Here is a 44,756-nt window from a genome sequence, read left to right as displayed (position 1 = left end):
CCCCAAGCCGCTGCGCGGCTTGCGAGTGAAGCGAGCCGCGTTGCGGCTCGCGGTGGCGCGTTGCGCCACCGAGGCTCCCCGCGTTGCGGGGAGCTCGATCCGCGTTGCGGATCGGAAAGAAGTGGGAGCCTCCCGCGTTGCGGGAGGCGTCCGATCCGCGTTGCGGCTCGGACCGGGGCCGCCTTGCGGCCCGCCGGCAGCACGAAGTGGGCCGTGGGGTGAGGGAGTTCCTCCGTCGGAGGAGGCGCGGGCTCCCCGCGTTGCGGGGAGCAACCGATCCGCGATGCGGATCGGTACAAGCGGCGGGCCGCAGAGGTGGGTTTCGGCCGGCATCGTTTCCGTCATGACCGAACCGAAGCCCCGAACGGTACTCCGCCTGCGTTTCAAGGAGTCCGTCGCCGATCCCGCAGACCCCGATGCCACGTGCCGCGAACTCGACCTCCGAGCGGACCTGTTGACGTTCGAGGACGGCACCACCACGTTCTGGCTCGAGGGAGTCGAGGTGTGCGACTTCCCCTCCTCCTCACTCGGCTCGGTGGAACTGATCCCCGCCCGGGACACGAGTGTGGGACAACCGGCTTCACGCACGGACGAGGCCGCGGACAAGGCCTACTCCGTGGAGGAGATCCGCACCCGCCACGCCAACGCCTACCAACGATGGACCCCCGAAGACGAGCAGCTGCTCCTCGAACTCCACGCCGCCGGCCACGGCCTGGTCGAACTCGCCCGACGCTTCGACCGCCAACCGAGCGCGATCCGCTCACGACTGGGGAAATTCGGCGTACCCGAACCGCGGTGAAACACGATCGCGTACCACTCCCCCGCCCCGCGCACGTGACCGCGGCGCGACGGGAGGATCGGCGCACGACTCGAAAGGTGGGTGCGTCGTTGATGTTTTCCTTCAACAGGATTGAAGATCGAGGTGACTCAAGCATGACTCAAGTAGACTTTGACGTATATCGGGAGTCCTGTCGGGCGTTCCGGAAGTGACGACAAGGAGGGTCGGTGCGCGAATTCGCCCCACGGCCGCGGCCGCACCAGGTCGAGGCCGTCGACGCCGCGGTGCGCGGCCTGGAGGGCCCCGTACGCCCCGGGGGCAACCGCGGGCTCCTGGTCTCGGCCACCGGAACCGGCAAGACGCTGATCGCCGCCGAGACCGCCAGACGCCTCGCCCCCACCGGCGGCACCCTCGTCCTGGTCCCCACCCTCGATTTGCTCACCCAGACCGTTACCGCCTGGCGCGCCCTCGGGCACGAAGAGGCCATGCTCGCGGTGTGCTCCCTCGAGGGCGACGATGCGCTCGGCGCAGCGGGCGTGCGCGCCACCACCAGCGGGCCCGGCCTCGCCCTGTGGGCCCAACAGCACGGCTGGTACACGGTGTTCGCCACCTACGCCTCGCTCGGCGCGGTGATTCACGCGCACACCGGGCCCTACGGGATCCCCGCCCTTCCGGCGTGGAGGCTGGTGCTGTGCGACGAGGCCCACCGCGCGGCCGGACACGTCGACAAGAGTTGGACCGACATCCACGACAACACCCTCGTCCCGGCGCAGCGGCGGCTGTACATGACCGCCACACCCCGCATCTACGAATCCTTCAAGGGGCGGCGCAGGCGGCGGCGCGGCGAACGACGCGGGGGCGGTGTCGGGGGTGGCGCGGGTAGGCAGGGGGCGTTGTTCGAGATGGGGTCCGGGGGCGCGGCGCGGGGCGCGGGCGACGGTCTCGAGCACCACGTCGAACCTCACACCGGATCACACATCGAGCTTCCACCGATGCCCGACGGCATCGCATTCGATCTCGATTCGGAAGACGAGTATTTCTCGCCGAAAATGCAAATCGGAATGATCAACGGAACCGGTGAAGTGTCCGTTTCATCTGATGAGGTGTCAGATGATGGGGGCTACGACACCGGTGACGGTGAGACGGCGCGGACCCGGCCGGCCGGGGTCCCGCGGATTCCCGCGCTTCCCGAGGAACTCGCGGTGTCCATGGACGCGATCGACATCTACGGCCCGAGGATCTTCCACTTGGGGCTCGCCGAAAGCATCCGACGCGGCCTGCTCGCACGGTTCGTGGTGCTCGTGGCCGACATCCGGGACGCCGAGCTCAACCAGGCTCGACGCGACGCCCGCAAGGCGTTGGACGAGAAGAGCCCCAAGGCGCCGATGCTCGTCGAGGCATGGCGCGGCAAACGCCTCGCCGCCTTGCAGACCGCACTCCTGAAGACCGCCCGCGAGAACGATCTGCGGACCGTCATCACGTTCCACCACCGCGTCGCCGAGGCCGAGGCCTTTGCGTTGGGGCTTCCGGATGTCGGCCGGCGGCTGCGTGCCGAACTCCCGGACCAGGCCCCCACGGACGTGCGCGCCGAATGGCTGCACGGGGACCACCCGGCCGAGCATCGTCGGCGGGTCCTCGGCCGGTTCGCCGAACCCGGAGTGTCGGGTGACCTGTCGGTGGTGGCAAACGTGCGGATCCTCGGCGAGGGGATCGACTGCCCGGCCGTCGACGCTGTGGCGATTTTCGATGAAATGTCCAGCGTCGTGAGCATCACCCAGGCCCTGGGCAGGGCCCTGCGGCAGAAACCGGGGCAGGGCAAGGTCGCCGCCATCATCGTTCCGGTGTTCCTCGACGACCACGAACACCCCGACGACATGCTCCTGTCGGATGGGCACCGGTACCTGATGACCGTCCTTGGGGCGCTGCGCGCCCACGCCCCCGAACTGGTCGAAGCACTCGCCGTCCCCCAAGCACGGGCACACGGCGCAGCACGGGCGGTCGCCGAGGACGGGACCGACGACGACGCGGACGAGGCGGCCGGCGGCGGCGCGGCGGCAGGTGGTGTGGTGGTGGGCGGTGAGGGGGCCGTCGGGGGCGTGGGTGGGGTCGTGGAGGGCGCGGGTGGGCCGGTGGGTCCGGATGGGTCGGACGGGGGCGTAGAGGCGGAGACGCAGCCCCTCCTGCGGTTCTCCAGCCCGCGTGACCCCGCGGTCGTCGCGGACTTCGTGCGGCTGCGGGTGATCGACCCGGACGAACGCGACTGGGTCCGCGGCTACCTGGCCGCGCGGCGGTTCCTGCGTGCGCACGGGCACATGAGGATCCCCCTCGACGCACGCGACGAACACGACCACGACTATCCCCTCGGGCAGTGGGCCGCGGTGCAGCGCAGGGAGTACGCCGCCGGGCGGCTCGACGCCGGCCGCGTGCGCAAACTCGTCATGCTCGGGATGGTGTGGTCGCATCCCGACGCGGCGTTCGAGGACGGGCTCGCCGTCGCACGGCGGTATGTCGAGCGTGTGGGGCACCTCGCCGCACCACAAGGCGCCGTCCAGGACGGCGTACGGGTGGGTCAGTGGCTCGCCAACCAGCGGCGCGCGGGGGTTTTGGACGCGCGCCCCGAACGCCGCCGGGCCCTGGAGGAGTTGGACCCGTGGTGGAAGCCCGACGGGTGGACCATCGCCTGGCAAAGGGCTGCCAACGAAGTACGACTCTTCCTCGAGCGCGGCGGGGCCCTCGACGAACTCGCGCCCGGGCACGTCGCCGGCGGCCAGGACATCGGCACCTGGGCGCAGCGGCACCGGCGAGCAGCCGTGCGGGCGGGGCTGCAGCCCGGACAACTCGAACAGCTCGACGCACTCGGCATCCACCCCGAATGCGACGGCGGCGCAGCGGAGGGTGATGGTGGCGGCGCGGCACGGGGCGGTAGCGGCGCAGCGGGCGGCGGCGTGGAGAGCGGCGCGGTGGCTGCGGGCGACGGCGTCGGCGGCCCTGTGGCCGACCGCGACGGGGCACGGGCGCAAAGGCGCGGGCGGGGCGCGTGGGAGACCGGGTTCGCCGCGGCCGTCGCCTACCGCGAACGCGAAGGCGATCTCGAAGTTCCCCGCGCGCACGTGGAGACCGTGGCGACGCAGACGGCGACCGGACCCGGTGGTGGCGCGGGCAAGGGTGGCGGTGCCGTCGAGGTCCGGCTCGGCAAGTGGGTCAACAACCAGCGCACCCGGCGGAGTTCGTTGAACGAGGAACGGGTGCGGCTGCTCACCGAACTCGGCATGCGGTGGTGAGGGGCGGTGTCGGCCGAGGGTGTTCGAGTTCGGTGAGTGTGAGATTCGCAGTGGGATCGAGGGGGTGGTGTCAGTAGAGGTGGCTGGGTCTAATTGCCGGAGCCGAGGCGGCTGAAGGCCCAGCGGAGCACCTCCTGGTCGACGTGGGTGCGGCCGGTGCGTTCGAGGGCGGTGTGGGTATGGGCGGTCAGGCGGGCCCAGTTGCGGAAGTTGCCGTGGGCCGCGTGCTGGTCCGCGTAGGCGATGACTTCGGGGTCGGCGTGGGCCCAGATGGGGTGGTAGAGCGGGATGACGTCCTGGACCTCGTCGGAGGTGAGGCGGGTGAAGCGCTGCCAGATGAAAATCCGGGAGGACAGCATCGGCTCCTTGCGCAGGGTCTGGTGACAGCCTTCTCCTCCCACGAAGACGATCGCGAGCCGGGTGTAGGGGTCGTCCCAGATGTAGCGGACGTATTCCAGTTGATCGCTGGAGAGCCACTGTGCCTCGTCGAGGACGAGGGTGCGGGGGTGGGCGGCGAGTTCGGTTTTGAGGAGGTGGTCGAACTCGCCGGCGTAGCGCGGGGGCCGGCCCGGGAGTCCGAGGCTGGTGAACAGTTCGTGGCGCACCGCGCGGGTGGTGGGACGGGCGTGGAAGGTGATGCGGTGGATGTCCTCGCCGGGATCGAGTTCGCGCAGACAAGTGGTGACCGCCACCGTCTTGCCGAAGCCGGCACCGCCGTGGATACACGTCATCGCGCGGGCAGCAATCGTGTCGGCCAGGTTCTCCCGCACGGTCAGCAGCGCGCGGGTGGTCACCAGGCGCGCGTCGGGCAGGCAGACGTACTGGTCGGTGTGGGCGGGCGGCAGGCGAGGGGTCATGGGGTGTCCTCTTGGGCGGGGGTGGGTGCCGGGTCGATGGGCCGGACGCGGGCTTTGAGCGTGTCGGGGGTGGCCCAGTCGGCCGGTGGCGGTGCGGGTGGGATCAGGTCGGGCAACGCCAGCGCGGTCAGGTCGCCGTCGTGGTGGCGGGCCAGTTCCCGGGCGGCCTCGGCCGCGGTCAGGGCGTCCAGGCGCTGTGCGTCGGCAGGGGTGGACGTGGCGGCGAAGCGGTCGTGGCGGAGCTGTTCGGCGGCTTTGGCCTCGGCCCGCAGGCGGCGGGCGCGGGCCGCCCGGGCGTGGCGTAGTGCGGCGCGTTGTTCGTCGGTGGCCTGGTCGGCGAGGTGGGCGGTGCCCAGGCGGCGGCCGTCGGGGGTGCAGACCTCGATCTCGTGGGTGTGGTGGGGCATGAACCGCACCCTGACCTCGCGGCCGGCCTGTCCGGTCATCCAGTCGGCGATGTAGTCGCGGTTGCGGAAGGCCACTCCGTGGCTGGTGATGACGCGGGGGCGGGCGTCGTCCTCGAGCGTGAAGGACCACACGTCCGCGGCCGGGACGTCGTTGAGCGGGGTCGGGTCAGCGCTCCAGGCTTGGAGCGGGGTACGGCCGTTCAGGGCGGCGGGGTGGTGCTCGGTGTTCCACCAGGTCACCCAGGCCAGCAGTTGCTCGGTGAAGTCGCGGAAGGACAGTGTCGGGCCGGCGGGTGTGCGGTCGGGTCGTCGGCGGGGTTGTTTGGGGGTGTGGCCGGGCAGGGCGGCGAACAGCATCCGCTCGACACAGTGGTTGAGGTTCTCGATGCCGCCTTTCAGGTGCGGGCTGTAGGGCGGCAGGACGGTGATGTCGGCGTCCAGGGCGGTGAGCGCGGTGGTCACGGTGCGGGAGAGGAAGTCTCTGCCGCGGTCGAACCGCACGTGCTCGGGCAGGCCGCCGAACGGGCCGTAGGGGTCGGTGCGCACGATCGCGGAACGCAACGCGGCCAGGACCGAGGCCCGCGTGGGGTGGCCGGGGGTGACGGCGACGCCGGTGATCGCCTTGGTCGCGCAGTCGATGAACCAGGTGATGTACGGGTGGACGAGGTCGCCGTCGGCGGTCACCCGCAGGGAGGCTGGGACGTGGTCGGCTTCCCAGGTGTGGTTGCGCCAGGTCCGGGGGCGTTTGGCGAATACGTCCAGCGCGCGGGCGGCTTCCGGGCCCTTGCGGTGGCCGGCACGCTCCCCTGCGGTCAGATCCCGACGGAGCGCGCGCAGGAACGTCGACAAGGACGGCACCGGATCCAGCACCGGCACGGCCGTCGGCGGTGCGCCGCCCGGGAGCGGCATCCCGCTCGGCGGGGGCGGTGGTGAGGCGGCGTCGCCGGCCGGCGTCCCCGGACTGGTGGCCGTACGGGCGCGGGCGACGAGTTCGCGGTGGACCGCGGAGGCGTTGCCGCGCCAATAGGCCAGCAACACCCGAATTTCCGGGGTGATCTCGAACCGATCGCCATGGCGGGCGCCTGGGTGTGTGGCGGTTTCGGGTGTGGTGCCGGCGTCGGCCAGCCATCGCCACACCGTGCGCTCCGATACTCCCAGGCATTGCGCCGTCGTACGGACGTGGTTGGTGGTGAGCGCGCGTCGGGAACGCAGGCCCAGAAGGCTTCTCACGGCCGGCGCCCGCAACGTCGTCCGCGAAACGGCTTCGAGCCCTGGTGAGGCAGCAGGGGCGGAGCGGGTCTCGTCGGCCGGCGGTTGGGTTTCGCTCGAGCCCATGTCTCGTCCTTCGATCGCGGGTGCGGTACGCGGCGCGGCGTGTCGTCACAAGGGCGGGCCCAGGCGGGAACAGGCCCAGGTCAGCAGGGTGTGGTCCACGTTCCTGCCGGGTTCGTGATGGCGGGCCGCATACAGGTGGGACGTGATCTTCGCCCAGGAACGGAAGTTCCCCCGCGCGTGCGCCTGGTCGGTGTGGAGCAGGTCCTCGTCGGCCACGGCATCCCACAACGGGTGGAACAGGCGCAGCACGCCCGGGACTTGAGACGTGTCCAAACGGGGCACCTGCTGCCAGGTCAGGACGCGGGAGGCCAGCGCGGGAGCTCGGGCGAGGGTGCGCTCGGCACCCGCTCCACACAACACCAACGACGTCCGAGTGGTGGGGGCGTCCGCCAGGAGGCGCAGGTAGTCCAGCTCGGGAGCGGCGATGCGCTGGACATCGTCGACGATCAGGACGCCCGGCTCCTTCAGCGCGTCGACGAGCACGCGGTCGGCCGCGTCGGTGCGGTTCGTCAGGTGGGTGGCCGGCAGGCCGAACGCGGTGAGCAGCGCGGCCCGTAGTTGTGGCAGCGCGGGTTTGACCGCCACCTGCGCGCGATGGACCGGGACCCGCCTGGGCAGCAGACGCAACGCCTGGTGAACGGCGACCGTCTTGCCGTGCCCGGTGTCGCCGTACACGCAGGCGATCCCGCGGGCGGCGACGGTATGGACGAGTGCTTCGGCGACCTGGCCGAGTTGGCGTGTCGACACCAGGTGCGCGCCGGGCGCGTACAGCCGCACACCGTCATCGACGGGTTCCGGCCCCGCGATCGGATCGGTCCCCCGAACGGCTTCGGCGGCCGGGACCGGCGGTGTGGGCCGGCCCTGTTCGTCCACGGTTCCCGGAAGTGCCAGATCGGCCAACGCGCGGTCGTAGCAGTCCACGGCCGACCCGTGGATCGGACGGGCGATCCCGAGCACACGTGGCGAGTGGAGATCACGACGGACCGCGTGATAGAGCGTCGTCAACGACACCATCGGCTTCGTGTTCGGCTCGTCCTCGGCGCGGGTCGCGGCCCGATCGCTCATCCAGCGGTGCAGGGCTCTCACATTCCCGCCCAGGTCCGCCAGGCATGACCAGAGCGTGTCATCGAGAGTGAACCGGTCGCGTCCCGGCGGGTCCACACGACCCGACCCGCGCGCTGCCGCCAACCAACGCCACACGGTGCGCTCGGACACACCCACCGCGTCCGCGGCGACCGCCACATGCGCGCGGGAGACACCACCCGCTTCCGCCACCGCGAGCAGACGCCGCACCACCATCGGCCGCAACACCACGGCCGCGCTCGGCACACCAACAGAAGGATCCACCGACGACATGGACCGACTCTTCGCCATGCCGGCCAGCACATACCGCGCCCCGGATCCCGAACACAGGAATGGGCAACTCCATGACAGAACAACCCGCTTGTGTTAGGCACCCGACGTCAGTCGATGGTCACCCCCGTGACAGTCGAAACGGTCACGGTCATCCACACCCCGACCAGCACACAAACACCCACACGACACCCGCACCCCACTGACGACCAACCACCACCACCACAACACACACTCACACGCGCGGTCATGGTGGACGAGGCGGTGGGGTGGTCGGGCGTGCCGGCATCGGTGGCCAGGCCATGCGCGGTGCTTGCGGCGAGGGATCGGGCGATGCGGACGAGGCGGCCTCGACTCGCGGTGGTCGTGGCGGATGCCGGCTACGGGCAGAACGCGCTGTTCCGGGCCGGGTTGACCGAACGCGGGCTCGACCACGTGGTCGCGATCCGCGCCGACGCCGACAGGCGAACCTCGACGTCGCCGTCAGGGCCGCCCTCGGGAACGAGGCGAGCGGCGCCTCGGGTTGGGCGGCCCCGATCGGATCCGGTGCACCGGGGTGATCCGGCTCGTTCCTCCCCGACTTGCTCAGCGGGCCTGGGGATCGCCCGGTGCCCAGCGCGTCGCCCGGCGGCACTTCGGCAAATCCTTCGGACCGTTCGCGTCGCGCGGGGACGCGGAAAGCGTGCGGCCGTCGGGAGTGTGGACGCAGTCGTCCGCACTCCGAGCCGTGCCCGGAACGAAGTCCCAGAGCAGCGCACCCGACGCGTCGTACGCGCGAAGCCGCTCGTCGTCGTTCACGGGTTCGTTCGGACGGCGCGACGAAGCCGAGACGTACCAGACCCCGCCCGCCATCAACGCGTCCTGCTCGCCTCGACCGACGTCCATGGTGATCCGGCTGACGGCACCGGTGTATCGGCCCCACGCGCTGGTCGTCCAGTTCCCGGCGAGCGAGTTGCCCCCGCCGCCGCCGTAGTCGACCGGGCCGTCGATCCAGGTGGTGTCCCGAGGGTCGCCCTCCGGGGACGGAATCGACGTCGGGTCCGCTTCGCCTCCGCACCCCACGAACCGGGCCCGGTCGTCGACCGCGATCGCGAAGTACTCGTCCGGCCGACCCGACCGTGGTGTCCGCACCGCCAGGTAGGGGCGGAACTTTTCTGCCAGTTCGGTCTGTGGGCGGCCCTCGGGGTTGGGTACGGTCCGCACGCAGTCGGCCACGAACTTGCGGGCGAGTGGTTCCGACATCGCCCGGTCCGCCGGTACCGGAAGCATGTTCCTCGACAACTCGGGCAACATCGCCGTGCTTGCGGCGGGAGACGGGGACGGCGCGACGGAAGCCGCAGTCGACCTGTGCGGTCGGGCATCGCCGTGGGGCAGGGCCACGGCGACACCGGCCACCACGGCGGCGGCCGATGCGGCGGCGATCAGGGGGACACGGTGCCGCGCGAGGAATCCTCGCCGGGGCGCGCCGGAACGCCTCGGGCCGGCGGCGCCGATCTCGATGGGGACGATCGTGTCGACGAAGGCGTCGGCGTCGTCGAGGGCGTCCGCGTCGTCGAGCAGGGCCAGTACCTCGGCCCGGCGTGCGGCGTGTGCCCGCAGATCCCGGTCGGCGGGCGGGTGGTGGGGGCTCGTCATCGGGACACGTCCTTCACGCGCGAAGACGGACGATCGGTCGCGGCAAGATCGCCGGCGGGCGGAGGGAGCGCGGCCACGAGGTCGCGCAGGCGGGCGCGGGCCCGGTGCAACCGGGACTTGACCGTGCCGACGGCCACGCCCAGGACCGCGGCCACCGCCTCCTGGGACAGACCGCTCCAGACGCACAGTTCCAGCACCTCGCGTTCGCGTTCGGGCAACGCGGCAACCGCACGGAGCACGCTCGCCATCGCGCGTTCGTCGTCCAGTCGCGCGGCCACCTCGTCCGCGTGATCGGGAGCAGCCGGCGGGGGTGGGAGTCGGGCCTGCAGCGCCCGGTAACGTAACAGCGCCCGGCCGCTGTTCGCGGCCATGTTGCGGGCGACCCCAAGCAGCCACGGCAGCGCGCTGTCCTGAAACAACACGACCTCCGCCCGGATCCGCCACGCGTGCAGGAACACGGCGGAGGTCAGGTCCTCGGCGTCGGCCCACGAGCCGGTGCGCCGAAAAAGGAAATTGTGCACCGCGCGCGCATGGCGATCGAACAGGTCACCGAACGCGGAGCGTTCGCCCGCGCAAGCCCTGTCCCACAAATCGCGGTCGGTCTCGGTGGAGATGTTCACACCCCTACATGTGCGCAACCCACCCGGGGGTTCCCACTACCGTGCCGGAAAAGACCGTGCACCCGCCGCGAAGGGTTCTCGCCGCGGCGGCACGGCCGGGCAGCCGTCGCAACCGCCCCGGAAGCCGCGACCCGGACGCGCCGAGGATCGACCCACCCGACCACACCGACACCACCGACGGGCCGGCACCCGCCGAGGGCAGACTCGCGGCAGCACTCGCGAACGCGATCGTATCCGTCGACCCGCGCGGCGACCTCGGACAGGCCGTCAAGATTCCGGAGGGCGCGACATCCCGCGAGGACCCCGCCGCGACGCCCGCCGGACGAGCCGAGGCACACGCGTACCTCACCGAACCTCACATCCGCCTCGACGACTTCGCCCGCGCCCCCGAACAACCGGACGAACCAGCACGCCTGCACCTCTCGCCGACCGACCGCGAAGCCGCCGCAGCCGCACTCGCCGCAGCCGGAGAACTCCGCGCGAGCACCGCCGCCGTCCGGTCCGATTCCGATCGATGACAGCACGCACGAAGCCCACTCGGCCGACCGACCGCAAGACATGCGGCCGCGGGGCCGATGTCGGGCGCGTGCGCATGCCCGGGATGGTGTGGAACCACCCCGACGCCGCCTTCGAAGACGGTCCGGCCACCGCCCCGCGCCGGGCACGGCGCCACGGACACACCGCCGCCCAACAGGCAGTCGTCCAAGGCGGCGGGAGGGGCGTGGAGGAGGGCGGTGCGGTTGCGGGTGACGGCGCCGCGGCCGCCCGGGCACCCAGGCGCGGCCGGGGCGCGTGGGAGACCGCGTTCACGGCGGCCGTCGCCTACCGCCAACGCGAAGGCGACCTCGAAATACCCCGCGCGCACGTCGAGACCGTGGCGGTGGAGACGGCGGCCGGGGCCGAGAGCGGCGCGGGCGGGGGCGGCGGGGTCGTCGAGGCGCGGCTCGGCAAGTGGGTCGACAACCAGCGCAGCCGGCGGAGTTCGTTGGGCGAGGAGCGGGTGGGGCTCCTCACCGAACTCGGCATGCGGTGGTGAGGAACGGGGGCGGGGGCGGCGGGGTCGTCGAGGCGCGGCTCGGCAAATGGGTCGACAACCAACGCACCCGCCAAAGTTCGCCGAACGGGGAACGGGTCCGGCTCCTCACCGAACTCGGCATCCGCTGGTGAAGGGGCGGGGGCGGCGGGTCGGGGGGTTCGTGTTCGGTGGGAGTGAGGTCGGGGGTGTCGGTGGAGGTGGTGGCTGGGTCTGGTTGCCGAAGCCGAGACGGCCGAAGGCCCGGCGGAGCACCTCTTGGTCGACGTGGGTGCGGTCGGCGCGTTCGAGGGCGGTGTGGGTGGTCGGGTGGGGCCGGTCGCGGAGGCTGCCGTGGGCTGCGTGTTGGTCCGCGCGTCGGCGGTGTCGGCGGGGTCTGCGTGGGCCCGGATGGGGTGGTAGAGGGGGATGACGTCCTGGGCCTCGGTGGGAGTGAGGCGGGTGAAGCGCTGCCGGATGAAGATCCCGGAGGACGGCATCGGCTCCTTGCGCAGGGTCCGGCAGCGGCCTTCTCCTCGTGCCCGATCTCGAGTTGCATGCCCCCGGGTAACCGGAGTGGGCGGCCCGTGGCGAGCCGGGCCTTCGTCTCGGGGGAAGTGTTCGACCCGGCGACGGGATCCGAGGCGGTCGCATGGCACGTCACGGCCCGGCCGGGACCCGGGCGATGGGTGCCTCGGCCGGGCCGGTCGAGGGCCCGTGGGGGTGTGGGTGATTCGACCTTTCGGGTGGGTGCGTCGGGTTGTGTGTCGGATTCTGATTCCGGTGTGGCGTGGTGGGTAGGGGCGTTCGGCCCTGGTTTGTCGGGGGGCTCGGGGTTGTGGGGGTGAGGGGGCGGCGCTACTTTTCGATGCCCTGGGCGAGTCTGCGGCCCAGGGGGTCGTAGGCGGCGAGGGTGTAGTGCGGGTGGCCCGAGAAGGTGAAGGCGAAATAGCGGTGTGCGGTGCCCACATCGGTGGGGACGGCCCGGAACTCGGTGCCGTCGTCCAGGCGCAGCACGACCACGGACACCTCGTCGGAGGCGACACCGACGATGGAGCCGAACGTGTCCCCGAACGGGCCGCCGGCGTAGTTGAGATGGCCGATGCCCGTTCTCGGATCGCCGACGAGGACCTGGGGTGCGGAGCCGCAGGTGAATCCGGCGGCGCGGCCGTCGAGTTCCCCGTTCGCGCATTCCGTGCCGTCCGGGCGTCGATGGACCCGCACCGCCCAGGAATGCCCGTCGATCGTGCCCTGACCGACCAGGTCGGCGGGCGCGCCGGGGGGGGCCGTACCCGCCGACACCCGCACCGCCCGGTCCGATCCCGGGTCGAGCACCCCGCACACCTGCACCGCCGGCCCGATCAGCAGGGCCGCACCCACGACCGCGCCGATCGCCCCCCGACGCCGCCGCCGGGTGCGCCGGCCGGCCGCGACGATCGCCTCCCAACCCGGCTCGCGCACGTCCAGTGCGTCGAGTTCCGCGGTCAGCTCTTCCCTGAGTCGCACACTCCCCTCCGTCATGACCGCGTCCCCTCGTGCTGCCGTGGTTCCGGCGACGCCAGCGCCGCCGCGTCCGGATCGGCCCGCAGTTGAGCCAGGCCCCGATACGCCTGGCTGCGTACCGTCCCCACCGAGCAGCCCATCGCCGCCGCGGCCTCCGATTCGGACAGGTCCTCCCAATAGCGCAGGACGACCGCCGTGCGCCGCCCGGCCGGCAGCCGGGACAACGCGGTGATCAGCACGCTGCGAGTGACCGCCCGCTCGGTCTGGTCCGGGACGGGGGCCTCGATCGTGCGAAGGGACAGGAACTGGGCCACGCGCCGCCGCCGGTTGCGCGAGACGAACGTGTTGACCAGCATGCGGCGCAGATACGCGTCGGGGTTGTCGGCGCGGTTCACCCGACACCACGACGCGTACACCTTGGCGAGTACGGTCTGCGTGAGATCCTCCGCGTCGCCGACGTCTCCGGTGAGCAGGACGGCGGTGCGGACCAACCCGGCACGTCTGGTCAGTACGAATGTTCGAAATTCTGCCTCTTCGTCACTGTTCAGGACGCTCACTCCTTCGCGACCGATGATGCTTCGACCCTTCGACGCCCGGTCGAGGCGGAATCCATGTCGTCGTGAGGCAACGAGTTTCGGCGCGGGCGTCGAGCACGGTCGCGCGCAGGGCAGGATTTCGGGCGCCTCGCCGGTTCTTCGCCGGCCGGGTGCCGGAGGTGCCCGAGGCGTTCGGGTGCCGGGGTGCCGGAGGTGTCCGGGGTGCCGGGGTGCCGGAGGTGTCCGGGGTGCCGGAGGTGTCCGGGGTGCCGGAGGTGTCCGGGGTGCCGGGGTGCCGGAGGTGTCCGGGGTGCCGCGACCGTCGGGCGGCCGAGGGGTGATGGTCCGGGTCGTACCCGAAGTAGCGCGGCCGGGTCGGCGCCGGGCCGGCCGGGCTCGGCCGGCGGGGGTCGCACGGGGCGGCCGGGACGGTGACGCGCAGGCCGTGGCGCAACGCCCGCAGGTTCCGGAGGCGGTGGCGGCACGGCGGCGGTGGGCCGGTGTGGAGCGGCGGGCGGCGCGGGGTGGGGTCGATGCCGGGGAGGTGTTCGGCATCGCGTGGGCGGTGGTGTGCCGGCGGTGGGAGTCGGCGCTGTCGTGGGAGCGGGAGGAGATTCGGCCGCGGCGGGTGCGCGCGGTCGCGGGCGGGGACGCCGGGGGGCGATTTCGAGTGTGGCGGGTGGTGGGGCGGGACGCGGTCGTCTTCCCGGGGGTGGTCGCGGTGGCGGACGCGTTGCCGGATCCGGTGATGGCGGAGCGGTTGTGGCGCGATGGCGATGCCGGGCGGCCTCGGGTATTGCGGGTGGACGGGGCGTTCGGCCGCGAGCTGGGGGTACGGGTCGGGCGGGCGTGGCTGGGGCCGGTGGTCGCGGTCGAGGACGGCGGGCCCTTGATCGCGTGGATGGGCGCCGTCATCCGCAGGCGCCGCGTGGGAGCGGGGATGGGGCCTGGTCGGTCCGGGTGTGAACTCGGGTGGTGGTGGGTGTTACCAGGCGGTGATTTGGAGGATGTAGACGCGTTCGTGGCGTGGGATGACCTGGTAGACGAACATGCCGTTCGCGACCAGGGCCGTGCCGCCCTGGGGTGATATTCCCTCGTAGGTCTCGCCGTGGAGGTAGAGCGCTTCGGCGGCGCGGACGAGTTCGGCGGCCTTGGCCTCGACCTGGACGATCAGGACCGGTGGGGCGTCGGCGGTCACGTGGGGTTCGTCGGGTTCGTACTCCCAGGCCCAGGTCACGCGGTGGCCTCGCGGGCCTCGGTGAGGACGGCGAGGAGTTCCGCGCGCGCGGACTGCCAGGCGGGGTCGTGGCGTTCGAGGGTTTGCAGGGTCTGCTCGGCCGTGTGGCGGCGGGTGAGGAGGTCGGGGCGGCGTTCGATCTCGACCTCGCCGGCCCACACCGTCAGCCAACCTTGGATCGGGCCCAAGTGCGCGGTTTGGGCGGCGAGTTGGAAGGCTTCGTTCTTCTGGCGTTCCATCTCGGGCAGGCGGTGGGGGGCGACGCGGGCGAGGGCCACGCGCAGGGCGTCGGGAGTGCGCTCGGGGCGGGGCAGGAGTTCGCCGTTCGGCAGCGGTGTGGTGGGCTCGCTCATGCCGCGTCGTCCTCTCGGTGGGCGGGGGGTACGTGGCCGGTCGCGGTCAACGTGGTGGTCAGGTGTCCGTCGACGTAGCCGCCGAGGAGCAGTTCGCACAGGACCGGCATGGATTTCACGCCCGCCGCCGCGCGACGGTGGTCGGCACGCGACCATACGTGGTGGGACAGCGGGCCCGTGCGGCATCCCGTGCGAGGGGCGCCGTCGCGGGTCGGGCCCAGGGAGCGGCCCGGGGGTGGGGTCACCGTCACCCGGCCGTCCGCGAAGGCGTCCAGGAGGGCCTCGAGCACCGGGGTGAGGTCCAAGGCGTCGTCGCCCGCCCGTGCGCGGGCTCGTCGCCACACACCCGTGTCCATCCACACCAGACGCTCACGCGCACCGTCCGCGGGGTCTTCGACCGTCCCGCGAGGCACATGGGCGTGGGTGGCGGTGTCGGTGGCGTCCGGTGGCATGGCGTCGTCTCCCGTCCCGCGGCAGGCTCTCACGAACCCGCCACAATCCTAGATGCACCACATCGAGCCCCGCAAATCTCCCGAGCACACGCCGGCAACCTTCGCGTCCGACCCCGGACGGCGCCCGGGGCGCGGGTGGCGAGTGGCCGACGACGAGGTCGTTGCCTGGGACGACAGGACGACAGCGCTGGGGCGGCTGGTTCGAGACACGGCGTGCGGATGTCGTGTCGACGAGTTCCCGACCCCATCGAAGTCGCCGCTCGCACGGTCCACCGCGAGCGGGATCGTCTGTGGGTCGGATCCGTGCGTGCCGGGTACCGGGCACGGTTCATGCGCGGCGGTGACGCCAGTGTTGGTGAACCTTGAGAACCTCGAGGGCCCATGCGGCACGCTGCCGTGTCACGGCGGCCTCGGCGGGGCGGCCGAGATGTTCGGCGACGAGAGGGTAAAGCGGATCCATCTGTCGGTCTCCCACGGTCACCAGGGCGCACAACAGGGGTTCGTCGGGAGCCTCGCGATCGTCGTCGACGAGCCACAACAGCGCGCCCCGATCGTCGCGGCGCAGTCGGGGCAGTCGTGCCTCCTCGCTCAGCCTTGCCCAGGTCGTAAGAGACCCGCGGTGCGCGACGCGGGTCAGGATCGGCCGCAGTCGGGTGGCGAGTTCCAGGAGCCGGCCCATCTCCGGCGGCGCCGGTGCGGCGGGCCGTGGGGGCTCGGGGCGGTGGTGGGAGGTGGTGCCGGGCGCCACCCGCCCCGGCGTGGGCACGGGGCGGACTGTGCGGGCCTTCTCCCGCCAGGCCGGGGCATCGACGCTCCGTCGGTGGGTGATCAGTGCGACGCGTTGGCGTCGTGTGGTGTGTTGTGGGACCTCGGCGGCCCGCTGCCACGCCAACGTGGTCAGTTCGTCGACGGCGCTCGAGTCGTATCGGGCGACGGCGGCGTCGAGCCTGCGCAGGATGTCGTTCAGGTCGCGCATCACCAGGGCGACCTCCCGCGCGGACAACACCGGCGCGCCGACCGCCCGACTGCGCAGGCCCACTCCCCAGTCGTTCCCACCGCTGAGACGGACGCGATGCGCGGCCACGATCCTCCTCGACGTCGCTCCCCCGGCCCCGGTTGCGATGTCCATCGTGCCGGCGACGGGGTGGAAGGCGCCGGCGTTCCGGCAGCGACGTGCGCAGCCGGCTTCGGGAGCAAGGCGTCGAACGGGCGCTCCCAGGGCGGGGTTTACCGAACGCGGCACCACGCGAGCGGGGTGCGAGGCGCGGGAAACCAACCGCGAAACATCCCACCACCAGCCCGGACGCATCCTCACCGTTGCACGTGCCGTTGGACACGCCCCGGTCCGGCGACGACGGCCGACGCGGCGACGCCGGTACCGAACGGGCCCGCACCCGGGAGGCGAGACGTCTGCGACCCCGACCGACATGAACAAGCGCCGACGCCCTGACCTTCCGGGCAACGATCGACGGCCGCCCACCATCCGCGCCCAGTTCCCCGAACTCGCCGAGACCGCCTCCCACGAGCGGATGTCCCACCTCGGTTTCCTCGCCGAACCGCTGATGTCCGAGTGCGACGACCGGGCCCGGCGCTGTTCGGGGACGGCACGGTGGGGCGGCCCGAACGTAACCATCGCCGTCGACGTCGCCACCCGGGCCATCCCGGCGGCGGTGCTGCGCCCCGGCGGGACACCGGCCGTGGACGCGGCGCTGCCGCTCACGGAGACGGCCGTCCCTCACCCGGCCCGGCCCACCTGGCCCGACACACTGCGCTTCGCCCTCGTGGGTGCTCCCCCACGCCCGGTCGATGTCGCTGGACGAGCGCCTGCAAGGCGCGGCGCCGTGTCCGTTCGCGATACCGGAAACGATCCTCGTGGATCAAGGGAAGGTCTTCGTGTCGGGGGCGTTCACCGCGGCCTGTGAGACGTTGGGAATCGGTGTCCAGCCGGCTCCGCCGTTCGCGCCGACGGCAAGGGCATCGTGGAGCGCACCTTCGGATCGATCAACTCCCTGTTCTGCCGACACCTTCCGGGATACACCGGCTCCGACGCCGGCCGGCGTGGCACGGATGTCGAACGTGAGGCGTGCTTCAGCGTCGCCCGGTTGCAGGACCTGCTCGACGAGTGGCTCGTGCACCGGCACCAGCGTCCGCACCAGGGGCTGCGGCATCCGGTGATGCCGAGGGTCGCGTCGACGCCGAACCGGATGTGGGCCGCGCCGGTCGCGGCGTACGGATACGTGCCGGTACCGCTGAACGGCGGTGACTACCTCGAGTTGCTGCCGGTGCGATGGCAGGCCGTCACCGAACGCGGGATCCGCATCGACCACCGCACCTACGACCACGAAGTCCCGGGCCCGTACCGGGGTCAGCCCTCCGGCGTTGTCGCCCGGGGCGGGAAGTGGGAGGTCCGCCACAACCCCCACGACGGCCGTCGGGTGTGGATCCGCCTGCCCGACGGCGAGTCGACGCGGATCCCCTGGATCCACCGCGACCACACCCACCACCCGTTCGACGAACGCACCCGGCGGTACGTGCGTGCCACCGTCGGGGCCGTCACACCAACGCGGACGTCCACGAAGCGAACCTCGCGGAAGCCCTCGACCGGCTCATGCGCCGTACCCGCGCCGGAGGGGCCACCCGCACCGAACAACGCCTCCTCGCCCGCGGCACACCCATCCGGATTCCCCCGCCGGCGCGTTCCGTGCACGAAGGGCGGGGGCAGGACCCCGGCGGCACCGTCCCGGGGACGGGTGAGGACAGTCTCGACGAACTCGACGACGGCCTCGACGAATCACCGCTCCCGGACCCCGACGAAGACGAGGACGAGCCCGGCTCCCCCGCACCGCCGTACACGGGGTACGGGCTCTACGACGCCCACGAGGAGGCCATGAAATGGTGAGCCCCGGGGTGCACTCGGGCAACGGCCCCAGTGGCGAGGGGTGGACGCGACGGAACAATCCCGGCCGGTCACCACCCGGCAGGGCCGGCGGAACTTCGTGGCCGCGCCGGCCCCGACACCGCCCGAACCCGATGCCCCGCCACGCAGTCGGGAGGAACACCCGGCCTACCACTGCGCGTTCGCGTGCGTCCGCACCCCGACCGGCGACACCCTCGCCACCAACATACGCACGCTGATGATCCCGGGCCGCCACCAACCGACCACCGCACGACCAGCATTGATCACCGGCGGCTCCGCCGCGGCCGGGAAGACCACCGCCCTGCACCCGCGTGCCACCTCGCCGATGCCGCCCGACGCGGCGCGGGGGGTGCAGGGGCGGAGGGGCGGGTGCCGGTGGCGCACGTCCTCGCGCCACCGGGCGCGACCGCGAACGCCCTGGACGCCGAGTTCGCCCGCTATCTCGGTGCCCCCGTCACCACCCGGATGACGCAGGCACAGATCACCGAGGCCGTCTGCCACACCTACGACCGGGCTGGCGTCCGGTTGGTCCTCATCGACGAGAACCCGCCGCCTCAACCCGAGCACCACCACCGGCGCGGAGACCGCGGATCTGTTGAAAGACCTCGCTGAACGCATCGGCGCGGCGTTCGTGTACGCGGGCAGCAACGTGACCGCCACACCGTTGTTCGCCGGGGTACGCGGGGCCGGGCTCGCCGGACGGGCCTCGCTGATCGAGTGCGGGGCCTTCCCCGCACGGCTCGGCACACGCGAACCGTTCAAAGAGTGGATCGCCGGCGTGGAAACCGCCCTCGACCCGAACGCACACCGCGCCGGGGCACCACCACCACCTCGCGCCCTATCTCCACCAACGCACCGCCGGACGCATCGGCAGCCCCCTCCCGCCTCATCCGCCAAGCCGCCATCACCGCCATCGACGACAGCACCGAACGCATCACCACAACCAACCTCGACCGGACCCGCATCGACCACACCGCCGAACCCGACACCGCCCCACTACCGGGTCCCACACCCGGACGGTAGACCGCCACCCCGCCCCCGCGACCAGGGCAAAAGCCCGCGACCAGCACAAACACGGTTCAGACCTTTGGACCCGCAGGGCTATGTGCAACACACCCGGATGTTCTCAACCAACCCACAACACCCCAACCCACACCACCACCCACACACCACCCACCACCCCCGGAATCACAGCGGCGTGCGGTTGGGCGAGGCGATGCCCGGGTCCGCTGTCCGGGGCCATCGGATTTCTCGCCCCCGGAGGCCGGTCACTGTTCGTTGGCTGGGGGAGGAGCCTCGGCGTCGGGTTCGGGCGGGGCGGGTTGTTCGGCGGTGGTCGGGGGCGTCCACCGCGCTCCGGTACGCAGGCGGAAGGCGGCGACGGCGGCCTCCACGGTGGGGAAGAAGTGCCGGGGATCGATGGTGCGGGTGAGCCCGTACCGTTCGATCTTGCGTCGCACGGGGTCTTTCAACTCGGCAAACACAAGGTGTGTGTGGTTCGCGTTGAGCGTCTCGTCGAGCTCCTCCAGGATGTCGGCGGCGGTGGTGTCCACGTCGGTCATCGCCTCCGCCGCGACCACAATCCAGCTCGCCCGCGGGTCGGCGCCGGCAAGTCGCCTGATCTCGTCACGGAAAGCTTTCGCGTTGGCGAAGACGAGCGGGGCATCGAAACGGTAGATCACCAGGCCGGGGAGCCGGCCTGCCTGCGGGTAGGAGCGGACGTCGTGGAAGCCCTCCAGGCCCGGGACCCGCCCAAGGACGGTGTTGTACGGCCACCAGGTGCGTCGGAAGACGTTGAGGACGGACAGGGTCACGGCGATGGCGATCCCGGGCAACACGCCGAGTACGGCCACGCCGACGAAGGCCACGAAGCACAACATGAACTCCGCCCGGCGCTGCCGCCACAGCCGTACTGTCCCGGGGATGTCGGCCAGGGAGAGTGACGCGGTGACGACCACGGCCGCGAGGGCCGGCTGGGGGAGGTTGCGGAACAGGCCCGGAGCCAGCACGAGCATGAGGACGATGAGCGCCGCTCCGACGACCCCGGTCAGCTGACTCCTGGCCCCGGCGCGCTCCGCCACCGCCGTACGGGATCCACTCGTACTGACCGGAAAGCCCTGGAAGAGACCGGCCGTCAGGTTCGCGACGCCGACCCCCGCCATCTCCTGGTTGCCGCGCACCTCCTGGCCCGTGCGGGCCGCGAAGGCGGACGCGTTGGAGATCGTGTCGGCCAGGGACACCAGGGCGATACCCAGCGCACCGCCGAACAGCGGCGCGAGGTCGGCGAGCCGCATCGTGGGCACGGTGAACGGCGGGAAGCCCTCGGGGAGTTCTCCGACCAGGCCGACACCGTGCTCGCCCAGGTCGAAGACGGCGGCCGCGGCGATCGCCAGGACCACCATCACGAGCACCGCGGGGACCTTCGGCAGAAAGCGCTGGAGCACCAGGATCAGGACGAGACCGCAGCCGCCAACCGCGGCGGCGGCGGGCACCACCGCCCCGTCGGCCAGTTGCCGAACAAGGCCGACACACTCGCGGATCAGGTTGTCCGCCTCGACCTTGAACCCGAGCAGCTTGGGCAGCTGACCGATCAGGATGGTCAGGGCCAGGCCGTTCATGTAGCCGATCATCGTGGGTTTGGAGATCAGATCGGCGATGAAACCGAGCTTCGCCACCGACGCCAGGATCATGATGGCCGCCACCATGAGCGCGAGTGTCGATGCCAGAGCGATCGCCCGCTCGGGGTCCCCGTCGGCTGCCACCAGGGGCAGCACGGTGGCGGCGATCATCGGACCCAGCGAGGAATCAGGGCCCAGCACGAGGATCCGGGACGGCCCGCACACCGCGTACCCGAGCAGGCACAGGATCGTCGTGTACAGGCCGGTGATCGGCGGCAGACCCGCCAGTTCGGCGTACGCCATGCCCTGCGGCACCAGCAGCGTGGTCAACACGATGCCCGCGACCAGGTCCTTGACCAGCCACTCGCGCCGGTAGGACGACACCGCACGGATCCCGGGCACAGCCCGCAGTCGGGAGAGCGGTCCGTTGCTCGAGCGCCGGGTGGTCACCGACCGTCCTTTCCTCCTGCGCCGCTGTTTCCGGTCCCGCCCGATCGGTGTCGACTCGTCAGACGCCTCTCGACCAGCGGGTCAGGAGCTTGCCCGGTTCCCACAGGAGCAGAAGCACGACGGCGGCCGGCGGCGTCCCAGCCGAATTTTCACGCGTTGATCCGCGTTGTCCCGATGATGGGGCGGAAGCCGTCCAGTTGGGTCACCGACACCGCGAGTACGAAAACTGGGCCAGTGCCACCCGGTTCATCTGCCGGCTGTCAAAGGTGGACGTCGCCGGCACTGAGTCCGTCTCGCTGCGACACTCGAACGCGGCCACGATCAGACGCAGCGCGTAGGCGGTGAACGCGATCGGCCGACAGGGTCGTTCGTGATCGACGCGCGCGGGACCGTCAGGCCGCACTCGGCCACACGGCCGCAGCGGCAGCGGCCCACTCGGCGTCCGCGGTCCGGCCCGAAGACGGCAACCAACCGTCCGTTGACCGTGGCGATGCCGCCGCCGTCCGTGTCGGCGGATCCCGCGCTCGTGAACGTAGGACAGCCTCGACCCTCGGAGGCGGATCCGCGAGCACGAGCCGTCCACCGGGCGACCCGGTCGTCCCCCTCGCCATCGACACACGCCCGAACCCCACGACCACCGTGCCGGACCCGGGACCGCGCCTACAACACGGTGATCGAGTCCGCCTGCGGCCCCTTGGCCCCCTCGACCGTCGTGTACTCGACCTTGTCCCCAGGATTCAACTCCAACCGACCCGCGGCCACGCTGTGATGCACGAACACCTCCGGGCCGCCGCCGTCGGGCGTGATGTACCCGAAATCCTTCTCATCGTGATATGTCCTCACCGTTCCGGTCGCCATCGTCGTCCGCCGCTCGCTCGCCGTCCGCGGCGCCCAATGCGCCGACCGCGCCCACACCGGGCACCGGCACTCCTGCCCGTGCCCACACTCCGCCCGGCCGACGCCACAACCGGCGGCGTATCGGCCCCACACCACCCGTTCGGACGCCCACCGGCCCGCGTTTCGCAGGCGGGTCCGGCAGCGGTCCGCGGGTGCGGGTGCGGGTGCGGGTGCGGGTGCGGGGTGGACGAGCCGTACGTACGACGACCCGACGGTCGCGCCGACGCCGGCCGCGAGACCCGCGCCCGGCCACGACCCCGACGGCCTGCGGCAACTCATGGACGCCGTCGACCTCCTCGCCGACGACCCGCGCCCGGACGGCACCTTCGAGTACGGCTCCCCCGACCTGCGACGCATGCACGTCGGCCGCTACCGCGTGATGTACGAGATCACCGACGCCACCGTGACCATCGTCGTCATCCACATCGGCCACCTCGGCTGATCAAGCCGCTCCCCCACGCACGTGTGCACCCGCCGTCCTACGGCGGGGCACACGTGCGTGGGGTGGGGCAGCGGGGATCAGCAATGGTCACCGACCCGACCGCAGATGCGGCAGGTGTGACTGCGCGCTTCGGTTGGCCGGTTGAGCGTTACAGCAGGCAGGTTGGCGCAAATCGTGGAATACCGGCGCTATTCGACGATCCAGCTGTCCGATGACGGATCCGGTGGGCCGGATCTCGCGGCGGCTTCCGGATGGTGGGACAGGTAACGCCGGGCCGGTGCGGACGGTTGTCTCGGCGGCCGCGGGGAGCCCAAGCCGAGCTCGGGCTGTGTGATGATCGGAATCATGCAGCGCCCGGAGTACCGCAAAACGAAAATCGGCAGCCTGGCGCAGCGTGAGCTGATGCGCCTGGTCCTCCGGCGGGTGGCGGTCCACCCGGTCCAGGCGTGGTCGGACGTGCCGAGCATCGCCGAACGGCGCACGCCGGAGCAGGCGGGCCCGCGCAGCGAGGGCGTGGTTCGGGGCTCGCGGTTCCGCGACGGCGTCCACAACAACGGCGTCGTGCACCGCGTTGCGCGCGCTGATGTCGCATGACCGGCGCCGACGCCTTTCTGGAGACTCTCGCGACAAGCGGCCTGCCGCCCCTCTGCGGCCGGCGGCGCGTCGGCGACGACTTCCGCGCCGATGTCGTAACCCGCGAGCTGGGGCCCCTACGGCTGGCCCGGCTGGTGACCCCGGAGGGCGAGTGCTTCCGGGACGCGCGATCCGCCCGCGCCGCCGACAGCGAGCTGTGGCAGATCGAGCTGGTGACGCGGGGGTGGGTACGTGCCGAGCAGGGCGGCAGCACCGCTGTGCTCGGGCCCGCCGATCTGGTCCTGATCGACCCGGTGCGGCCGGTCCGGTTCGCCGGCACCGCGACCACGCACGTGACCGTGCTGGTACCGCGGCGCTCGCTGCGGCTCGGACCGGACGACGCCGCCCGGCTGGCCGGAGTGCGTATTCGCGGTGACCGCGGCCCCGGGGCCCTGGTGTCCTCGCTCGTGCGGGACATGGCGCGATCCCTGGACGGGTTCCGCGCCGACGAGGCGGACAGGTCGGCAGCCGCGGTGATCGAGCTGATCGCGGTGGCGCTCTCGGCTCAACTGGGCAATTCGCGGCCGGTCGCCGACGAGGCATTGCGCACCCGGATCGTCGGCTTCATCGAGGCGAGGCTGTCCGACCGGGATCTCGACCCGGCGAAAGTGGCAGCGGCGCACCACATGTCCGTGCGCAGACTGCACAAGCTCTTCAAGGACCAGCCTCTGACGGTGGCGGCCCTGATTCGCCGACGGCGCCTGGAGCGGTGCCGCGCGGACCTGGCCGGAACCGACCGCACCGTCGCGGCTGTCGCCGCCGACTGGGGGTTCGCCGATCCGGCGCACTTCAGCCGGCTGTTCAAGGCCACCTACGGATACAACGCGGTGGCGCTCACGTCCAACAACCGTGCACAGATGATCAATGCGTCCACCACCGGGGCTGCCGAGGATGGTGACTGACAGCGGAGAATGCAGAAAGGCGATCACATGGAACACTCGGTCGAAGCAATGAGCGCCATCCCGGCCCGAATGAACGAGGGTTGGAACCGCGGTGACGCCACGGCGTTCGTCGCCGATTTCGCGGAAGACGCCGAACTCGTGGACTTCGAGGGAACCATTCACAAGGGACCCGAGTCGGTAGTCGCATTCAATCAGCCGCTCTTCGACACGGTGCTGAAGGGTTCCCGGCTGGTGCGGAGCGAGGTTCCGTTCGCCCGGATCGTCCGCCCGGGCTGGGGTGTGGTGCACCACCGCGTCGGCCTGGTGATGCCGGGCGAGGAGGAGCCGCTCTCGAGCCGCTACCTCATGCAGCTGCTCGCGGTCGTGTGGCAGAACGACCGCTGGGAGGTCACGACGCTGCAGAACGCGCGCTTGATCTCGTTGGAAACCGCGATGGCCCTGGACGCCCGGGCCACCGCCGAGTAAGGGGCACGGTGCCCGGGTGGACGTACACGAGATCGTCGACCCGGTCGCGCAGGGGACTCCCGGCGCCACCCGATCAATCGCGGTCGGCGGCGCCGGACACCCATCGGGCCTTAAGCCGCGAACCGCTCTCGTTTCGGCACGTTTCTCCTGCTCATCGAGACGGCTCCGCTCCTCGAGCAGAACAAAGTGCCCTTCTAAGGCAGTTGGAGCCACTGCTCGACACCTATGCCGACCAACTCAGCCGTGCGTTCGACGCGGAAGGCTCAAGCGGCCGGATCAAACGCTCACCGGCCAACTGAAGCGCTCAGTCACGGCAGGGCGATCACACACGTTGGACTTCAGATGCGGATGTCGAACTCGAGGTGGTCCACGTCGGTGAGTTCGACGGCGTCCAGGTCTCCGGCGCGGCCGCCGCCCTCCCGGAAGTACGACTGCTGCAGGCCGGCGGCGACGATGCGCTCCGGGTCGCGTTCGGATGCTCCGGCGCGGTGCGCGTCGGACAGCTCCTGATCGGCGGTCCCCCGGGCGCGGCGCGGCGCTGGACGCGCTGGTCGAGGGTGAGCCGTGGCATCCGCCGCATTGACCGGTGGCGTGGCAACGGCACCTGACCCACGCGACCGAGTACCTGCGCGAGCGGGCCGGGCGGGGCGAGGGCGGCCGGTTGGACGACGTGGGACGTGGGCCTGGACGTCGTTCACCGGGGGACGTCGATCGGGCGGTGGGTGGCTCGACAGCGGTCCGGGTGGGACGCGCTGAACGCGGCGCAGGGCAAGCAGGCGTGGGCGATCGCGGTGAGCGTGGCGGCGGCGTACCGGGCCCGGGTGGGGCATGTGGAGGTGCCGCGCGCCCACGTGGAGTCGGTGGTGGCGTTCGACGGGTGGCCGGAGGACGTCAGGGTGGGGGTGTGGGTGACCACGAGCAGGAGCAGGCGGGCGAAGCTCTCGGAGGAGCGGATCGCCGGGCTGGACGCGTTGGGCATGCGCTGGACGTGAAGTCGGGTGTGGGATCCGGCGTGGGGTTCACGTGGGGTTCGAGGCGTCGATCGGTGACCGGTCGACGCCTCGGGCGTGTCCGGGCTCGACCACGCGGCGCCGGGCCGGTGGTTCGGGGGCCGGCTTTGACAGGATCGCTGCCCCATTGCTCCGGGGCATCGCCGCCGTATCCTCGATGCAGACCTGGATCATTCCCACACGAGACCGGTGATCCGGGACGCCGACATCCACACCGCAGCCGCGGTACCGCGTCACGGCGGCCTGTTCTCCACAGTCCCCCGTCGGCCGGGTATCGGGATTGCGCGTTCGGCAGTCGGTGAAACGGCCGTCGAGCGGGCAGGGCGCGCCTGCGGCTGTCGTGACTCGCGACGTTGCGATCGGTGGCGGTGGTGGCCTACTCGATCGATGCCGAGCAGGCCACCCCTCTGTGATCGCGGGCCGACATCACGACGACACCGACGACGATCGAGATCTGCGTCCGACGGCCCGGTGTGCCCGCTCCGCGGGCGACGAGCCCGACTGCCGGACCCGGGGTCGGCACCACGGCGAACGGCCCTTGGCCGGACGGCCCGCTCGGGGACGTCCGCCGGTCCGGAATATCGCTAGCCGAGTTGGCGGACCCAGTTCTCGATGTCGGTGTCCTGCAGTTTCGAGTAGCTCATGCCGTTTGCGTTGGCCCATCGGACGTCGCAGTCGACCGGCCCGGTGTCCTGGGTTCCTATGACCACGCCGTCCTGGTTGATGAACGGCCCTCCGGAGTCACCCGTGCACGGGACCGCTCCGTCGCCCACGAAGAAGGCGTGGGTGACGGTCTGCAACGTGATGGTGAAATCCCCTTGCCGAAGGTTGTAGTTCCATCCGGTGTTGTCGTTGGCTCCGTACCCGTCGAGCCTGACGCGGGTTCCGTTGAAGTAGTTCCCGTTGGCGTCGAACGGGAACGGCAGGGATCCGTTGGCGCGTTCCGTGAGTTGCAGGAGGACCGAGTCCGTGTCGGTCTGTCCGTTCACCCTGAGCAGTTGGGCGGCACCCACGCTGTACCGCGTGCCCTGGTCGATGGTGTTGCCGCCGTTGAACACCTGGATCTGGTCGAGTCCGTAGCCGGCGATGCAATGCTGGGCGGTCAGGACGAGCCTGCTGTTCCGGTCCTGGGGCCGCAGACTGATCAGTGCACCGGAACACGTGTGTGGGCCGATTCTGAGCGAGACCATGCCGCCGGCCTGGGTCTGCCAGTCGAGCGGCCGCCCTCCCGCCATGGCCGAGGCCGGCGGCGCCGGGAGGCCGACAAGCGCGACTGCGGCCATCGAGACGACGGATACGAGTGAGGCGATCGCCCTTCCCCCGCGTAATCGAGTGCGCAACATGTACTCCCTTCGTTGGCACCGCCGGACCGGCGGCGCACTCATTCCCGGTGGCGTGTCCGCATGCCGGAGGAACGCCCGGCCATCGCACGGGACGTCGGCGATCGACGGAGGGTCGTGGGTGCGTGCACCGCGCATCGGATCGATGCGCGACGGTTGGTCCCGTGCCGCCTCGCCTCCGGGCCTTCGGCGCCGGCGCCCCCGGACGGGTGGGCATCGTGTGTGGCGAGCCCACCGGTTCGTTGCCGACGCGAGCACTGTAGCCATCGTTGTCACAGCGATACCAGATCACTTCCGGCCACTCCATCACATACCGGAACACAGCCTTCAATGGACGGCTCCCGTAACCTGCGGGTTGGCGTCGACCTGCGGAAGGCGGCTGATCGGCGTGCGTGAGCGGTGGACGATTCCTCCCACTCCTGTTCCTGTGTCGGCAGTTCGCGGCCCCGGGTAATGCAGAGGTCGCTCCATCGCCCATGGTTTCGGGATCGGGGTGAATCCCCTGGCCCCGGGTGTGCGTGCGGAGATTTCCATGTCTATGCCGAGTCGGGCGGCATGTTCGACGGGGTGTTGGCGGTAGCCGCCGTCGACCCGGGTCTTGCGGATTGCGGGATGGGTCGCGGCGACCCGGTCGAGCAGTCGGGCGCCGGCGGTTCACGAAGTCAACCTGCTCGTCACGGATCTCGCCGGCACCGAGCGGGCACGGCAAACCGTCCCCTCGGCCCAAACCTGTCCTCGGACCATCGCATCCTCGCGATCCGCCAGGTCATGGGCGATGCGATCCGCAGCGCCGGAATCCGCGAGAACGCCGTGCTGACCGTCGGCGCCGCAAGCACCGGCATCGTCGACCGCAGCGGACGTATGACCCGCAGCACCCGCCTCCCGGGGATGCAGGGCCGCAACCTCCCCGGGGGCTTGGCCCTGCGCCCCGACATGCGCGTCGTGACAGGGAAAGACGCCCGCGTGGCCACCTTCGCCGAACGCTGGTTGGGCGCCGGCCGCGGCATCGACAATTTCGTCAACATCGTCGCCGGCCGGCACATCACCGCCGGGATCGTCCTCGACGGCCGACTCCTGCAAGGCGTCCACGGTGCCGCCGGCGAGATCGGCGTTCTCCCGGAATCACGCCGGCAGAGCGCTCTCGACGCCGTGGCCGCGTGGCCGCAGGGTCCCGAGGCCACCATCGCCGCAGCCACTGCCGGCGACGCCGACGCCCAGGCCCGGGTCGAAGAGTTCGCCGAACACCTGGCCACCGGCATCGCGGCCGTGGTCCTCACCGTCGACCCGGAATGCGTGATCCTGTCCGGTGGCCTCAGCCGAGCCGGGCAGACCCTGCTCGACCCGCTCCGCGAACACCTCCACGCCAAGACCCTCTTCCCCGTGCCCGTCCACGCCTCGACCCTCGACCACAACGCCGTCGCCCTGGGCGCGGTTCGGTGGGCGCCACCGGCGGAATCCGTGTGTGATGGTGACGACGGCCGGGCGGGGTTCAGGCGAGGCTGGCGGTGAGGGTGATGGTGGTTCCGATCAGGGCCTGGCTGACGGGGCAGTTGGCCTTGGCGTCCTCGGCGGCCTTGGCGAAGTCCGCCTCGTCCGATCCGGGTACCGTGCCGATGACGGTCAGGTGGGTGCCGGTGATGCCGGTGCCCGGCTGGAAGGTGACGTCGGCCTTGGTCTCGATTCTGGTGGGTGGGGTACCGGCACCGCTCAGGCCGTGGGCGAGTGCCATGGAGAAGCAGGCGGAGTGGGCGCCGGCGATCAGTTCCTCGGGGCTGGTCCTGCCGTCGGGCGTCTCGGCGCGTGCCGGCCACGACACGGGGAACTCCCCGGCGCCGGAGGAGTCGAAGGTGACAAGCCCCTTCCCGTCCAGGAGGTTGCCTTCCCATTCGGTGTGTGCGGTGCGTGTGGTCGCCATTTGGGATCCTTCGTCGTCGATCGTGGGCGTGCGGGCTCGTTCATCCGATCACATCGCGGGCACGCTCCGTGGCGTGCCGATTACCTCCATCGTGTGAATCGTCGTGGGCCCGGGCCCACGAACGAACACCGACACGGACCCGCGCGCTCCGAGGACGACGGTTTTCGCCGGGGCTGTGAGGTGCGGGACAGCGGCCCGCTGACGGTGACTCGGTGTTCACGCATCGCCCGCTCCGGGTGGACCAGGGAGGTGTAGCCGCCGTCGACCAGGTGCTCGTCGAGCAACAGGCTGCGACGCGCCAGGCGGGTGTGAATGCCGAGCAGGGCCTGGGCGTCGTTCGTGGCGGCCGAGGTGGTGGCCACATCCGTGATCACGTTGACGGCGTCGGAGGCGCACGTCTCGGTGACATACGCGGCGAATCCCTTCCAACGGATGACGTGCCCGTGGCGGACGTGGCGCGCCGTGGTGTCGTACGGCGAGACGAGCACCGAGGAGGAAAGCGGCAGTCCGCCGCCGTCGGCGGTGCGCCGGCACAGGCGGCCCGCCGCGTCGCGATAGTAGTTCTGCAGGACGATCCGCCGCAGGGCCCCGGCCTGCGGGCCGGGTCGGTAGTCCGGTCCGTGGCGGTGGAGGCGTTCCAGAAGTTGGTGGGCGTCGTCGCCGGCAGCGGGGATCCTGGTCGTGGGCCGGGTGGGGTTCTTGCCCAGGCGGACAGGACGACCGTAGCGGCGCCCCTATTCCTCGTCGACCACGCAGACCAGCAGATGCGAAGCGGTGCGGGCGACTTCTTCCAACGCGGCACGGACGGCCTCGGTGACCAGTTCCAGCCGGGTAAGCTCACGCACCGCAGCCAGGACGTGGGTGGAATCCGTGCGCTGCGTGGTGCGCTCGCGTACCAGTCCGGCTTCCTTCAGGCGCGCGAGCACGAGGTCGAGAAGACGGTCGGCGCGGTCGTCCTGGGTGATGCGCTCGCGGAAGTCGGCGAGCACACTGTGGTGAAAGCCGGGATCGTCCAGCTCCATGGCCAGGGCATATTTGAAATCGATGCGGCAGCGGACCGCTTCTGTCGCTTGCCGGTTCGACAGGCCCAGCGGGAATTGCAGCACGCAAACGGTGGCCGACTGGGAGGGCGAAAGACCGGGACGGCCGTCGCGCGGGTACCAGTCGGCGAAGTCCTCGTCGCACCACGGCCCGTCCAACCGGTCCCGCACCCATATTGCCGTCGTCCCGCCCGGGTTGCTTGCCCGCGCGATCCGCGCCGTCAGAGACGGGACTTGCTCACCGGAACGGGGACGGAGCGACAACGGGCACCTCGACAACGGTATCGGCCTGCGAAACAGTCCCGACATGCCCGCTGATCATGCTGGTGCGGCGGGAAACACCAAGATCACCGACGGAGTCAAGCTTACTGAGGTTTTCGTCGTGATGTCGTGGACTGTTGAAGATCTCTGCGTTATGCCGTGGATATGCGGTATGCGCAGGGTGGTGGGTTGACTTCCAAGGAGCGGGAGGCGCGCGAGCGGTTGCGTTTGGATGCCGCCGATCGGTTCAGGCGCGGTGAGTCCAACGCGGTGATCGCGTCCGAGTTACGGGTGGCACGTCGGTCGGTGGAGCGGTGGCGTCGTGCCTGGCGCGAGGCGGGTGTTCAGGGTCTGCGGTCCGCTGGTCCCGCATCGCTCCCCAAACTGGATCCTTCGCAAGTGGCGGCACTTGAAGTGGAGTTGGACATGGGCCCGAGGGCCCATGGTTGGGAGGATCAGCGCTGGACGTTGATGCGGGTGAAGGCGGTGATCCGGCGCCGTTTCGGGGTGACGTACTCGATCCACGGGGTCTGGGAGTTGCTGCGGCGGGCCGGGTGGTCGTGTCAACAGCCGGCCCCGGCGGGCGGTGGAGCGTGACGAGGACGCGGTGCGGGGTTGGGTCAAGGAGACGTGGCCGTCGGTGGAAGCACCCCGGCGGCGCTCGACGCGTGGATCGTCTTCGAGGACGAGGCCGGGATGTCGATGACGCCGCCGCACGCACGCACTTGGGGTCGACGCGGGACCACGCCGGTGGTGCGGGTACGCGGCGGCTCCCGCGGCCGGGTCTCGATCGCCGCTTTGGCCTGATACAAACCCGGTGAACGCTCCCGTCTGATCTACCGACCCCGCCTCCACACCCGCCGCAAGGGGGAGCGGAGAAGCTTCGCGTGGACCGACTACCGCGACCTCGCCGTGCGTGCGCACCTGCAACTCGGCGGCCCCGTCGTCCTGGTCTGGGACAATCTCAACACCCACCGCGCGGCCGACCTGCGCAAGTACGCCGCCGAGCACGACTGGCTGACGATCAGACAGTTGCCGAGTTACGCGCCGGACCCGAACCCGGTCGAGGGCATCTGGTCCCTGGTCCGTCGTGGCTTCACCGGCAACGTCGCGTTCACCGACGCCGACCACCTGGTCCGCACGATCAGACACGGCCTCCGCCACATCCAACGACGCCCCCACCTCATCGACGCCTGCCTCGCCGAAACCGGCCTCACCATCCAACCCAGGGAATGAAAACCAACCCACCGACATCACGACGAAAACCTCAGTAAGTTGCCTCCAAGGAAATCGCACAGGAAGAAGCGCGAGGCTCGTCGCAGGCGGAGGTGGCGCGCAGGTCGGGTGTGTCGCCGCAGGCGGTGTCGGTGTGGCGTCGCGCGTGGGTGGACGGCGGGGCGGACGCGTTGCGCTCCGCGGGCCCGCCGGGTGCTCACCGGCGGGTGTCGGACGAGGGGTTCGCCGAGGTGGCGGCGGTGCTCGAGGCCGGTCCGGGCGGGGTTCACCGGGCAGGTTGGGACGCTCGCGCGGGTCGGGCGGGTGATCACGCAGGCCACCGGGGTTGTGTATGCCTCGCCGTCGAGCGTATGGCGTCTGTTGAAGGCCCATGGCTGGTCGCGGCAGCGGCCCGCCCGGCGTGTGTCGGAACGGGACGAAGAGGTGGTGACGACCTGGAGGAGCACGGTGTGGCCCCGGGCAAACCACCGCGGAGCGGACCGGTGCGGTGATCGTCTTCGCCGACGAGACGGCGTAGGAACTCGTCGACGTGATCGACAAGTTGGTCGCCGCCGGTGCGAACACGACCGGACGGGGCAGGACGTGGGCACCGCCCGCCTCCTGCCCCGCCTGCCCAAGGGCCACACCTGCAGGCCGGGTCTTCGTCACCCGCCGCCGCCCGGGCCCGAACAAGGTCGTCGGGCCGCGCGACCTGTGCCTCGACACCGGCCTCGCAAGGCTTTCGTACAGCCAGGCCCACGCCCTGCTCGACCGGCACACCGCGACGGCCGGTCCCGGAACCGGGTGGCACCTTCACGAGTACCGCCATTCGAGCCTGACACATCTCGGCGAGGCCGGCGCCGGCCTGCTCATGGCCGAGTCCCGCCACCGCAAAGCCGAGAACCTCCGGCGGTACTTCCACCCCACACTCGAGGCCATCGCCGAACTCACCGGCATCCTTGCCCCGGCGACCCCGACCGGTGACCGGGGGACCCGTGTCACCGAACGCCGGTCACGACCCGCACGGCCGCCACACGAAACGCCGCGAGGAACCGGCGTTCATCGGCTTGCCGTTCGGCACCACCACCGACGAGAGGTCGGGCGGGTTCGATGTCGGCGGCGACGGCGCGCGGGGACGTCCGCGCCACTCGTCACGGACCGGCGCGTTGCCTGCGGCCGCGGACCATCTGTTTGCGACGAACCACGGCTTCGACGTACGACATGGCATTCCCTCTTCGTCGAACGATCGGGATTTGGTCATGCCCGATCCGGTGTCCCAGGCGTGCCGTCAGCTTGCTTCGGCATCGAACCCGGCTGCGCGGAGGTAGTCGCCGATGGCCGTGTGATTCTTCGTGAGACATTCGATCTTCTCGGCCATGCGATCGCGTACCTCCTCGAGGGTGGCAACCATGTCCGGCGTCAGATAGGGCATGTGAATCGTTATCGGGCTGTCCAGGCACGGCAGGATTTGTCCGATGATCCTCGTCGGCAGGCCGACGTCGAGCAAACCCCTGATCTGGCGGACACGATCGACCACGTAGTCGTCGTAGTCCCGATATCCGTTGTGCAGACGCTCCGACACGATCAGATTCCGCGCCTCGTAGTAGCGCAACATACGCACCGGCGTATCCGTGCGCTTCGACAGCTCACCGATCCTCACGTGCGAACCCCCCACGAACGTCGCGAGTCATCGATTTGACCCTGACATTAATGTCATCCATTGATCGTATGGTCATGCCAAAGACGGATCAAACCAGATCGATTGCCGCCCCTGTCCCACGGTTTCCCCTCGCGGGGCTGCTGGCACTGGGCACCGCGGGACTGATCACCCTCTTGACCGAGACGATGCCCGCCGGAGTACTGCCCGCGATGAGCCGCGACCTGGGGGTGAGCGAGTCGGCGGCCGGTCAGACGGTCACGGCCTTCGCCCTGGGGGCGCTGCTGTCGGCTCTCCCCCTGACGCGAGCGACCATCGGATGGCCGCGCCGGCACCTCCTGCTGTCCGCGGTCTCGGGATTCGCCGTGACCAACACGATCACGGCCCTCTCGCACAACTTCGTCCTCACGCTCGCGTCCCGGTTCATCGGAGGTGTCGTCGCGGGACTGCTCTGGGCCCTGCTCGCCGGATACGCCCGTCGCATGGTCGCCCCGCACCAACGCGGCAAGGCCATGGCAATCGCGATGGCAGGCACTCCCGTCGCACTCTCGGTCGGTGTACCCGCCGCCACATTCCTCGCGAAAGTCGTCGGCTGGCGTTTCGCCTTCGGACTCACGACCGCGGCCACCCTGGGACTGATCGTCTGGATCATCGCCACAGTCCCCAACTTCCCCGGACGGCCCAAGGAGTCCCGGCTCCCGCTCACCCGGACTCTGCGCATCCCCGGTGTCGCCCCCATACTCCTCGCGACGCTGACCTTCGTACTCGCGCACAACACTCTGTATACCTACATCGCACCTTTCCTCGACTCGGTCGGCATGACGAACCGGGTCGATGCCGTCCTCCTCACCTTCGGAGTGCTGTCGTTGGCGAGTATCTGGATCACCGGCGCACTCATCGACCGGCACCTGCGCACCCTCGTGATCACCAGTTGCGTCCTCTTCGCCACGGCGGCTCTGCTCCTGGGAGTCTCCACCGGCTCCCCCGTACCGGTCTTCGTCGGCGCCGCCGTGTGGGGACTCGCGTTCGGCGGCGCGGCGACCCTGCTTCAGACCGCTGTCGCCGAAGCAGCCGGTGCGGCCGGGGACGTGACCCAATCCCTGTTCGTGACCGGCTGGAACATCGGCATCGCCGGCAGCGGCATCCTCGGTGGACTCCTGCTCGGCGGACCCGGAGCAAGCTACCTCGGCTGGAGCGCCCTCGCGCTGTTGCTACCGACTCTCACGATCGTCGTCGGTGCACGCAAGAACGGATTCCCCGCGCACCCACTCCACGACACCGACACGACGCCAAGATGAAGTGGCCACTTCTCCAAGGCGACAGCGGCCTTCACGTCCGCTGGCGGTCGACGACCGTGTTCTCAACCCGAGCGGCGTACGGCACGAAATCGCCGCCGCGGAACCCGAAGTGGGTATCAGGGAACTCGGGGTACGCCTGACCGGCAGGTCGATGTCCCGTCGAATCGCCCGCCACTTCGGCACGATGGAAGCCATCCGCAATGCGGACGTGGAGACCATGGCACTCGTCGAGGGCATCGGCCCGATCAAGGCGGCGGTCATTCGTGGTCGAACTCGCCGAACTGTCCGACGTGTTGGACAAGCTGGTGACCTCCGGCGTGAACCTGACCGAACCCGGAGTACTCGAAACGCACACGCCGGACGACGGGGCGCCGTCCCGGGGCGCCGTCCCGGGACGCCGGGCCACTGGACGGGATGACGGTTGTGGTGACCGGCGCCATGTCCGGGATCCTCGCGAACCTGTCACGGAACGAGATGAACGAACTCGTCGAACGAGCCGGCGGCAAGGCGTCATCGTCGGTGTCGAAGAACACGTCTCTCCTGGTCGCAGGCGACAAAGCCGGATCCAAGCGGGCGAAGGCCGAACAGCTGGGTGTTCGTGTCGTGAGCCCGGAAGAGTTCGCGGTGATGCTGGACGCCCTCCTGAACGCACCGGTGGCCGGCTGACCGGGAGCCGCATTCTCCACCGCCCACCGGACCCGGCATGCGCGGGCCGGTGGGCGGTCGTCGTGTCGCGCCGGGCCGCGAACTCCGCCTGACGGTGGTGGTTCCGCCGGAATCACCATGCGGCCCAGTAGTTCTCGCCAAAGAACGACGCTCGATGGCGTCGCAGTCGAGGTCGAGTTACAGCGGAGATGGCGGTTGCGCGTCGACGCGGGTCTTGCAGTGACGGATCTCGGCCAGGTGCTCTCCGGCCGCGTCCGCCCCTTCGACCTCCCCACCGGAGGAGGAGACTTCGGCGTTCTCGGGCAGCTCGGCGCCGACGACGTCGAGGTCGACCCCCGGGGCGTGGTTCACCTCCGGCATCCCTCGCCGGCGACCGGCTCGGGCGCCCGCCGGGCGGCGAGCAGGATGTCGGTCATCGCGTACTCGTCGCGCTCGTGTCGGTCGGCGCCCCCCGCCGTCCCCGACGCGGGCGCCGCGAGCGACACGGTCGGGGACGCCGGGCCGGCACGACGAACCCGATGTCCGACTCCCCTCCTCGACATCGTCGTCCGTATTCGGTGTCGGTCCCTTGGTGCCTTCGTGCCGGCGCGCGATCGCGACCTCAGGGCAGCGGCTGTGGCGTTCGTCGAGGCCGACGGGCGCGAAATCGACGTGGGTCAGGGGCACACCGTCGATCGGGGTCGGCACGCGGCCCGCTCCCTCGCGCTGTTCGGCGGTGCGTTCAGCGATGCCACGTCCCACAGTGCGAGGGCGTCCATGATCTCGGCGGCCGGCGGGAGGTGTGGAGTCGGCGCCCCGCGGTCAGGTCGTCGGGGAGGTCGACGCGGTGATCGAGGCGGATCAGGTCACGCCAACGGCGAAGGGACGCCGCGTGGCCTGTGACGCGCCTGCCGAGGACACCGACGAGGCGATCGGACACCAGGAGTCCCTCGAGGGAGAGGCCGCCGGTCAAAAGCCGTGTGGCGGTGGCGGGTCCTACGCCGCGGACGCCGGGGATATTGTCGGCCGGATCGCCGGTGAGGGCTCGGAAGCACGGCCATTGCCCCGGGGCGACCCCGAAGCGGGCCTCGACGTCCGCAGCGGTCCGGATGCGTCGCTCCGGCGGTGCCCCACGGTTGAGGACACTCACGCGCGCGTCGGTGAGAAGTTGAAGGAGGTCGCGGTCACCGGACATGATCCGCACCGCCCGCGCCTCGGCGAGGGCTCGGGTGGTCAGTGTGGCGATGGTGTCGTCGCCCTCGGCGGTGTCGTGCTCGATCCAGCGCACGCCGATCGCATCGAGGGCTGCTTTCACCCACGGCAGGGATGCGATGGGGCTGTGGTCGGCATCGGCGCGGTTGGCCTTGTAGTCGGGGTCGGCCTCGGCGCGTGCCGCGCTGCCGTGTTCGCCGTCGAAGGCGACGAGGACCTCGTGCCCGGGCGCGTGTTCGCGATGCGACTTCCACAGCAGGGCGAGGGTGCCGAACACGCCGGTGAGGTCGGCGCCGTTGCGGCTGGTGATGCGGGCGGGGAAGCCGAACCAGGCGCTGTAGAGCAGGTGATGGCCGTCGACGAGCAACAGCGGGGTGGTGGCTGCGGTCACGGGTATCCCTCGGCACGACGACTCGAGGCCTTGACCGAGGCGACCGGGTCCCCGCCGAGAGGCGCGGACGTCGACGCCATCGCGCCCGGGACGTGCACGGGCCACGCCGCGCGCAGCATCGCTGCCGGAGCCCGGGGCGGCGTCGCGTTCGGCTCCCACTCGGTCATGGGCGGCGGCGCGGATGCGGCCGCGCTACCGGTACACGTCGATGAGGTCGTACAGGTGCGCACCGTGCGCCCAATCCCCCAGCTCGGCGCGGCCGACGAGGTGGATGCCGTGGTCCGCGGCGAATTCCGCCGCCGGGGCGGTGAAGCCGTTGAGCCCGACCATGATCGCGACGTCGGCGCCGTGCTCGGGCCCGGCCGTCCCGTTGAACGCGTGGACGTGCCCGGCGGAAACCGGTTTCGCGTCGGGTAGGCCCGGCACATTGCTGTACCGGGCCCCCCTCAGAACCGGACGTGCCAGTCATCCCGGCATCCGGCTCAAGCGGGCTGCGAGCTCGCTTCGCGGCTCCCTGATTCGCGGTTGTCACGGGCATGGTGCGCCCTGTGACAGTCAGCGTGAATTAGCTCCAGATTCAACCTTTCGTCTGAGCCTCCGTCACGTCGACGCACGATGTGGTGCACATGCAGCCGCTTCGCTGAAGCCGAGAACCACAGGACCCACTCGCGTACATCCTGTGGCTCGAATTCCGCGCCTTCGATCAGGTCGAGCCCACACTTTGGACACAGTTCTTTCTGCCACACTGCCAAGGCGGTCACCAGTTTCCTGGAACTTGGGTGCTTACGCTTCCGGGATCGATCGGCCCAATATTTTCTCAGACTGGGATCGTCCTTGGAGGCACGTCCCTTTACTAATGCGTGTCTGACGATTTTGGTCCAAGCGAACTTGACCAGGTGGTAGCGAGTCTTTCGATCACCAAACACCCATCGGTCTTGTCTGTGCAGGTTGAAATTTCCCCAGTAGCGGGTGACCAACCATCGTCGTCCCATCTTCTGGTGTCTTCTCTTGGCTCACTTCCACAGCCGCTGGAACATGTACGAGTCCAGACTTGCGAAGACGTTGCTGGAGACGACCCCCCGGTAGTACATAGACCATCCGCGAATTATGGGGTTCAGGCCCTTGATAACAGCTTCCAGGGGCCAGGACACCATATTGCGAATGCGCTCCTTGAGCGTTCGGGTCAGTCGCTTAACTGCATCTTTGCTCGGCCTGATGATTACCTTGCCGTTACGCGGTCGCTGAATATTGAACCCCAGGAAGTCAAATCCTTCACGGAGATGGACGATACGAGTCTTCTCTTCGTTGAAGGACAGCCCTTTGGGTGCCAGCCACTTTGCAAGGCGATTCTTAACCAGCAGTGCTTCCTCCTTGGAGGTGCAGAGCACCACAAAGTCGTCAGCATACCGAATCAAAGATGGGGCAGTGAGGGTGGCACGTGTAACTCTTTCGGCCGCCCCCGCCGCTTCGGTCATCCCGTCCAGGGCAATGTTTAGGAGGAGCGGGCTTACCACCCCTCCTTGGGGCGTTCCCTCGTCGGTTGGAGAGAATTTCCCATTTTCCATCACTCCTGCCTTAAGCCATTGTCGGATCAAGTCTCGACCCGGGAAGTTGCCGATGGCTTCAAGGAGCCGTTCGTGGTTGATGCGGTCGAAGGCCGCTGCCAGGTCGGCATCAAGCACCCATAGCCTCTTCGTGAACTGTCCGGAAGTGACTGTGTGATTGGTGCCTATAGCGTCACGGCAGCTGCGGCCGGGCCTGAAGCCGTAGCTCCGGGCCTCGAATCGCGCCTCCCATTCAGGTTCCAGAGCGTTCTTTACCCTGGCCTGATGCACCCGGTCTCGGATGACCGGGATTCCGAGAGGGCGCATCTTTCCGTTCGACTTCGGGATGTAGACACGCCTGACGGCCCGAGCTTTGAGACTCGACTCTGCCGAGATTTCCTCGGTGAGCTGCTTTCTCTGTGCAGGGGTAAGCGTGGTCTCTCCGTCGATGCCGGCCGTCATTCTTCCGCGACTCATGTGCGTGACGCGTCTCACGCTCACCACCACGTTGGAGTGTGAACGCAGCATGAGCTTCTGAAGGTTTCGCACCTTCTTCAGATCGCCTTCTTGCGAGGCTCTAAAGATACGCTGTGGAAGCCGTCTGACGCTCTGTTCGGCCTTTGCCCATTCGGTCTTGGCGGTATGGCTGTTCGCGCTTGAGGTTCCATTCTCCGGCGAAGCACGACATAAACGTTCCAACGTTTGCGCCAGGCCTTCCTCCGGTATCTAACTTGCGCCTCAATGGGGACTGCTTGCAGTTTCTCTTGTCTCGCCTACCTGATCCGCGTGGGCTCCCTTTCGGGCCCGGGCACCAGGCTCGGTATCTGCCGAGTTATTACCGGTGATTGGAGGGTCGGAATCCGGCTTTTCCCCTGAGTTTTCACTCCAGCAGCATTCGCTTCTCGGATCATCCTGTTCCCGCAGAGAGATTGGGCCGTTGTTACCTTCGGCTTACCGAAAATCGGACCTCTACGGGGTTTCCGCGTTCCACATTGTTCAGTTGCGGAGTGGTTAGGGCGCCCCCTGTGCACCGAGTCCCATGGTGATCCAGTGAGCTGTGATTCCAGAGCTCACCCATTCGGCGATCTACCTCGCCAGGACTTACCACCACGCTCTGCCGTTCCTCGTCGGCGTGGAGTTGCATTAACGATGAGTTGCCACAGAGGTTCACTTTCGTTCGCCCTTCCGTCCTCCCCCTTCACCTGTTCCTCACGACGAGTTGAGATCTTGGGCTTTATGCATCCGGCTTAGCACGCTACCGTTACCAGAGGCGCACCCGAACGTGGGGACCGGCCTTTTGATCACTTGCCGGAGATAGAATTCCTCCTTCTTCTATCCACTGAACAAAGCGACTTCGCGTCGCACGAATTGCTTGCATTGGATCACGACAACGCGACCCGACCGGTCCTCGGCCAGGACGTCGGCCCCCTTGTCGCCGGGACCACCCACGCGTCGCACCGCCCGGAAACCGTCACGCCTCAGGAAATCGGCACAGGCGTGCTCGAAATCGGTCGGACTCACCGACTCAAGCCATGCCAACCCGCCACGTGCCCGACCCACACGGGCCTCCTCGGCCACGTCGGACTCCTCGACGTACGCGAAGTCGTCGTAGCCACGACCCAGACCCAGGACCACGAGACCGGCCACGGGAGTCCCGGCCACCGCAGCCACCCACCAGGGGTGTTCCGTCATCCACGGCCACGCCTGTCCCCGCAGCCACTGCCACGACACCGTCGCCGCCCCCAGAACCAAGACGATCCCGAAAACCCACTTCATCCCCCGCTCGAACGTCTCCTCGTCCACCCGACCCCCATCTCCCCGCAGCGCAATCGGACGCCACCGGCTCATCCGCTCCAAGCCAGCGAGGTATGTGCGGTGCAACCGCGGCGACGATCCTGATCGAACACACACGCCCAACTCCCGCTCTGCGGCCTCACATCCCGTCATCATCGCGTCACCGAACACCTGGGCACCGGGTAACCGTGAAAGGAAATCGCTCACCTCTCGACCGATTCGGCACCGGGTACGGGCCGGTCCGTCCGAGACGACCAGCACGAAACGATTCGGCGTCGATGGCCCGCAGCCCGCCAGGATCGACATCACGAGCATCGAACCACCGCGCCCCGAAGACCGACGGACCGCAAGGGCCACAACAGGGCGCCGTACGCCGACCACATGCTCCACCGGCGCGCTCCACGCACCGGGTCACAGCCGACCGTCCGCACCGCCGGCCCGAGTCCCGCTAGGGTCCGTGCGATGACCGACACCCTCGGTGACGCCGCGACTTCGTCCACGACCGCCCTACGCCACCGTCTCGCCGACCGCCTGCGCGACGAGGGCACCGTACGCAGCGCCCCCGTCCACGCGGCCTTGCGCATCGTACCCCGCCACCTGTTCGTCCCCGACGCGCCGATCGAGGACGCGTACTCCGACGAAGCCGTCTACACCAAGGCGAAGGACGGCGTATCGCTCAGCGCGGCCTCACAACCGACGATCGTCGCCGCCATGCTCGAACAACTCGCCGTCGAACCCGGACAGCGCATCCTCGAGATCGTCGCCGTCGACGTGGTCCTGGGCGACGGCGCTCTCGGCCACCCCAAGGCGGCACCACACGACCGTGTGGTGGCCACCGTCGGCGCCCACGAGGTCCCCGCCGCCTGGCTGGACCAACTCGCTCCCGACGGTCGCCTGCTCCTGCCGCTGCGTTTGGCCGGCGCCGTGTCGCGCACCATCGCCTTCGAACGCGCGCCGGGCACCTGGGTCGGCCGCAGCAGCGAGATGGCGGTCTTCATGCCACTGCGCGGAGGCATCAGCGACGACTCCCGCACCGTCATCGACCTCACCGGCACGAGCGAAGTCACCCTGCAGACCCACCGCGACAACCACCCCCACACCGATCCCGCCACCCTGACCGGTGTCCTGGACACCCTGCGCCACACCGTCTGGATCGGTGTGACGTTCGGCAACGGGGAATCGTTCGAGTGGTTGGACCTGTGGCTTGGCTGCGCCCTGACCAACCCGATCATGCGCATGAACGTCGAGGCTGGTGCCCGCGAACGCGGTCTGGTCGCCCCGATGTTCCCCATCGCCGCCATGGCCACCACCACCTCCGCAGGCGCCCTGGCCTATCTCACCGCCCGCGCCGGCGAACCGGTCGACGGCGCTGCGCGGCACGAGGTCGGCGTGATCGCCCACGGACCCGAGGCCGGCGACCTCGCCGAGACCGTCGCCGGGCACATCCGGACGTGGGACCGGGACGGATTCCGCGCCCGCACCGTCCGTTTCGCCCTCGAGGACCGGCCCGCCCCCACCGACCCCGTCAACGGACGGTTCGTCCTGGCCCGGCCCGACCACCCCGTCACCGTCGCGTGGCAATAGCCACGGACGCCGCCACGCGGCGCTTTCCTCTCGTCCCCCGACCGCGCCCCGTCTGTCGCCCGCTACCGGCTCGCGTCGCGGAACTGGCCGCACACGCACGGGAGGCGGCACGCACCGGCGACCGGGCGGAGGCGTCCGCCGTCCACAATCGCGCCGCCCTGCTCGCCTCCGACTGCGGCACGCCCGACCTCGCCCGCCACTGGTGCCACCGACACGCCGACCTGTACCTGCGCACCCGGCCCCTGGACGCTCAGACCGTCCGCCAGGCCCTCGAACACCTGATCAACCTCGCCCGGCTCCGCATCCGCGCCGGAGACGGCCCCGGCGCCCACACCCTCGTCGACGCAATCCACACCGCCGTCGCCACCCGCACCGACATCATCGTCGACGGCATCCGCATCCCCGCGTCCTCCATGGCCACCACCCGCAACGAACACCGCGAGATACGACGCTGGTTGTGGGCCATCCTCCTGGCCACCACCGCCCGCGCACTCGCCGCCACAGGACACTGGGAACGAGCCCACACCCACCTGGCCGCGCACAGGGGCATCGGCCGGCGCATGCTCGACGGCCGCCAGATCGCGGTCCTGACACACGCCACGACCGGCAACCCGCCCACAGCCCTCGAACTGTGCGCCACCACCACGCCCGGTAAACCGTGGGAACAGACCGTCACCGCGTGCCTCGCCACGCTCTGCGACCCGGAACACCCCGCCGCCCGACTGCCCCACCTCTACCGGCTGGCCGTCGACCCGCCTCCCGGGACTGAACGTCTTTCGCTGCCGCCTCTGCCTGGCCATCGTCGACGCCCTCTCCCCACACCACGCCTGCGCCGCCACGACCGTGCGTGCCTACGCACTCGGCGTCGACACCCTGCCCGCGGACGTGCGCACCGAGCTCGACTCCGTGCTCGCGATCGCGGAAACCGTGATCGCGAACACCCCAACCGGAGGCAACACTCGGCCCCCACTGTCGAAACCCGACGCCGAGACGATGCCGAATGCCGCTCTGCCGTGACGCGACGGGCGTCGTCGGGCCCGCATCCCCGAGCCGGCACGACCTCGGTCCGCATCCCGGGTGTCGACTCGGTCTTCACGATCCGTCTGCCGGCCCGAGTGACACCCGGCCGACGACGCGGGAACCGTCGGGCTATCCGGCGGTCACCGTCCGGGCATTGCGTACGCGGATGAACTCGTCGAGTCGGGCCAGTTGTTCGGCGCTGAAGGCGGCCTCGGGCACGGTGGCCACAGACCGCGGCGCCGTGCGGATCACCAGCAGCCCGAACTGCCGCCGCACACCCAACGTGGCCGTCCACCGTATGCTCGCCGTACTCACACCGGGCCGTTCGCGCGTGAATCCCTCCTCGTCGAGCACGACGTCGATCGCACCCTGCCCGATCAGCGCACGCACGTGCCTGCCGTGCACGAACACCATGAAAAGCACGAAGAAGACCGACCACAGACCCATCTGGAGACTCCCCATGGGGAACGCCAGGAGCAACACCACCACGGGCACGGCGACCACCCCCCAGCGGCCCCACCTCGGATAAGCCGCGAACGTCGCCGCGGCACCGGTGCGCCACGTGTGGGTATACGTCGTAGAGATCAGCATGTGCGGATGCTAGAAGAAGCCGGGGACACCCGATCCGGCGACCCGTGCTCGCCCACCGACCGAGCAGGGCCGACAACTCCCCGGGCAGGATTCCTCGGGAACACGTTCGCGGATGAGAACCACGGAGGGACAGCCGGGCCCGGTGCAGCGTCCCGATCGGCACGTGGTTCGTGGGCGCCCGCGCTGCTAAATACCGGCGCTGGGACGTGCATCGGCGTTCGGTTCCGAACGTCGCGCCTGCGGGCCGGCGGATTCAGCAGGTGGGGAGGGTGGCCGGCGCCTGGAGCCACGCCACGGGCGCGTACGGCCGGGAGCCCTCGAGGGCACCTTCGCAGTGGATACGACAAGGCCCGATCCGCTCCCGTGCCGGCGCGGTCCCCGAGCACGACGGGGCGCGCCGGAGGGTGGGCCGTCGAGAGTGAGGTTGACCTGCGGGAAGCGGTCGAACCGATGCTCGGCTCCCCGCGAGTTCAGTGATCGCCTCCCGCCGCCTATTCAATGAGATGGGCCTGCTCAGAGTCCGCGAAGTGCGTCCCACAGGCCGTTGTATGCGCTCCAGCACTCGATGGTGCCGTCGCCGTTGAGGCCACCCATGTACCAATCGTCATCGTCGACGGCCTTCACGACACAAAGGCCGTGGAAGCCCAGGACGATCTCCGGCTGGAGGACTTCGTCCGCACCATGCGGCCCACCCAAGTACGTCACGACACGGTCCGTGTCGAGGACGACGGCCTCCCGATCACCGGATACATCGCGTATCCGCTCAAGGGTCCAGCCGTCGGGGAGCTCGGAGCGTGTCATGCCACCGATTCCGTCGAACCACACCGACCACTCATGCACGGTGCCGGCGACGGCACCGTGGCCTTCCACTGGGTACCCCGCTCGCCCACACGTCGGCGGCGGTCGACACGGCACGTCCCAGCGTCGGGCGTCAGGTCGCGTGTAGCCTCGGGAACAGACCCTGATACGGCTCGAACTGGAACTGCACAGGCGCAGCCATGTCGCCGAAGGCGCGGCTGAACGGGTGAGGCGACCGGTCCGGTTCCGCGAGCACCCGTACTGCCGCGTCGTCGCCGGCGAGATCGGGCGCCGGCGCCGCGCAGGCCCGAACGCCTGCGTGCGGATCGGTGACCCAGGGGCGCGTGTCGCCGCCGAGGTGGCCGATGGCGATCACGATCGTCGCCGGATCGCACGGGGAATCGGCGGCCCGGGCCGCCGACATCAACTCCTCCAGCAACTCCGGACGTTGCCCCGAGGCCGCGGGATGCCGCGCCAGTGACCCGACCGCCGCGGCGGCGCAGGCCCTGCGCTGGGTGTGTTCCGACGCGAGGTGGGGCAGTACGCGCCGCAGGAGCTCGGGAGCCGCGTCGAAGCAGGCGAGCGCCGCCCGGTCGAGGACGAGTTCACCCAACCCCGTGCCGTCCTGCCACATCCGGGTCCTGCCGTCTGCGCCGGTCGACACGTACTCGGCGGACCAGGCCCGCAGTTCCGGTGCGCGTTCCTCGACCCGGGCACGGATTTCCGCGGCCCGGTCGCCGAGGTCGGCGGCGACGCCG

44 protein-coding genes and 9 pseudogenes (1 of these 53 running past the window's edge) are annotated in these 44,756 nt (G+C 70.1%); 23 read left to right on the top strand and 30 right to left on the bottom strand.

Translation table 11 applies throughout. The features are described 5' to 3' along the window. Positions 1–343 precede the first annotated feature (343 nt). Entirely contained in the window at positions 344–799 is a 456-nt protein-coding gene (locus ACFRCG_RS03860; RefSeq protein WP_380028431.1) for a helix-turn-helix domain-containing protein, read from the top strand. Between the two features lie 206 nt (positions 800–1,005). Then, a complete protein-coding gene (locus tag ACFRCG_RS03855; RefSeq protein WP_380028429.1) occupies positions 1,006–4,059 on the top strand; it encodes a Helicase associated domain protein in 3,054 nt (1,017 codons plus the stop codon). Between the two features lie 89 nt (positions 4,060–4,148). On the opposite strand, the gene ACFRCG_RS03850 is transcribed toward ACFRCG_RS03855, so the two are convergent. The 3 genes from ACFRCG_RS03850 to ACFRCG_RS03840 all read right to left on the bottom strand — a co-directional run bounded on the left by ACFRCG_RS03850 (position 4,149) and on the right by ACFRCG_RS03840 (position 8,032). Next, positions 4,149–4,916, bottom strand: a complete 768-nt coding sequence (locus ACFRCG_RS03850) for an AAA family ATPase (protein WP_380028427.1) — start codon at positions 4,914–4,916, stop codon at positions 4,149–4,151. Then, positions 4,913–6,553 carry a Mu transposase C-terminal domain-containing protein gene (locus ACFRCG_RS03845; protein WP_380028425.1) on the bottom strand — a complete coding sequence of 547 codons (1,641 nt, stop codon included), beginning with the start codon at positions 6,551–6,553 and terminating at the stop codon, positions 4,913–4,915. The genes ACFRCG_RS03850 and ACFRCG_RS03845 overlap by 4 nt, the downstream gene beginning before the upstream one ends. 150 nt (positions 6,554–6,703) lie before the next feature. Then, positions 6,704–8,032 carry an AAA family ATPase gene (locus tag ACFRCG_RS03840; protein WP_380028423.1) on the bottom strand — a complete coding sequence of 443 codons (1,329 nt, stop codon included), beginning with the start codon at positions 8,030–8,032 and terminating at the stop codon, positions 6,704–6,706. 96 nt (positions 8,033–8,128) lie between these two features. On the opposite strand from ACFRCG_RS03840, the pseudogene ACFRCG_RS03835 reads away from it, so the two are divergent. Beyond that, positions 8,129–8,569: pseudogene (locus ACFRCG_RS03835) on the top strand (transposase); the annotation flags it as partial. A gap of 27 nt (positions 8,570–8,596) precedes the next feature. On the opposite strand, the gene ACFRCG_RS03830 reads toward ACFRCG_RS03835, so the two are convergent. Both ACFRCG_RS03830 and ACFRCG_RS03825 read right to left on the bottom strand, forming a co-directional pair. Next, positions 8,597–9,646, bottom strand: coding sequence for a hypothetical protein (locus ACFRCG_RS03830; protein WP_380028421.1), 1,050 nt, complete (start codon positions 9,644–9,646; stop codon positions 8,597–8,599). Next, complete coding sequence (locus tag ACFRCG_RS03825; protein WP_380028419.1) at positions 9,643–10,266, bottom strand: RNA polymerase sigma factor; 624 nt, start codon at positions 10,264–10,266, stop codon at positions 9,643–9,645. The genes ACFRCG_RS03830 and ACFRCG_RS03825 overlap by 4 nt, the downstream gene beginning before the upstream one ends. Positions 10,267–10,307: 41 nt before the next feature. Here ACFRCG_RS03825 and ACFRCG_RS03820 point away from each other — a divergent pair, with 41 nt between their 5' ends. Both ACFRCG_RS03820 and ACFRCG_RS03815 read left to right on the top strand, forming a co-directional pair. Next, positions 10,308–10,784 (top strand): hypothetical protein, encoded by a 477-nt coding sequence (locus tag ACFRCG_RS03820; protein ID WP_380028417.1) that lies wholly within the window; start codon positions 10,308–10,310, stop codon positions 10,782–10,784. Further along, a complete protein-coding gene (locus ACFRCG_RS03815; RefSeq protein WP_380028415.1) occupies positions 10,781–11,302 on the top strand; it encodes a helicase associated domain-containing protein in 522 nt (173 codons plus the stop codon). The genes ACFRCG_RS03820 and ACFRCG_RS03815 overlap by 4 nt, the downstream gene beginning before the upstream one ends. An 834-nt stretch (positions 11,303–12,136) precedes the next feature. On the opposite strand, the gene ACFRCG_RS03810 is transcribed toward ACFRCG_RS03815, so the two are convergent. From ACFRCG_RS03810 to ACFRCG_RS03780, 7 genes are all read right to left on the bottom strand, one after another. After that, entirely contained in the window at positions 12,137–12,784 is a 648-nt protein-coding gene (locus ACFRCG_RS03810) for a hypothetical protein (protein ID WP_380028413.1), read from the bottom strand. Positions 12,785–12,795: 11 nt separating this feature from the next. After that, positions 12,796–13,272: a SigE family RNA polymerase sigma factor gene (locus ACFRCG_RS03805; protein WP_380028411.1), complete on the bottom strand. Its 477-nt coding sequence runs from the start codon at positions 13,270–13,272 to the stop codon at positions 12,796–12,798. 1,030 nt (positions 13,273–14,302) lie between these two features. Next, on the bottom strand, positions 14,303–14,554 hold the full coding sequence (locus ACFRCG_RS03800; RefSeq protein WP_380028409.1) for a hypothetical protein: 252 nt from the start codon (positions 14,552–14,554) through the stop codon (positions 14,303–14,305). Next, entirely contained in the window at positions 14,551–14,907 is a 357-nt protein-coding gene (locus tag ACFRCG_RS03795; RefSeq protein WP_380004723.1) for a hypothetical protein, read from the bottom strand. The genes ACFRCG_RS03800 and ACFRCG_RS03795 overlap by 4 nt, the downstream gene beginning before the upstream one ends. Further along, a complete protein-coding gene (locus ACFRCG_RS03790; protein ID WP_380028407.1) occupies positions 14,904–15,359 on the bottom strand; it encodes a hypothetical protein in 456 nt (151 codons plus the stop codon). The genes ACFRCG_RS03795 and ACFRCG_RS03790 overlap by 4 nt, the downstream gene beginning before the upstream one ends. A gap of 328 nt (positions 15,360–15,687) precedes the next feature. Further along, positions 15,688–16,443, bottom strand: a complete 756-nt coding sequence (locus ACFRCG_RS03785; RefSeq protein ID WP_380028405.1) for a hypothetical protein — start codon at positions 16,441–16,443, stop codon at positions 15,688–15,690. Between the two features lie 793 nt (positions 16,444–17,236). After that, positions 17,237–17,527, bottom strand: coding sequence for a hypothetical protein (locus ACFRCG_RS03780; protein WP_380028403.1), 291 nt, complete (start codon positions 17,525–17,527; stop codon positions 17,237–17,239). Between the two features lie 440 nt (positions 17,528–17,967). Between ACFRCG_RS03780 and ACFRCG_RS03775 the strand changes: the two genes are divergently transcribed. Continuing rightward, positions 17,968–18,258: a hypothetical protein gene (locus ACFRCG_RS03775; protein ID WP_380028402.1), complete on the top strand. Its 291-nt coding sequence runs from the start codon at positions 17,968–17,970 to the stop codon at positions 18,256–18,258. 387 nt (positions 18,259–18,645) lie between these two features. Continuing rightward, positions 18,646–18,888: a TniB family NTP-binding protein gene (locus tag ACFRCG_RS03770; RefSeq protein ID WP_380028400.1), complete on the top strand. Its 243-nt coding sequence runs from the start codon at positions 18,646–18,648 to the stop codon at positions 18,886–18,888. A gap of 656 nt (positions 18,889–19,544) precedes the next feature. Here the strand turns inward: ACFRCG_RS03770 and ACFRCG_RS03765 are convergent. Further along, complete coding sequence (locus tag ACFRCG_RS03765; protein ID WP_380028398.1) at positions 19,545–21,344, bottom strand: SulP family inorganic anion transporter; 1,800 nt, start codon at positions 21,342–21,344, stop codon at positions 19,545–19,547. A 660-nt stretch (positions 21,345–22,004) separates the two neighbouring features. Then, positions 22,005–22,202, bottom strand: a complete 198-nt coding sequence (locus ACFRCG_RS03760; RefSeq protein WP_380028396.1) for a cold-shock protein — start codon at positions 22,200–22,202, stop codon at positions 22,005–22,007. Positions 22,203–22,494: 292 nt separating this feature from the next. On the opposite strand from ACFRCG_RS03760, the pseudogene ACFRCG_RS03755 reads away from it, so the two are divergent. From ACFRCG_RS03755 to ACFRCG_RS03730, 6 genes and pseudogenes are all read left to right on the top strand, one after another. Then, positions 22,495–22,683, top strand: a pseudogene (locus tag ACFRCG_RS03755) (type II toxin-antitoxin system RelE/ParE family toxin); the annotation flags it as partial. Between the two features lie 345 nt (positions 22,684–23,028). Next, positions 23,029–23,277, top strand: coding sequence for a hypothetical protein (locus ACFRCG_RS03750; protein WP_380028394.1), 249 nt, complete (start codon positions 23,029–23,031; stop codon positions 23,275–23,277). Next, complete coding sequence (locus ACFRCG_RS03745) at positions 23,274–24,218, top strand: helix-turn-helix domain-containing protein (protein ID WP_380028392.1); 945 nt, start codon at positions 23,274–23,276, stop codon at positions 24,216–24,218. The genes ACFRCG_RS03750 and ACFRCG_RS03745 overlap by 4 nt, the downstream gene beginning before the upstream one ends. A gap of 27 nt (positions 24,219–24,245) precedes the next feature. Next, a complete protein-coding gene (locus tag ACFRCG_RS03740) occupies positions 24,246–24,683 on the top strand; it encodes an SgcJ/EcaC family oxidoreductase (protein ID WP_380028390.1) in 438 nt (145 codons plus the stop codon). A 362-nt stretch (positions 24,684–25,045) separates the two neighbouring features. Then, on the top strand, positions 25,046–25,291 hold the full coding sequence (locus ACFRCG_RS03735; protein WP_380028388.1) for a hypothetical protein: 246 nt from the start codon (positions 25,046–25,048) through the stop codon (positions 25,289–25,291). A gap of 114 nt (positions 25,292–25,405) precedes the next feature. Then, the gene (locus ACFRCG_RS03730) at positions 25,406–25,675 is read left to right on the top strand and encodes a helicase associated domain-containing protein (protein WP_380028386.1); all 270 of its coding nucleotides are present in this window, start codon (positions 25,406–25,408) and stop codon (positions 25,673–25,675) included. Positions 25,676–26,277: 602 nt separating this feature from the next. On the opposite strand, the gene ACFRCG_RS03725 is transcribed toward ACFRCG_RS03730, so the two are convergent. Both ACFRCG_RS03725 and ACFRCG_RS03720 read right to left on the bottom strand, forming a co-directional pair. Further along, positions 26,278–26,976 carry a trypsin-like serine protease gene (locus tag ACFRCG_RS03725; RefSeq protein WP_380028384.1) on the bottom strand — a complete coding sequence of 233 codons (699 nt, stop codon included), beginning with the start codon at positions 26,974–26,976 and terminating at the stop codon, positions 26,278–26,280. Positions 26,977–27,495: 519 nt separating this feature from the next. Further along, positions 27,496–27,684: pseudogene (locus ACFRCG_RS03720) on the bottom strand (IS5/IS1182 family transposase); the annotation flags it as partial. 117 nt (positions 27,685–27,801) lie between these two features. On the opposite strand from ACFRCG_RS03720, the gene ACFRCG_RS03715 reads away from it, so the two are divergent. Then, positions 27,802–28,542, top strand: coding sequence for an ROK family protein (locus tag ACFRCG_RS03715; protein WP_380028382.1), 741 nt, complete (start codon positions 27,802–27,804; stop codon positions 28,540–28,542). On the opposite strand, the gene ACFRCG_RS03710 is transcribed toward ACFRCG_RS03715, so the two are convergent. The 3 genes from ACFRCG_RS03710 to ACFRCG_RS03700 all read right to left on the bottom strand — a co-directional run bounded on the left by ACFRCG_RS03710 (position 28,523) and on the right by ACFRCG_RS03700 (position 30,159). Continuing rightward, positions 28,523–28,948, bottom strand: a complete 426-nt coding sequence (locus tag ACFRCG_RS03710; protein ID WP_380028380.1) for an OsmC family protein — start codon at positions 28,946–28,948, stop codon at positions 28,523–28,525. The genes ACFRCG_RS03715 and ACFRCG_RS03710 overlap by 20 nt on opposite strands. Before the next feature lie 80 nt (positions 28,949–29,028). Next, entirely contained in the window at positions 29,029–29,436 is a 408-nt protein-coding gene (locus ACFRCG_RS03705) for a hypothetical protein (protein WP_380028378.1), read from the bottom strand. A 246-nt stretch (positions 29,437–29,682) separates the two neighbouring features. Next, a complete protein-coding gene (locus ACFRCG_RS03700; RefSeq protein ID WP_380028376.1) occupies positions 29,683–30,159 on the bottom strand; it encodes a transposase in 477 nt (158 codons plus the stop codon). A gap of 255 nt (positions 30,160–30,414) precedes the next feature. Between ACFRCG_RS03700 and ACFRCG_RS03695 the strand changes: the two are divergent. From ACFRCG_RS03695 to ACFRCG_RS03675, 5 pseudogenes are all read left to right on the top strand, one after another. After that, positions 30,415–30,955: pseudogene (locus ACFRCG_RS03695) on the top strand (winged helix-turn-helix domain-containing protein). After that, positions 30,952–31,485, top strand: a pseudogene (locus ACFRCG_RS03690) (transposase). Before ACFRCG_RS03695 ends, ACFRCG_RS03690 begins: the two co-directional pseudogenes overlap by 4 nt. Before the next feature lie 53 nt (positions 31,486–31,538). Continuing rightward, positions 31,539–31,691 (top strand): annotated as a pseudogene (locus tag ACFRCG_RS03685) (helix-turn-helix domain-containing protein); the annotation flags it as partial. Continuing rightward, positions 31,678–31,914 (top strand): annotated as a pseudogene (locus ACFRCG_RS03680) (winged helix-turn-helix domain-containing protein); the annotation flags it as partial. The pseudogenes ACFRCG_RS03685 and ACFRCG_RS03680, both read left to right, overlap by 14 nt. A 150-nt stretch (positions 31,915–32,064) precedes the next feature. Next, positions 32,065–32,431, top strand: a pseudogene (locus ACFRCG_RS03675) (site-specific integrase); the annotation flags it as partial. Between the two features lie 321 nt (positions 32,432–32,752). Here ACFRCG_RS03675 and ACFRCG_RS03670 read toward each other — a convergent pair. Continuing rightward, positions 32,753–33,124, bottom strand: a complete 372-nt coding sequence (locus tag ACFRCG_RS03670; protein WP_380028374.1) for a MerR family transcriptional regulator — start codon at positions 33,122–33,124, stop codon at positions 32,753–32,755. A 50-nt stretch (positions 33,125–33,174) separates the two neighbouring features. Between ACFRCG_RS03670 and ACFRCG_RS03665 the strand changes: the two genes are divergently transcribed. Further along, a complete protein-coding gene (locus tag ACFRCG_RS03665; RefSeq protein WP_380028372.1) occupies positions 33,175–34,419 on the top strand; it encodes an MFS transporter in 1,245 nt (414 codons plus the stop codon). Between the two features lie 124 nt (positions 34,420–34,543). Further along, a pseudogene (locus tag ACFRCG_RS03660) lies at positions 34,544–35,085 on the top strand (BRCT domain-containing protein); the annotation flags it as partial. Positions 35,086–35,262: 177 nt separating this feature from the next. Here the strand turns inward: ACFRCG_RS03660 and ACFRCG_RS03655 are convergent. The 6 genes from ACFRCG_RS03655 to ACFRCG_RS03630 all read right to left on the bottom strand — a co-directional run bounded on the left by ACFRCG_RS03655 (position 35,263) and on the right by ACFRCG_RS03630 (position 40,014). Then, positions 35,263–35,436 (bottom strand): hypothetical protein, encoded by a 174-nt coding sequence (locus tag ACFRCG_RS03655; RefSeq protein ID WP_380028370.1) that lies wholly within the window; start codon positions 35,434–35,436, stop codon positions 35,263–35,265. A gap of 370 nt (positions 35,437–35,806) precedes the next feature. Next, positions 35,807–36,667 carry a 5'-3' exonuclease H3TH domain-containing protein gene (locus tag ACFRCG_RS03650; protein ID WP_380028368.1) on the bottom strand — a complete coding sequence of 287 codons (861 nt, stop codon included), beginning with the start codon at positions 36,665–36,667 and terminating at the stop codon, positions 35,807–35,809. Positions 36,668–36,859: 192 nt separating this feature from the next. Next, positions 36,860–37,093 (bottom strand): restriction endonuclease, encoded by a 234-nt coding sequence (locus ACFRCG_RS03645; protein ID WP_380028366.1) that lies wholly within the window; start codon positions 37,091–37,093, stop codon positions 36,860–36,862. A gap of 56 nt (positions 37,094–37,149) precedes the next feature. Next, positions 37,150–37,659 carry an HNH endonuclease gene (locus ACFRCG_RS03640; RefSeq protein WP_380028364.1) on the bottom strand — a complete coding sequence of 170 codons (510 nt, stop codon included), beginning with the start codon at positions 37,657–37,659 and terminating at the stop codon, positions 37,150–37,152. Positions 37,660–37,680: 21 nt separating this feature from the next. After that, complete coding sequence (gene ltrA, locus ACFRCG_RS03635) at positions 37,681–38,910, bottom strand: group II intron reverse transcriptase/maturase (protein WP_380028362.1); 1,230 nt, start codon at positions 38,908–38,910, stop codon at positions 37,681–37,683. Between the two features lie 633 nt (positions 38,911–39,543). Further along, complete coding sequence (locus ACFRCG_RS03630; RefSeq protein ID WP_380028360.1) at positions 39,544–40,014, bottom strand: restriction endonuclease; 471 nt, start codon at positions 40,012–40,014, stop codon at positions 39,544–39,546. A 453-nt stretch (positions 40,015–40,467) separates the two neighbouring features. Between ACFRCG_RS03630 and ACFRCG_RS03625 the strand changes: the two genes are divergently transcribed. After that, a complete protein-coding gene (locus ACFRCG_RS03625; RefSeq protein ID WP_380028358.1) occupies positions 40,468–41,589 on the top strand; it encodes a methyltransferase, FxLD system in 1,122 nt (373 codons plus the stop codon). A 62-nt stretch (positions 41,590–41,651) separates the two neighbouring features. Here the strand turns inward: ACFRCG_RS03625 and ACFRCG_RS03620 are convergent, their stop codons facing one another. Then, positions 41,652–42,185: a hypothetical protein gene (locus ACFRCG_RS03620; protein WP_380028356.1), complete on the bottom strand. Its 534-nt coding sequence runs from the start codon at positions 42,183–42,185 to the stop codon at positions 41,652–41,654. A 289-nt stretch (positions 42,186–42,474) separates the two neighbouring features. Between ACFRCG_RS03620 and ACFRCG_RS03615 the strand changes: the two genes are divergently transcribed. After that, complete coding sequence (locus ACFRCG_RS03615; RefSeq protein WP_380028354.1) at positions 42,475–42,606, top strand: hypothetical protein; 132 nt, start codon at positions 42,475–42,477, stop codon at positions 42,604–42,606. Between the two features lie 132 nt (positions 42,607–42,738). Here ACFRCG_RS03615 and ACFRCG_RS03610 read toward each other — a convergent pair whose 3' ends face one another. The 3 genes from ACFRCG_RS03610 to ACFRCG_RS03600 form a co-directional block, all read right to left on the bottom strand. Then, positions 42,739–43,200 (bottom strand): YcxB family protein, encoded by a 462-nt coding sequence (locus ACFRCG_RS03610; protein WP_380028352.1) that lies wholly within the window; start codon positions 43,198–43,200, stop codon positions 42,739–42,741. 513 nt (positions 43,201–43,713) lie between these two features. Beyond that, entirely contained in the window at positions 43,714–44,070 is a 357-nt protein-coding gene (locus ACFRCG_RS03605) for a hypothetical protein (RefSeq protein ID WP_380028350.1), read from the bottom strand. A 61-nt stretch (positions 44,071–44,131) separates the two neighbouring features. Then, positions 44,132–44,756, bottom strand: the 3' portion of a protein-coding gene (locus tag ACFRCG_RS03600) for a hypothetical protein (protein ID WP_380028348.1). 89 nt of this gene lie beyond the right edge of the window; only the last 625 of its 714 coding nucleotides appear in the window; the start codon falls outside the window, past its right edge; the stop codon is at positions 44,132–44,134.

Origin of the sequence: Embleya sp. NPDC056575 (assembly GCF_042793325.1) — a bacterium.
In the GTDB taxonomy this organism is placed as follows: domain Bacteria; phylum Actinomycetota; class Actinomycetes; order Streptomycetales; family Streptomycetaceae; genus Embleya.
Note: the sequence above shows the minus strand (reverse complement) of the source record. Positions and strands in the feature narration are given on the sequence as shown.

Coding starts and splice junctions, on each gene's coding strand:
- ACFRCG_RS03830 (WP_380028421.1), bottom strand. CDS start 9,646: ATGACGAGCCCCCACCACCCGCCCGCCGACCGGGATCTGCGGGCACAC.
- ACFRCG_RS03750 (WP_380028394.1), top strand. CDS start 23,029: ATGCAGCGCCCGGAGTACCGCAAAACGAAAATCGGCAGCCTGGCGCAG.
- ACFRCG_RS03710 (WP_380028380.1), bottom strand. CDS start 28,948: ATGGCGACCACACGCACCGCACACACCGAATGGGAAGGCAACCTCCTG.
- ACFRCG_RS03775 (WP_380028402.1), top strand. CDS start 17,968: ATGCGCCGTACCCGCGCCGGAGGGGCCACCCGCACCGAACAACGCCTC.
- ACFRCG_RS03715 (WP_380028382.1), top strand. CDS start 27,802: ATGGGCGATGCGATCCGCAGCGCCGGAATCCGCGAGAACGCCGTGCTG.
- ACFRCG_RS03640 (WP_380028364.1), bottom strand. CDS start 37,659: ATGGGACGACGATGGTTGGTCACCCGCTACTGGGGAAATTTCAACCTG.
- ACFRCG_RS03780 (WP_380028403.1), bottom strand. CDS start 17,527: ATGCCGCAGCCCCTGGTGCGGACGCTGGTGCCGGTGCACGAGCCACTC.
- ACFRCG_RS03665 (WP_380028372.1), top strand. CDS start 33,175: ATGTCATCCATTGATCGTATGGTCATGCCAAAGACGGATCAAACCAGA.
- ACFRCG_RS03625 (WP_380028358.1), top strand. CDS start 40,468: ATGACCGACACCCTCGGTGACGCCGCGACTTCGTCCACGACCGCCCTA.
- ACFRCG_RS03815 (WP_380028415.1), top strand. CDS start 10,781: ATGACAGCACGCACGAAGCCCACTCGGCCGACCGACCGCAAGACATGC.
- ACFRCG_RS03740 (WP_380028390.1), top strand. CDS start 24,246: ATGGAACACTCGGTCGAAGCAATGAGCGCCATCCCGGCCCGAATGAAC.
- ACFRCG_RS03840 (WP_380028423.1), bottom strand. CDS start 8,032: ATGGCGAAGAGTCGGTCCATGTCGTCGGTGGATCCTTCTGTTGGTGTG.
- ACFRCG_RS03860 (WP_380028431.1), top strand. CDS start 344: ATGACCGAACCGAAGCCCCGAACGGTACTCCGCCTGCGTTTCAAGGAG.
- ACFRCG_RS03795 (WP_380004723.1), bottom strand. CDS start 14,907: ATGAGCGAGCCCACCACACCGCTGCCGAACGGCGAACTCCTGCCCCGC.
- ACFRCG_RS03725 (WP_380028384.1), bottom strand. CDS start 26,976: ATGGCCGCAGTCGCGCTTGTCGGCCTCCCGGCGCCGCCGGCCTCGGCC.
- ACFRCG_RS03790 (WP_380028407.1), bottom strand. CDS start 15,359: ATGCCACCGGACGCCACCGACACCGCCACCCACGCCCATGTGCCTCGC.
- ACFRCG_RS03610 (WP_380028352.1), bottom strand. CDS start 43,200: ATGCTGATCTCTACGACGTATACCCACACGTGGCGCACCGGTGCCGCG.
- ACFRCG_RS03745 (WP_380028392.1), top strand. CDS start 23,274: ATGACCGGCGCCGACGCCTTTCTGGAGACTCTCGCGACAAGCGGCCTG.
- ACFRCG_RS03760 (WP_380028396.1), bottom strand. CDS start 22,202: ATGGCGACCGGAACGGTGAGGACATATCACGATGAGAAGGATTTCGGG.
- ACFRCG_RS03850 (WP_380028427.1), bottom strand. CDS start 4,916: ATGACCCCTCGCCTGCCGCCCGCCCACACCGACCAGTACGTCTGCCTG.